Source organism: Streptomyces himastatinicus ATCC 53653 (assembly GCF_000158915.1).
Taxonomy (GTDB): Bacteria; Actinomycetota; Actinomycetes; order Streptomycetales; family Streptomycetaceae; genus Streptomyces; species Streptomyces himastatinicus.
Map to the genome: position 1 here is coordinate 8,801,387 of NZ_GG657754.1, position 57,671 is coordinate 8,859,057.

The window sequence follows — 57,671 nt, forward strand, 5'->3', positions numbered from 1 at the left end:
GCCTCCCGCGCGCACACGGCGGTCGACCGCCCGGCGCGGTGGCTGGTCGGCCACACGGTGGTCCGCCTCGCCCCGGGCGCCACGGAAACCGTGAACGTCACTGTCCCGGCCCGCGCCTTCGCCCACTGGGACGAGGGCGCGTGGGCTTATGAACCGGGGGAGTTCACCCTCCACGTGGGCTCCAGCGTCGACGACCTGCCCGCCTCCGTTCCAGTACACCTGCGCTGAGCCCGGCCACAGCGAAGCCCGCGGCGGGCCGGGTGCCATGCCGCCTCGGGTCACCGTCACCGTCACCGGCCCCCGGCTGAGGCCCGAGGGTCACCTCGTGTGCGACGGTCACCCTGACCGCGGGTGCCCCCTGTCTGACCGCGTTGCCGCACTGGAACCCCCGTCGGACAGCGACACGGGTCCACGATCGGCTGGACAATCGCCCACCCGGACGGGCACGCGCGCGAGACCGATCACGTGGCCTGCCGGCCTCCACGGCCGGCGAGTCGCGACACCCCCTAGGACTGCTGGCGGCGTACGGCTGCCCAGTCCCCGCGGACCGTGTCGCGGAAGGTGATCGGGGTGTGGCCGGTGCGGTGGTGGAAGTACTTGCTGAAGTGGGTCGCGCTGGAGAAGCCGAGGCGGTCGGCGATGCGCGCGGCGGCCTGGTCGCTGTGGGCCAGGAGGCGCTTGGCCTCCAGGACGACGCGGCGGTCGATGAACTCCTTGGCGCCGAGGCCGGCGGCGGCGAGCGTGGCGCGGGAGAGGGTACGGACCGAGTAGCCGAGCGTTTCGGCGTAGTCCTCCACCCGGCGGGTGCGCGCGAAGTCCCGTTCCACGGCATCGCGGAAGCGCAGGTAGGTGGCGTCGGGTTCGGAGGCGGGGCTGCCGGCGGGTGCGGTGAGGTGGGCCAGCCGCAGGACGAGGACCGCGAGCAGGTGGCGGAGGGCCGCGGTGTGGATCTCAAGGGGCAGGTGTCCGAGGGCGTGGAACTCGGTGGTGAGGTGGTCGGCGGCCAGCCGCAGGGCCGCTTCGTCGTCGGGGAGGGGACGGCGCAGGATCGGGGCGTGCGGGTCTTCTGTGTGAGCGCCGTGTGTGGTGGCCGGGTCGAGGAAGTGCTGGCCGAAGAGGATCAGGGTGCCGTCGGCGTTGGTGAGGTCGCCCCACTGCTGGACCTGCCCGGGGCGTACCCAGAGCCAGGAGCCGGGGTCGAGGACGTAGGCCGTGAAGTCGACCGTGTGCCACAGGGTCCCGCCGGTGAGGGTGATCAGGTGGTGGAAGCCCGGGCGCTGGGGGACCACGAGCCGCTCTGCGGGGACCCGGTGGCGCAGGTCTGTGAGGGACAGCACTTCTACGCCGGCGGGGGTGCCGACGGGCGCGGCGAAGGAGATCTCCGGGATGCCGCGATCGGCATCGTGTCGCTTTTTGACCATGGTGAGTCGCCAGCGTATCCGATGCGACCTGTTCATCGCCCATAGCGTGAAGGTGTCAGCTCGTCCGGAGCCGAGCCGATGTCGGAAAGCAGTAAGAGAGAAGGAGTGTGGCGCCTTCGGCGGAGCGTCTCGCCGAGGACAACGCGCACGGGCCCGTTCAGCGGCCGGCCGGATGACACGCCCACGCCTGCTTCCGCGCGCTGAGCCGCCTGCGCCCGACCACAACCGTCCAAGCCTCCACCATGACCTGACCTTGCAAGGAGAGAACCGTCATGAGCAACGCCAAGAACACCGTCCTGACCGCAGCCGGCGAGCTGTTCGGAAAGAAGGACCCGAGCGCGGTGGACCGCTGGGCCGCCGCCGACTACCGCCAGCACAGCGCCCTGGCCGCCGACGGCCCCGAGGCTCTGCGCCAGCTGGTCGCCGGCCTGCCGGAGGGCTTCCGGTACGAGGGCGCCCGTGTGATCGCCGACGGCGACCTGGTCGTCCTGCACGGCACGTACCACGGCTTCGGCCCCGTCCCGCTGGTCGCCTTCGACATCTTCCGCGTCGACGCCGACGGCAAGCTCGCCGAGCACTGGGACGCCCTGACCCCCCTGGTCGAGGACACCGCCTCCGGCCGCTCCCAGACCGACGGCCCCACCGAGCCGGGCGACCAGGACAAGACCGAGGCCAACCGCGCCCTGGTGGGGGAGTTCGCCGAGAAGGTCCTCAAGGGCGGCGACTACTCGGTACTGACCGACTACATCTCGACCGAGACCTACCACCAGCACAACCCGGAAGCGGCCGACGGCCTCGACGGCTTCGGCGCCGCCGCCGCGAAGTGGGCCGAGCAAGGCAAGAACCTCGTCTACAAGACCGTCCACAAGGTCATCGCCGACGGTGACTTCGTCCTGCTCCAGTCCGAGGGCGAGTTCGGCGTCCCCGCCGCGTACTACGACCTCTTCCGCGTCCAGGACGGCAAGATCGTCGAGCACTGGGACGTCGTCGTGTCCGTGCCCGCCGAACTCCCGCACTCCAACGGCCTGTTCTGACAGGACAACCGTGTACACGACCGCACTGCCGATCGCCGCCTACCGTGCCGCCGTCGCCCTGGACGAGCCGTTCCGGCCCGCCATCGGCCATGATCTGGATCAGCGGTCCGCCGGCCTGGTCCGCGAGGCGCTTGGCCTGCTGGGCGATGACCCGGTGGGAGTGAGGGCCGGGCTGCGCCCCGGCGCGGCGGACCGGCTCGACGATGCCGCCGCCCGGCGACTCCTGCGCGCTGTGCTGACCGTCCGGGAGGCAGGCCCTCTGCCCAGCGGGGCCGCCCGTGTGCTGGACGCGCTCCTGTCCGGCGAACGCCTGGGGCGCGGCACCACCGACGCCGCCTCGCTGCCCACCATCCGCACCACACTTCCCCACACCACGTACCGGGCCGCCGACCGTACGGTGCTCTGGCAGGGCGACATCACCACCCTTGGCGCCGATGCCGTCGTGAACGCCGCCAACAGCGCCCTGCTCGGCTGCTTCGCCCCGATGCACCCGTGTATCGACAACGCCATCCACACCGCGGCCGGCCCCCGCCTGCGCGCCGACTGCCACACGATCATGACCCGGCAGGGCCACCCGGAACCGACCGGCACCGCCAAGATCACCCGCGGTTACCACCTGCCCGCCCGCTACGTCCTGCACACCGTCGGCCCCATCGTCGACGGCCCTCTGCGCCCGGTGCACGATCGGGCGCTGGCGGCCTCGTACCGTGCGTGTCTCGACCTCGCCGCCGAGGTCGACGGCCTGCGCACCGTCGCGTTCTGCGGCATCAGCACCGGCGTCTTCGGCTACCCCCGGAAGCCCGCCGCCCGCGCCGCCCTGGACACCGTGGCCGACTGGCTCGGGACCCACCCCGGACGCCTCGACCGCGTGATCTTCAACGTGTACGCGGACGACGACCACGCCGCCTACACCCACGCACTGACCGAAGGGACCCCGTCCCGATGAACCAGCCCATCTTCGACCTGGCAGACGCCGTCGGCACGATACGCACCTGGCTCACGGAGGCCGACCGCGTCCTGATCACCGCCGGAGCCGGCCTGAGCGCCGCCGCCGGGTACGACTACGGTGACGAGGACCGCTTTGAGCAGCTCTTCCCCGCCCTGCACCGCCGCGGCCTGCGCTCGCGCTACATGGTCGGCGTGCCCCTGCCACCGGCCCTGTTGTGGGGCTACTGGGCCGTCCATATCGACGACGTTCGCTTCTCCACCGCCCCCAACCCCCTTTACCAGCGGCTGCGCGCACTGGTCGACGGCAAGGACCACTGGGTGATGACGTCCAACGTGGACGGTCTCTTCGCCCGGGGTGGCTTCGCCCCCGACCGGATCTTCACCCCGCAGGGCGACTACGGCCGTTACCAGTGCAGCACCCCCTGCACTCCCGCCACGTGGGACAGCCGCCCTCTCGTCGGACAGCTCCTCGCCGCCTACGACCCGGCCACCGGCGCCGTCACCGACCCCGATGCCCCGCCCCGATGCCCGAACTGCGGAGGCGAGGCCGAGATCAACGTCCGCGTCGGCCCCCAGTTCGTCGACACCCCGTACCCTCCCCGCGGGGCACCGCCTCCAGGAGTGGCTGGGCACGGCGCCCGCCGACACCCGCCTGCTGATCCTGGAGTTCGGCGCCGGATTCAACACCCCCGGCGTGATCCGACGGCCTGGCGAACACCTCGCCCGCCACTTCCCCGCCGCACGCCTCGTCCGCGTCAACCCCGACCGTCCCGAAACCCCCGCCGACCTCGCCGACCGGGCCCTGCCGGTCCCCGTCGGCGCGGACCACCTGCTGGACGTACTCACCGCGCCGCACCCGGCGCCCGACCCTACGGTGACACCATGAGCGCCCCGGAAAAGAACAAGGCCGCGGCCGAAGCGTTCTACCACCTGATGTTCAACCAGTGCCGCCCGGCCGAGGCCATCGACCAGTTCGTCGGTGACACCTACATCCAACACAACCCGCACGTCGCCGATGGCAAGCAGGCGTTCATCGACTACTTCGAACGCATGGCCGCCGAGTATCCCGGCAAGCGCGTTGAATTCAAGCGCGCCTTTGCCGAAGGCGACCACGTCATCCTGCACTGCCACCAGATCTGGCCCGACGAGGAGTACGCGGGCATCGACATCTTCCGCTTCGATGCCGACGGCAAGATCGTCGAACATTGGGATGTCCTCCAGATCATCCCGCCCACCTCCAAGAACGACAACACCATGTTCTGAGACCGGCTCCCCGGCGAACTCACGCAGCAGCGCGACGGTGACGGCGGCGCCGGCGTCCCAGTCGACGAAGAAGTCCTGTGAGCCGGCGCCAGGCGGCCGTTGCGTACGAAGGCGGCGGACATCGTGATGGAGTCGAGCAGCCACTGGATGCGGGGCGGGGCCTCGACGTCCCTGCGGCGCGACGGCGTGCTGCGGGTGGGCCGGGCGGCGCGGGCCAGGTCGAACAGGTAGGTGCGTTCGTCCTCGTCCAGCTGCACAGCTTGGGCGACGGCGGCGAGGACGTCTTTGGACACGCCGCTGATGTGGCCCTTCTCCAGCCGGGTGTACCACTCGGTGCTCACGCCGGCGAGCACGGCGACCTCCTCACGACGCAGGCCCGGGACCCGGCGCCGCCCGCTGGTGGGCAGCCCGGCCTCCTCGGGGGTGATCTTGGCGCGGCGGCTGGCGAGAAAGTCCCGGATCTCCGCGCGGTAATCGTGTCGGTCGTTCATGCGTTCCACGGTAGCCAGAGAGGGGCGCGGAGGGAGGTTGAGCTTGTCCCCCCTATAAACGCGACCTTCTCCACGTGCGCAGTCGCCGGTCTCCTGGAACACCTACCTCGATCACGACCGCACGGAGATGAACCTTGAGTACGCGAGGAGGAACCCTCCACGCCTCCGATGGCGTACGGGCCGACCAGCCCCGGCAGGTCCGCCACCCGGCTGCCGCTCGTCGTCTACACCTGGCACTGGGTACGTTCCTGATGGGCACGACCGAGTTCGTGGTGGCGGGCCTGCTGCCTCAGATCGCGGGCGACCTACAGGTCAGCGTCGCCCGGACCGGCCTGATGATCACCGTCTTCGCCATCGGCATGATCGTCGGAGCACCGCTGATGGCGATGCTGACTCTGCGGTTGCCCAAGCGGCTGACGCTGATGCTCGCCCTGGGCGTCTTCGCCGCCGGGCACGTCATCGTCGCCCTCGGCTCGAACTTCACCCTGCTCTTGGCGGCACGGTTCCTGACCGCGATCGCCACCGGAGCGTTCTGGGCGGTGGCCAATGTGGCCGCCGCACGCGCCGCAGGCCCTACCGCCAGTTCCCGCGCCCTGGGACTGGTCGGCGCCGGAGCCATGCTCGCCAGCGTCGTCGGCGTGCCGCTGGGCGCGTTCGCGGGGCAGCTCATGGGCTGGCGCGGCCCCTTCTGGGCCCTCGCGGCCCTGGCCGCGGCAGCCATCGCGCTCATCGCACGCACTGTTCCCCACGACGGCGGCGACCAGCAGGCAGTGTCGATCCGCTCGGAGCTGACCGCTCTGGCCTCCGGCCGCCTGTGGCTGGTGCTGGCCGCCTGCACCACCACGACCGGCGGCGTCCTGGCCACCTACTCCTACATTGCGCCGCTGCTGACCGGCCGGTCGGGGATCGCATCTGGCCTCGGGGTGCCGCTGGTCCTGGCCGGCTTCGGCCTCGGCGCCCTGGCCGGCTCGCTCGTCTTCGACGTCACCACCGACCTCGACGGCGTCCCGGCGGGCTACCAGAACATGGCCGACCGCAAGAGCCTCAAGGTCCTGGTCGCCAGCTGACCCCTGGCACGACGAAGAGAGGGTGCGGCTCCATCCGCATCACCCTCTGCAAACGACGACCCCTCCATCTGCCCTGCCGTGGTTGCGGCTGATCCGTCTACTGACGCGAAGGCATACGTATGTCGACTGAATCTGTGTCTGCTGTTCCACCCCCCGCCGAACCGGGCGAGCCCTCCTCGGCGCCCACGCGGCGGACCTTCATCGCCACCACCACCGCGGTCGGTGGTGCCGCGGTCGCGGGTGGCGTGATCGGAGGGTCCTTCCTCGTCGGCTCGGAGGAAGCGGCAGCCGCGCCGCCTGCCAGCCGTGTATCCCTGACGGTGAACGGCACCCGTCGGACGGTGACGGTGGACAACCGCACCTCGCTGCTGGACCTGCTGCGAGAGCACTTCGGCCTCACCGGCTCCAAAAAGGGCTGCGACGCCGGGGCGTGCGGCGCGTGCACGGTGCTGGTCGACGGGCAGCGGCACAACGCCTGCCTGACCCTCGCGGTGCGCCTGGAGGGTGCCGAGGTCATCACGATCGAGGGCCTGGCCGACGGCGACGAACTGCACCCGCTGCAACAGGCGTTCATCGATGAGGATGCCTTCCAGTGTGGCTACTGCACCCCCGGACAGATCATGTCCGGCGTCGGCTGCATCAAGGAGGGCCACACCGGCTCCCCGGAGGAGATCCGGGAGTGGATGAGCGGCAACATCTGCCGCTGCGGCTGTTACGTGAAGATCGTGCGCGCGGTCGAACAGACCGCCGACCGGAAGTAGAGGTGCGGCGATCATGTTTCCCTTCTCCTACACCCGCGTTTCCGATACAGATGAGGCCCTCGACGCCGGTCGCCGCGGTGGCCGTTACATCGCCGGGGGCACCACCCTGGTCGACCTGATGCGCGAGACCGTGGAGCGCCCCGAGAGCCTGGTCGACATCAGCGGCCTGCCACTGCGCGAGGTCAGGGCCACCGAGGGTGGTGGACTGCGTATCGGCGCTCTGGTGCGGATGGCCGAGGCCGCCGCCCACCCCAAGGTGCGCACCCTGTATCCCGTGATCTCCGAGTCGCTGGAGCTGAGCGCGTCGGCGCAGCTGCGCAACATGGCGACCATCGGCGGCAACATCATGCAGCGCACGCGGTGCACCTACTTCCGTGACGTGACCGCCGACTGCAACAAGCGCGAGCCGGGCTCGGGCTGTGCCGCGCTGGAGGGCCACAACCGCACCCACGCGATCCTCGGCACGTCCGACGCCTGCGTGGCCACACACCCCTCCGACGTCGCGGTGGCGTTCGCCGCCCTGGAGGCGACCGTGCACCTGCTGGGCCCGGACGGAGAGCGCCGAGTCCCTTTCGCCGACTTCCTGCTACGGCCCGGCAATACCCCCCACCGCGAACAAGCCCTCCGTAAGGGTGAGTTGGTCACCGCGGTGGAGGTCCCGGCTCTTCCGCGTCCGCTGAAGTCGGGCTACCTGAAGGTGCGTGACCGGCAGTCCTACGAGTTCGCCCTGACCTCGGCGGCCGTAGCGCTGCACATACGCGGCGGGGTGATCCGCGAGGCGAAGGTCGCCTCCGGCGGGGTGGGCACCGTGCCCTGGAAGCTGCCCGCCGTGGAGCGGCACCTGGTCGGCGAACGCCCCTCGGCAGCCCTGTGGACAGCCGCCGCGGAGAAGGCGGCGGACGGGGCACGCCCCCTGAAGCACAACCGGTTCAAGACCGAGTTGCTCAAGCGGACCGTCGAGCGTCAGCTGCGCGTCGTGGGAGGTACGAAGTGAGTCCCCAGCCCCAGGCCGCCGTCGGCGCGCCGCTGTCCCGGGTGGACGGGCGGCTGAAGGTCACCGGCCAGGCCCCGTACGCCGCCGAGCACGACGTCGAGGGCGTCGTGCACGCGGTCATCGTCGACAGCGGTGTCGGCCGTGGCCGCATCACCTCGATCGACACGCGTGACGCCGAAGCCCAACGGGACGTGCTGCGGGTGATCAGTCACCGCAACGCGCCGAAGTTGCCGTACCGCGACAACCCCGGGTCCAACAACCCGCCCGGGCGCAGGCTGCGGGTCTTCCAGGACGACCGGGTGCTCTTCCACGGTCAGCCGGTCGCCGTCGTGGTGGCCACCACCTTGGAGGCCGCTCAGCACGGCGCGAGCCTGGTCAAGGTCGCATACGACACCGAGCGGCCCTCGACCGACCTGCACGAGGCCGAGCGGGACAAGCCGACGACCTACGCGCGCGGTGACGCGGACGCCGGCTTGCGTTCCTCCGCCGTGCGGCTGGACCTGACCTACCAACTGGCGCGCAATCATCAGAACCCGATGGAGCCGCATGCCACCATCGCCCGCTGGGACGGCGACAAGCTGACCGTGTGGGACAAGACGCAGTGGGTGGTGGGCACGCGGGACGAACTCGTCACGGTCTTCGACCTGCCCGAGGAGTCGGTGCGGATCATCTCACCGTTCGTCGGCGGCGCCTTCGGCAGCGGGCTGCGCTGCTGGCCGCACACGGTGGTCGCCGCGCTGGCCGCGCGGGAGACGGGCCGCCCGGTCAAGCTGGTGCTGAGTCGCAAGCAGCAGTACTTCGGCACCGGCTTCCGGCCCTCGTACGAGTACCGGCTGCGGCTGGGCAGCGACCGCCGCGGCCGGCTGACGGCGATGGCCCACGAGATGGACGCCGAAACCTCGTCCTATGAGACGTTCACCGAGACCGTGATGCCCGCAGGGCAGATGCTGTACAGCATGCCGAACGTGAGCCAGGAGTACCGTACGGTGCCCCTGGACGTGAACACCCCGTTGTGGATGCGCGGCCCGGGCTTCGCCACGGCGTCCTTCGTGATCGAGTCGGCCATGGACGAACTCGCCCACAAGCTCGGCATCGATCCCCTGGAGCTGCGCCGGCGCAACGAACCGAACGAGGACGAGTCCAACGGGCGGCCGTTCTCGACCCGCCGACTCCGTGAGTGCTACACCGTCGGTGCCCGCGAGTTCGGCTGGCACCGGCGCTCGTCCCGGCCGCGCTCGCGACGCGAGGGGGACTGGCTGATCGGCCTGGGTGTCGCGGTCGGCGTGTACGAGACACAGCGCAACCAAGCCCAAGCCCGGGTCCGCCTCGACGCCGACGGCACCGCCCTGGTCGAGACCGCGGCCAGCGACATGGGGCCGGGCACCTACACCTCCCAGACCCAGGTCGCCGCCGACGCCCTCGGGCTGACCATGCGCACGGTCACCTTGCGGCTCGGCGACTCCCTGTACCCGCCGACCCCGCCGCACGGCGGCTCGCAGACCATGGCGAGCGTCGGCTCCGCCGTCCTCGACGGCTGCGACAAGGTGCGCCGCCAGGCGATCGAACTCGCCGTCGAGGACCGCGAGTCACCGCTGTACGGAGCGGACGCCGACGACGTGGTGGTCCGCGGCGGCCGACTGCACGTGAAGGGCAACCCAGGGCGTGGTGAGACGTACCGGAGCCTGCTGACCCGCAACGACCGCACCCACGTCGAAGCGGGCGGCTCCTACGCGGGAGCGTCGAAACCGGAGAGGCACTCCTTCTACGCCTACAACGCCACGTTCGCGGAGGTCGCCGTCGACGCGAAACTCGGCCTGGTGAGGGTGCGGCGCATGCTCGGAGTGTACGACGCGGGCCGCATCATCAGCCCCAAGCTCGCCGAGAGCCAGGCGATCGGCGGCATCGTGGGCGGCATCGGCACGGCCCTGCTGGAACACACCGTCACCGACCACCGCGACGGCCGGATCGTGAACGCCAACCTCGCCGACTACCTCGTCCCCGTCAACGCCGACGTCCCCGACGTCAGGGCGATCTACCTGGACGGCGAGGACCGGAAAGCCGACCCGCTCGGCGTCAAGGGACTGGGCGAGGTCGTCCACGTCGGCGTGGCACCCGCCATCGCCAACGCGGTCTTCAACGCCACCGGCCGCCGCGTCCGCGAACTGCCCATCACCGCAGAGGCCTTGATGTGAGCCGCAGTGTCCCGGGCGACCAAGGAGCGGCCCAGCCGCCCGGGACACTCCACGCATGTCCGGCAGGCACGCCCCTTCGCACTTGCCACCATCGTCGATGTCCACGGCAGCGCACCCCTCCCGGCCGGTACGTCGGTAGCGGTGGACATGGACGGCAACGCGGTCGGCAGCATCTCCGGCGGCTGTGTCGAGGGCGCCACTCGGACGACGACGCCTTGGCCGTCGGGCTGACCTGCGGTGGTGAACTCGACGTCCTGGTCCAGTGCATCGACCCCATGGCGCAGCCCCACCTGACCGCCGCCTTCGAGGAGGTCCTCCGGGTCGACCCACAGCTGTGGCACAGGTCGTCGACGGCCCCGATGAATTCCTCGGCCGCACCCTGTGTGTCCTCGGTGCCGGGGAGGTGGACCGTGCGGTGACGGCACAGGCCGGTGCCCTCCTGCGGGCGGGACGTACCGCCCGCGTCGAGGTCGGCGGCGACGCGGACACCTGCCCCGAAAAGCTGTCCGTCCTCGTCCATGTCCACGCGTCCCGGCCCCGCATGCTGATCTTCGGCGCCGTCGACTTCGCCACCGCGGCCCGGTTCCCGGAGGCGGACGAGGTCGTGGTCGACTGGCCCCACCGGTACCTGGAACGAACCGAGGCCGACACTCGCATGCGTCCTCACCCACGACGCCAACCACGCCACCGGCCTGCCCCTGTCCCACGGCTCGGGGCCGATTCACGGCCCCGGGCCGTCGACGGTACCTGGGAGCGGGTGCTTACCGCGCTGATTCCGCCGGGGCGGCTTCCCCACCCGAGACGCGGCCGCCGCCGCGCTGCGCCGGATGCTGGAGGGTGCATGCGACCACGATGCGGGCGAACAGGCAGTGGCGTGGAGTTTCCGCGGCGCAGCACCAGGGCCGGCGTCCGATGGGGCGGCCGACACGTATCGTCGTACCGGGCTGGGGCATTCAGCGGTAAGTCGGCATCCTTTTGAGTTGCGGGCTTGTGGGACGAACTCGTTTCGCGGCTGTGCTGACCAGCAGAGTCGGTTGACTTGGCGTGGGAAGCGATCGCTTCTCCGACGCGTCTCTTGTGAGGGCAGCTACCTTGATCAACAGACGGAGCGTGCTGCGGGCAGGCACTGTGGGTGTCTGGGGAACGGAGATGGTGGGTTCGCAGTCGCTGCCCGCAGCTGCCGCGCCATCCACCGAAGAGACGGAGCGGGTCAGCCAACGGGACTGGGAGTTGCTGGCTGAGGCGCTGTCGTCGCGTTCCACTCTCTACCGGCCGGGAGATTCCGGCTACCCGCCGCTGGCACTTCCGTTCAACCATCGGTACGCCGGGGTCCGCCCTGCTGGAATCGTGGCGTGCGCCACCACCCGGGATGTCCGGGCGGCGGTCCGCTGGGCCCGCGCGGTGGGGCTGCCCGCCGTGCCTCGTTCCGGGCTGGGCCACAACTACGCCGGGTACTCCGCCACCACTGGTCTGCTGCTCAACATGGCCCGCATGAAAAGCATCGTCTCCACCCCGCGGCCGGGTGCCGTCTCCCGGACCCGGACCTACGGGCGGATGAGGGTCGTTCACGACGCGGGTACCGTCACCGTGGGAGCCGGGGTCACCAACGGCGACCTGCACCCGCTGCTGGAGGACCGCGGCATGTTCGTGCCGACCGGCCGCTGCCCTACGGTCGGGGTGGCCGGGCTGGTGCTCGGTGGCGGAATCGGCTTCAGTGACAAGATGTTCGGCCTGACCTGCGACCGGCTTGTGTCGACGACCGTGGTACTCGCCGACGGCAGCGTGGTGGAGGCCAGTCAGGACGCGCACCCCGACCTGTTCTGGGGTTGCCGCGGCGGGGCGGGAAACAACTTCGGTGTCAACACCTCCTTTACGTTCCAGTACGAGCGGTTCCAGGGCGACGTGGGCGTCTACCAGTTGCGCTGGAGTTTGGACTCGGTGGTGCAGGTGATCGCCACCGCGCAACAGATCGCCGTGAACACCCTGGACGACAAGCGGTTCCATCTCCGCGTCGGCATCGGGACCCACGGGCTCACCAGGGACCAGATTCGTGCCAACGCCAACGTCAATGCCATCGGTCAGTACTACGGCTCCCTCGAGGAGTTGCGCGACACCCTGGCCCCGCTGCTCGCCATCGGCACGGCTGAGGAGCGCGCTCGCAACAACGCGTCCGTCCGCGAGGTCGCTCCGGGTGTGGCGAGCGTGCTGCTCAGTGCCACCACTCCGGTGCAACAGTTCGCCGCCAAGTCGGCGGTTCTGACCTCCCGGACGCTCCTGACCGATGACCAGATCGGTGCCGCCGCCGATCAGCTGCTGGACTGGCCTGGCAGTGATAACGAGGACGGAGCCGGGTTCGCCATGTTCGCCCTCGGCGGCGAGATCAATCAAGTGCCGCCGGACGCCACGGCGTTCGTGCACCGAAACGCCGTGTTCATCCTCGCCGCCGAGACCTCCTGGGCGGATTATGATCCGCCCAGCGTCGCCGACGCGAACCTTCACTGGCTCCGTGAGTTCTACTGCGGCATTTTCGGTGACACACCGCCCCCGCACTCGTATCAGAATTTCCCGGATCCGACCCTGAAGGACTGGCGGCGGGCCTACTACGGTGCGAACTACGACCGGCTGGTCCGGGTGAATCGGAAGTACGATCCGACCAACTTCTTCAGCTACCCGCAGGGGGTCGGCACCTGACGTCCTCAAACCGACGCCAGGCGGCGGGCTGACCGACGAACGGCGAGGAGGTGCGACGACCGCGAGGTAGGTGTTCTCACCGAAGATGCCGTCGATCGTGACAGGGCGACCTCACTTGTCGAGCTTGCATTTGTCCGCCTCTTCGAACGTCCCTCCAGCGCCGCCTCGTGCTCCCGCAGCAGCCGCTCCAACACCGGCACCGCCGACGTCCGGCACAACGCCAAACGTCGAAGTGGCTCCTCGGCGTGGCCGACGAAGCCGAGGAGGTCGGCCTGGCGTGCCCATCGCCTTCGCGGTAGAGCACCAGGTGTTCGTGGTAGAGAACGCCGTCGCGGATGTCGCCGGTGGCGGTGAAGCCGGTGTCGTCGACGTAGTCGAGGTGGTTTCCGGTGACGGCGCTCCGGCGGTCGCCGCGGGCCTCGTCGTAGCGGCCGTTCGGCAGCAGTTCCTGGCGGATGTATCCGTCAGCGGTCACCCACATCCCGAGGTACGGATGCGGGTCGCGGAGGCGGCGGCAGGCCGAGCGGGTCGGGGCACCCACGGGGCCACCCACGGGCCCACGTCACACCGGTTCTGTGGTGGCGGGAGCGGTGGCGGCCTCGCCCGCCAGCTCGACCAGGGTGATCAGGACCTCCTTCCCGGACTCCCGGTCCCGCGCGTCGCACAGCACCACCGGAGTCTCCTCATCCAGGTCGAGTGCTGTCGCCACTTCACCCGCGCTGTAGTCGCGGACGCCGTTGAAGCAGTTGACGGCGACGACGAACGGCAGTCGGCGCCGCTCGAAGTAGTCGACGGCCGGGAAGGAGTCCCGCAGTCTCCGGGTGTCCGCGAGCACCACCGCGCCCAGAGCGCCGGTGGCGAGCTCGTCCCACAGGAACAAGAACCGGTCCTGGCCCGGAGTGCCGAAGAGATACAGCGCGAGGTCGTCGCCGAAGGTGATCCGGCCGAAGTCCAGTGCCACGGTGGTGGTGCGCTTGTCGGTGACCTCGTCCAGGCTGTCGTCCATCCGGCCCGCCTCGGTCAGGAGCTCCTCCGTGTTCAACGGCCGGATCTCGCTGACCGTGCCGACGAACGTGGTCTTGCCGACGCCGAAGCCCCCGGCCACCAGGATCTTGAGGGTGAGAAAGGGCGCTGGCGCGTCAGAGCGCTCGGAGTCCATCGATCACCTTCCTGAGGATGCGTGCGTCGGGGAGTCGGGCCGGCGGGACGGGCGGCGTGGCGCGGATCAGGCCCATCGCCAGCAGATCGCTGAGGAGCACTCGTACGACCGCCAGTGGCAGTCCGGAGTCGGACGCGATGTCGGCCACCGGGTGCGGCCGTGGTCTGCACAGGTGGAGGATCGCCGCCTGCTCGGGCGAGAGCACCGGGTCGTGACCGGCATCCGGCAGTGCGTGGATGACGGTCATCAGGTCGAGTCGCTGCTCGCTGCCGACGTGCGCCCGCCCGGTCGTCACGGCGTAGAGCCGTACCAAGGGCCCCGCCGCTTCGTCGTACCAGCGCTGATCGGAGTCAGTCATCGAGGCGTGAGGTCTCACCGGCCTCGCCGCGTGCCGGACTGCCGAGGTGCGCGCCGACCCGCTTGACGAGCCGGGCCATCTCGTACGCGACCAGGCCGACATCGGCGTCGGCATCGCTGAACACCGCCAGGCAGGAGCCCTCGCCGGCGGCGACGACGAACAGGAATCCGTCCTCCAGCTCGACCAGTGTCTGGACGACCCCGCCCGCCCTGAAGTGGCGTCCGGCGCCTTTGGCGAGGCTGTGGAAGCCGGAGGCGATCGCGGCGAACCGCTCTCCGTCGTCCCGGGACACGGCCTTCGACACGCCGACTGGCAGCCCGTCGCCGGAGAGTACGACCGCCTGTCTGATCTCCGGCACATGAGCCACGAGTTCCTCCAGGAGCCAGTCGAGTTCACTGGAGCGGTGGGCGGTGCGGGTCATCGGTTCTCTCCTTCGCCTTCTGTGCCGTGGTCGCTCTCCCCCTGGGGGCGCGGCGCCGTTCTGACGGCCTGGCCACGGGCCCAGCCCGTCCGGAAGGACGCCATGGTGGCGCGGGCCTCCTCGGGTGTTCTCCCGGATGGTTTCCGCGTCTGCTCGTACGGTTCGGTCTCGTCGGACGGCTCGGTCGCCGGACCGGACTGGCGTATGCGACGGGGCAGTTCGGGCCGGGCCGCGTGAGGCGGAGGTTCTTCGCCGGTGGCCGGCGACGGCCGCTCGGCGGGAGCAGAAAGCGACGTGGGGGGCAGGGGCTCCGTTACGTGTGCGTTCGTGGGGTGTACCGGCTCCCGCGGCGGCCCGGCCGGGACCGGGACGGAAGCAGCGGGCGCCGCACCCACGTGGCCCGGATACGGATCCGTATCCGCGGCCGCCGTCCTCGCCGAGGCGGTGGCACCCGGCCTGGCCGAGATCCGGCGGGGCAGACCGGCGGTCGTGCCGTCCGCGGCCGCTTCGCCCGCCTCCGTACCGTCACCTGTCTCATCGATCGGTTCGCCCGCCACTTGGCCGGGCAGCAGGACCACGGCGACGATGCCCCCGTACACCGACGATCGCAGGGCCACCCGCACGTCCAGGCGGTGCGCGAGCCGGTTCACCACGAACAGGCCGAGCTGGCCGCTGTCGAGCAGGTCGATGCGTTCGGTGTCGGTCATGCGCCGGTTGGCCTCGGCGAGCGCGGACTGCTCCATGCCGAGCCCGCGGTCCTCGATCTCCAGCGCGATGCCCGCGCCGACGCGCTCGGCGGACACGCGCACCCTGGTGGGCGGAGGCGAGAACGCCGTGGCGTTCTCGACGAGTTCGGCAAGCAGGTGCGTGAGGTCCGCTACCGCTGCGCCCGGCACCCGGACCGCTGGGATGTCCGTGACCAGCACCCGATCGTAGTCCTCGACCTCGGCCACCGCTGCCCGGACGATGTCCATGAGCGGTACGGGGCGCCGCCAGCGCCGCCCCGGCATGGCACCGGAGAGGATGATGAGGCTCTCCGAGTGGCGACGCATCCGGGTGGTGAGATGGTCGAGCCGGAACAGATCCTCCAGCTCGGCCGGGTTCTCGTTGCGGCGTTCCATCGTGTCGAGCAGGGCGAGCTGGCGGTGTACCAGTATCTGGTTGCGGCGCGCGAGGTTCACGTAGACGCCGGAGATGCCGTGCAAGACTTCGGCCCGATCGGCCGCTGCCTTGACCGCGGCCCGGTGGACGGCGACCAACGAGGCGCCGACCTGGCCCACTTCGTCGTCGGGCTGGGGGCGCACGGGCGCTACGGCATCGAGGTCGACGGGCTTCCCGGCGTGCAGTCTCGCGATGGCGCGAGGCAGTTCGCGGCCCGCCAGGGTGAGCGCGGAGTTGCGCAGGCCGGTGAGTTCGACGATCAGGCCACGGCCGATCCGGACCGAGATCACCAGCGAAAGCACCACCCCCACGAGGCCGAGGACCACGGCGACGCCCGAGCCGCCGAGGGCGTCGAACGAGAGGGGGTCCGCGCTGTCGGCGGCGCCCGTGCTCGCCTGCCGCTGCGCCTGTGCGAGCTGCTGGAGGACGTCTCCGGCGGGCGTGCTCCAGCCGGCGGACGCGGCGACCTGACCGGCTTGCCCATCTTGTGTGCGGTTACCTGCCTCGAAGATGGCGTCCTCGATGCCCCGCAGGTCCCGCATCGCGGTCCCGGTGAGGATCTTCCGGTACGGGGCCGCGTCGGCGGCCCGTAGATCGTCCACGGAAGCGGAGAGCAGGTACCGCTGGGTGTGGGCGGCGCCGACGAACTCCACGTACTGGCCCCCGGTGATATGGCCCGACACCTGTGCGGCGCCCATCAGCGCGTCCTCGCGGGCGATCATCTCCCGGGCATGCGCCAGTTCGAGGACGACGCGTGCCGCCGAGGCGGTGTCGGGGCCCGGCATGACGGCCAGGGATCCTTTCAGGGCGAAGGCCCGGGCGATCGTGCTGTTGTAGGCGTCGTAGGTGTCCTGCCACCCGGCATCGCGTCCGCGCAGCCGCTCGCGCAGGGCGCCGAGGCCGTCGACGCCGGTCATCAGCTGGTCCACGCGGTCCGCGGGGTTCGCACCCACGGCCTCGCTGTCCAGGCTGCTCGCCCGGATTCCGCTGCGGAGCGCGGCGGCCGCCGCGTCGGTGTTCCTCTCCTTGTCCACCGTGTCGTCGGCGCGTTCCCGGCTGGGTGCGGCGAGTTGTCGCAGCGCGGCGGAGCGTTCGGACTGCACGGCGGTGACGAGCGAGTCCAGTGGGTTCAGGAGGGAGGCGTTGGCTTCTTTGTACTGGCTCAGTTCCGAGACGCTACGCGCCGTCGTGACGGTGGCGAAGGCCCACAGCGACATCAGGGAGACGGCGGGGACCATCAGCAGGCAGACGATCTTCGCCCGGATCGAACGTGGCACCAGGAATGTGCTCATCAATTCCTCGAGCTGTCAGGGGTGAGGGTGTGCGGTGGGGAGGCGGGGGACGGCAGTGCGGCGGGGGCAAAGCGGTGGCTGGGCTCAGCCGGCCGGTGCCGCGGCGTCGTCGAGCGGTGCGACCGCGGTGGCGTCGGCGCTTTCGACTGCCTCGTGCTCCGTGGGCGACAGGGCCACGAAGGCCGACGCGAGGAAGAGGAACGAACCGAGGACCACCGCGAGAGGGAAGATGAACTGCGTGGCCGTGGCACCGTCCAGCACGCCCCCTTGTGGGGTGAGTTCGATCCGCACGGCGGCCATTCCGGTGTAGTGCATGCTGGACACGGCGAGCCCCATGACGAGGGAGGCGAGTGTCGCTCCCGCGGGGCCGCGCACCACAACGGCGGCCCACAGCGCGGCCGTTGCCGCGACGACGGCGATGACCAGCGAGAGGGCGACGATCGGCAGCTCGTAGCCGACGCTGCCGTGGAACCGGAGTGCCGCCATCCCGAGGTAGTGCATGGCACCGACGCCGAGGCCGGTACCCAGACCACCCACGAGGAGCGAGCGCCCGCGTGACCGCCCGTAGCCGACGGTGAAGACGCCTGCCCCGACGACCGCCACGGCCACCAGCAGGCTGAGGAGTGTGAGCGGGACGTCGTAGCGGATCGGGGTCCCCTCGACTCCGAAGCCGAGCATGGCGATGAAGTGCATCGTCCAGATGCCCGATCCGATCGCGACCGATGCCGTCACCAGCCAGTTGTGCCGGGAGCGGCCGTCCGACACCAGTGCCTTCATGGTGCAGTGCAGTCCGAGCGCGGCGCCGATGCAGGCCATCACATACGCGGTGACAGGTGAAAGCCATCCGGCGCTGAAGTGGTCAAGGTGTGCCAAGACGTCCCCTCCTTCTTCTCAACTTCAAGGCGATGTGGACGCTAGCATTCCGTTTCCTCACAGAAGCTTCACAGGAAAACGCATGTCTGGAGCTCGCGGCCGGTGCGGTCACTTCGAGCTGTCCTACTTGCGAGTTCCGTGGTCGCAATCTGCGTCAGCCGGACACTTCAGCTGTTTTGGCGACGAGACTCTCGCAGTGCGCCTATGGCATAGATCACGGTCCGGCGTGCGGGGAAGCGCTTGAAGTCCCGTTCGGACTTGACGGGCTGCGGGTTCTTCGCAAGCCTGACGGCGGCCAGGCGTTGTCGCTTCGTTCGAGGGTGGGTCGGAGACAGGGGGGCTCACGTTGGATCGCCTTGACCGCCACCACCAACGCGGTCAGCGTCTTGTTGCGGTGCTGCCCCCATCGCCGCGCGTGTGGCTGGGGCCGATCGCGGCCCTCGCCGCGCTGGTGGTCGTCCTGCTCGGGGTCCTGTACGCCGACGACGGCGAGCCCGGCACGGTGGACGCGTGGTTCGTCGAACCGACGGCGGACAGTGTTCAGCCACCGTGGCGGCGCGTGGCTCTGGCCGTGGATTTCCTGGGGGAGCCCGCCGGAGCCGCGGCGCTGGTCGTGGCCGCGGTGGCGGGCTGTCTGCTGCTGCGGCAGCTTCGCGCGGCGGTGCTCGTCGTTGTCGGCACCGGCATGACCGTGGGGACGGCGACGCTGCTCAAGCACCTGGTGGGACGCACCATCCACGGCGACGGCAACCTGTCCTACCCGAGCGGGCACACCGCCTTCGCCACCGCGCTCGCCCTCGTGGTGGCGCTGGTCGCGACCGGCCGGCTCGGCCTCGGCAGGACGGCCGGCACGTTGCTCGTGCTCGCCGCGGCGCTGGTCGCCGGTGCCGCCATGGGCTGGGCGCAGGTCGCCCTGGGCGCGCACTACCCGACCGATGTCCTCGGTGGCTGGTGTACCGCGCTGGCGGTGGTACCGGCGACCGCGTGGCTGGTCGACCGGACGGCTGACCGGCTGGCCGACCGGCCGGCCGACGCCGGTCGGCGGGAGCATTCCTGACGTTACGTCACACCAAGCGGCGGAATACGGGCTTCACCGGTCGTCCGGCCAGCCAGGGGGTGGGGTCACCCGCGTCCAGTGCCTTCCGGTACACCGCACACGCCTGGGCCACCACGTCGACGGTGTGGTCGATGTCGGCGTCGCTGAGCGCGCTGCTCACCACGAACGACGGGGCCAGCACCCCGCCCGTGAGGAGCCGGCGCAGGAACAGGGTGCGGTACTGCTGCGACGGCTGCCCGTTCTCGTCGAGGGTGGCGAAGACCAGGTTGCTGGCCCGGCCCCGGACGACGATGTGGTCGCCGACGCCCATGCCGGCCGCGGCGTCGCGGACACCGGCGGCCAACCGCTCGCCGAGGGCGTGCAGCCGTGCGGTGATGCCCTCTTCGACGTAGGTGGCGAGCACGGCCATCGCGGCTGCCAGGGAGTGCGTTTCCGCACCGTGCGTGGTGGACAGCAGGAACACCCGGTCGCCTGAGTGACGCAAGCCTCCCAGCTCCATCAGATCGCGGCGCCCGGCCAGCGCGGAGACGGCGAATCCGTTGCCCAGCGCCTTGCCGAACGTGGAGAGGTCGGGGACGACGCCGTACAGGCCCTGGGCGCCCGCCTCGGACCAGCGGAAGCCGGTGATCATCTCATCGAAGATCAGGACGCAGCCGTGCCGGTCGGCCAGCTCGCGCAGGCCGGCGAGGTACCCGGGCGGAGGCTCGGTGTGGCCGGCGGGTTCGAGGATCAGGCAGGCGACCTCGTCCTGGTACCGGGTGAGCAGCTCCTCCGTGGCGGCCAGGTCCCCGTAGGGGAACGTCACGGTGAGCTCGTTGGTCGCCTCCGGGATACCGGCGGACATCGGTGTGGTGCCGATGAACCAGTCGTCGACGGAGAAGAACGGATGGTCGGCGCAGATGGCCACCCGCGGGCGCCCGGTGGCGGCGCGGGCGAGGCGCACCGCGGCGGTGGTGGCGTCGGAGCCGTTCTTCGCGAACTTCACCATCTCGGCGGTCGGCACCGTGGCCAGGAAGCGTTCGGCGGCCTCGACCTCCACGATGGACGGCCGGACGAAGTTGCTGCCGCGGTCGAGTTCCCGCCGCACCGCCTCGATCACGCGTGGGTGGGCGTGGCCGAGGCTGACCGACCGCAGGCCGGAGCCGTACTCGACGTAGCGGTTGCCGTCGATGTCCCATACGTGGGCACCGCGGCCGTGGTCGATGACCGGCGCCAGGTTCTCGGGGTACTGGTCGTCGCCCTTGGCGTAGGTGTGCGCGCCCCCGGGGACCAGGGCGTGCAGCCGCTCGTTCGCCGTCCGCGACCGGGGCAGTGAAAACTCTTCGGTGTCCACGCTGACTTCAGCTCTCTTTCTGCTTCAGGACGTCGGCGAGGCTCGGCGCCTCCCGGTCCCGCTGGGACATCGATGTGGCGGGCAGCGGCCAGGGAATGGCGAGCTCCGGGTCGTCGAAGGCGATCGTCACGTCCTCCGCCGGATCGTGCGGGCGGTCGATCCGGTACGAGGTGTCGGCGGTTTCGGTCAGCGCCTGGAAGCCGTGCGCGCACCCCGCCGGGATGTACAGGGTCGTCTGCGTCTCGCCGGACAGCTCGAAGAAGGCCCGGCCCAGGTAGGTCGGCGAGTCCGTCCGCAGGTCCACGATGACGTCGAAGATCTTCCCGTACGAGCACCGCACCAGCTTGGCCTCGCCGGCGCCGGAGCGCAGGTGCAGGCCGCGCAGTACGCCCCGTACCGAGCGGGACAGGCTGTCCTGGACGAAGGCGTCCGGGTCGAGGCCCACCGAGCGGACCACCTCGGCGTCGAAGGTGCGGCAGAAGAAGCCGCGTTCATCGGCGTACGGGGTCGGCTCGAAGAGGTACGCGCCGGAGATCTCCGGGACTTCGGTCGCTTTCATCGGGTCTCCTGCGGGGCGGTCGGCGGGAACAGGGTCGAGGTCAACGTGGCGAACTGGCGGGCGAGTTGCCGTGTCGCGGCCTCGTTGCGTTCGGTGAGGGTCCGGCGTAGCTCCGCCGCGTGTTTCTCCAAAGACCGGAACTGGTCGAGGAGTCGGTCGGCGTCGACCTCGCGGGCCGGGTGGCAGTACGCGCCGAGGCCCATCCGGTCCATGAGCGCGTCGCTCTTCGCCGCGTAGCTCACGGCGAGGGTCGGAGTCCCGGACTTCAGGGCGCAGACCAGATTGTGGTAGCGGGTCGCCACCACGGTGTCGGCGGCAGCCGTCTCCTTCATCAGGTCGGCGAGGGAGGCCGTCTCGGCGGCGGTGACCAGCGGCGAGTCCACCGCGTCGAGGATCGCGGCGACCACCGGCGCGTCGCAGGCGTCGCCGGTGAGCAGCCGGACCGGGCGGCCGTCCTCGGCCAGTGCGCGCACGAAGGCGGTCGTCCCGGCGAGGTAGCGGCGGTGGATCTCCTCGGCCCGGGCGCGGTCGTCGTTGCCGCCGTGGAAGTCCATGACGCCGACGCAGACCGTGCCCGAGGACCCGGCGGCCGACGGCGTCGGCAGGGCGAACGCGAGGTCCGGGTAGACCTCGTCGCGCGCGGTGTCCACGCCCATCGCCCGCATCGCGTCGCGGGACAGGGTGTCCCGGTACGAGCGGTAGGCGGCGAGCCGCGCCGACCAGCGCACCAGGGCCCGGGTCGGCCGGGCCCCGATCGGGGCGGCGCCGACACCGACCAGCGCGACCCGGGTGCCGATCAGCCGGCCACTCGCGCAGAGCAGGAACAGCGAGTACGGGAAGCCCCACGGCCGCAGCGGCAGCGTGGCCTCCAGGACGCCCATCCCGGGCACGATCACCACGTCGTGCCGGCGCACCCAGGCGGCGGTGCGGACGGCGTCGACGAGTTTTCCCAGACCCTTGGCCGCGATCGCGCCCGCACGTGACGCGGTCCGGTACTCCCCGCGGTACCAGTGCAACCGCGTCGCGGGGATGCCGTACCGGGTCGCGACGGTCTCGGGTCCGCCGCACAGCGCGTCCACGACCGCCTCCGGGTGCTCCGCGCGGAGGTAGCCGAGCACGGCCTCGAGCGACCCGTCGTTGCCGAGGTTGCCGGAGCCGAGCAGGCCGAACACCCCCACCCGGGTGGGGGACTTCATGCCCGCCGCCCCTCACGGCCGGCGACGAGGGCGTCGACGGAGACGGTGAGCTTGGCCGGATCGATCGGGGCGCGGTCCTCGACCCGCTCGCCGGCACCCGGCCGGGCCCGGCTGGTCATCCAGGCGGCCAGGTGGCGGTAGCACGCGCGCCGGTCGGCCGCGGACAACGGAGCCCGCCGGATCGCCGCGACGAAACCCCAGACGTACTCGGCGAGCAGCCGCGGCGTCGGGTGCAGCAGGCCCGCCCGGCGCGGGTCGAGGTTGACGCACCGGGAGCGCTTCGACGGGTTCGCCCGCTCGGCGCGGGTGGGGTGGTCGCGGCGGAAGTACAGCAGCTCCGGCACCTGGTGGAAGGGCCCGTGCAGGCCGATCTCGGTGACGAAGGTGCGGTCCGCGTGGTGGTAGCTGTCGTGCGGCTTCACCCGGCGCAGCACGTCGGCCCGCATCACCCCGTAGAAGTCGTCGCCGCCGGGCTCGAACAGCATGCTGCGGAAGCGCTCGGGCGCGCGCGGCGAGTCGGTGGCGAGCCCGTACTCGTACGGGACCTTCACCTGGCCGTCGCCGTCGATGACCGCCTGGTCGGCGTGCGCGAGGATCACGTCCGGCCGCTCGTCCAGCGCCTCCACGCAAGCCCGCAGCAGGTCCCGGGCGTACAGGTCGTCGTGCGAGGCCCACTTGAACAGTTCGCCGTGGCACTGGGTGAACACATAGTTGTGGTTCGGCGCGGCGCCGATGTTCCGGGACAGCCGGATGTACCGGATACGCGAGTCCTGCGCGGCGTACTTGCGGCAGATGTCCTGGGTTCCGTCGGTCGAGGCGTTGTCGGAGATGACCAGCTCGAAATCCTCGTAGGTCTGGCCGAGCAGGGCGTCGAGCGACTCGGCGAGGTACTCCTCGCCGTTGTACACGGGCAGGCCGATGCCCAGCCGGGGAGTGCGGCCAGAGACAGTCATGACGTCCTCACTTCGGGGATGGGGTTCTGGTGGCGCTCGCGCAGGGCGGAGCGCAGTTGGAGCCACCACACGGCCGAACCGCAGACGGTCGCGGCGGCGACGCCCCAGGCCGAGCCGACCGTGCCGGACACGGCAGCGCCGCCGAGCCCGCCGATGACGTAGCAGGCGGAGGCGATCAGTTGGCTGCGCAGGCTGCGCCGGGCCGCGCCGAGCGCGCGCAGCCCGGCCGCAGCGCCGGTGCCGAGGCCGGCGCCCGCGACGCCGAGCGTGACCGGCACGATGAGCTCCGAGGCGGAGCTCCAGACGTCGCCGAGCACGAACTCGCCGAGCCGGTCCGGCATCAGGAGCAGGGCCGAGCCCCACAGCAGCGCGCCGACGGCCTGTCCGCCGCCCAGGAGGAGGCAGAACCGGCCGAGGCGGTGCGGGGCCTGCCGCAGCACCCGCGCCGCCTCCGGGACGGTGACCAGGGACAGCCCCATCAGAACGGCGAGGAACGGGCCGAGCAGGAGCTCGGCGCCCCGCACCGCGCCCACCGCGCCGACCCCGACGATGGCGCCGAGCCCGTAGGCCCGCAGTTGGCTCGCGCCGCTGAGGCAGGTGTTCTCGACCAGGTACCGGTAGCCGAGATCGCGCTGTTCGCGCAGCCATCCGCGCGCCTTGGCCACCCGGGGCCGGATGCCGGACTGGAGGTAGCCGTACGCGGCGGCCACCGTGGCGGACGCGCCCCAGGCGAGCACGAACGCGGCGACGGTTCCCACGCGGGCCGCCACGAGCATGGCGGGCACGAGCGCGACGCCCCAGACGACGTCGTTGAGGAACGCCTTGCGTCCGGTGCCCGCGGCGAAGAACGAGAACCGCCAGGCGTCCTGGAGCAGCAGTCCCGGCAGCATGACACCGAGGGCGACGAACGCGGGCCCCAGACGACCGCCGACGGTGAGCCCGGTCACCAGGCACGCCGCGCCGATGGCCGCGCCGACGCCGAGCGCGGTCCCCGTCGATCTGGCCACGGCCCCGCGCCAGGACGCGTCGGACACGCCGCTGAAGCGCACCACGAGAGGGTCGGTGGCAAGGCCGCGGGAGATGTTGAGGACCACGCCGTAGGTCACCCAGGCCAGGCTGAACACGCCGAACGCGGTCACCCCGAGCGAGCGGGCCACGTAGAGGCCCACCACGAAGTTGGACATGCTGGAGGCCGCCTGGTCGGCCAGGCCCCAGGACAGCCTGCCGACGAGGGCCCGCTTGGCGGAACCGCCCGGTCTCGTGGCCCTTTCCCCCTCGGTGGTCGGGTGCGTCATGCCTTGATCAACCCTGCGCCGTGCAAGGCGTCGGCCGCGGTGGCGACGGTGTCGAACGGCAGCCCGGACTGCTCGGTGACGTCCAGCAGACTGTGCTCACCGTCGGACAGGTTGAGCACCCAGAGCATGGCCATCTGGGCCTGCTTGGTGTCGCTGCGGCCGCCGAGCGCGTCGTACAGCCCGCGTCGGCCCAGCTGCGGTTCGCCGTAGGGGCTGAGGTTGACGTAGCTCCGGTTGCGGTCGAGCACGGCGAACGCCTCGCGGCACACGGCGAGGGTGTCCGCCATCGCCTCCGGGGAGACGAAGTCCAGGTTGTCCGCCGACGTGTGGTACTCGGGGTAGCCCGCGTACGGGGTCCGGGTGAGCGAGCCCACGCCGAGGTTGAATCCGGGCGAGCAGAATTGCCGCTCGTCGTAGCCGTACGGAGTGAACTCGTTGACCTGGTGCGGGCGTTCGGACGCGGCCAGCACGTGCCGCATCACCCGGTCGATCTCCGCGTCGCCGCGCCTGCTCCGCTTGTACGTCAGCGGGCCCGGGTCGCCCGCGCAGGCCAGCACCAGGCCGTGCTTGACCCGGTCGATCCGCTCCGCATTGCGGGCCAGCCAGGTGATCGCCCCGATGGTGCCGGGCGCGAACAGGAAGCGGTACGTGTAGTACGGCGTCCGCTCCGCCAGCGCCCGGGCCAGATACGCCGCCACCGCGATGCCGGCCAGGTTGTCGTTGGCCAGCGACGGGTGGCAGACGTGGCAGGAGACGATCACCTCGTCGGGGACCTGCCCGGGGACCACGTGCTCGGCGTAGGTGAGGTGGCCATCGGCGAGGGTGGAGTCGATGCGGACCTCGTACTCACCGTCCGGCATCGCGTCCAGGGTCTCCTGGGCCAGGCAGAACCCCCATTCCGGCCTGTAGTAGCTGGTGCGGTACGGCACCCAGGTCGGGTGGTCCGGAAGCGTGTGCAGGTGCGCGCGCAGCTCGGACAGCGGCATGGTCGCCGACACCGGCACGCTGTAGCCGAGCACATGCAGGCTGGACGCGGCGAAGTCGACGATCCGGTTGCCCGCGGCGTCGGCGATGTACGCGTCCCGGATGTTCCACTCCTGCGGCACCGTCCAGTCGAGCACCTGGGTCCCGGTCGGCACCTCGTGCACCTGTAGGGGGATGTACTCGCCGACGATGTCCAGGGTGGCGCGCACACCGTCGCCGGTGATGCTCCGGCACAGCGGGTACAACCGCTCCACCAGCGCGTGCATCTCTTCGCCGACCGTGGTCACCGGCGCCACCGCAGAGTGTCGTCGACGGCGCCGGTGGCGGATGCCGCGCGCAGCACGGCAAGGCGGGTGAAACGTCGCTCGAAATCGTCCTTGGTCAGCCCGTGCTTCCGGTAGGCGTCGGCGAGTTCGAGCGCGCCCTGCTTCACGGTCCACTCGCAGTCGAAGCCGCGTATCGCGGCGCGGAACCGGGAGAAGTCCACGCGGTACGACCGCGGATCGGCACCGTTCTCCCCGGTGATCCTCACCTTCGCGCCGGACACCGCCTCGGCGACCTGCTCGGCGATCTCGGCGACCGTCACGTTGTTGATCTCGCTGCCGATGTTGAACGCCCGGTCGTGCACCGCCTCGCGCGGCGCGGTCAGCGCGGCCGTGAAGGCCCGTGCGATGTCGGCGGCGTGCACCAGCGGGCGCCAGGGGGTGCCGTCGGAGAGCACCAGCACCTCGCCGGACAGGAGCGCGTGGCCCACCAGGTTGTTCAGCACGATGTCGGCGCGCAACCTGGGGGAGTAGCCGAAGGCGGTGGCGTTGCGCATGTACACCGGGCTGAAGTCGCCGTCGGACAGCGCGTGCAGGTCGTCCTCCACCCGCACCTTGGACTCCGCGTACGGCGTCACCGGCCGCAGCGGGGCGTCCTCGGCCACCAGGTCGTCGCCGCCGGTGGCGCCGTACACCGAGCAGGTCGACGCGTACAGGAAACGCCGCACTCCGGCGTCCCGGGCCAGTCGGGCGAGGCGTACGGACGCGTGGTGGTTGATGTCGTAGGTGAGCTCCGGCGCCAGCGAACCCAGCGGGTCGTTGGACAGCGCGGCCAGGTGGATCACCGCGTCCACCCCTGCCACGTGTTCGGCCGTGACGTCGCGCAGGTCCACCCGGTGCCCCGACGGGTCCGCGGGTGTCGGGCCGAGGACACAGCCGGCGAACAGCCCGGCGTCAAGACCGACGACCTCGTGTCCGGCGGCGTTGAGCACCGGGGCCATCACGGTGCCCAGGTAGCCCTGGTGTCCGGTGAGCAGTACGCGCAAGGTTCAATCCCCCAGGTCGAGAGTGAGTTTGGTGACGGCGAACGCCTCGGCGTAGCGGGCGTGGCATTCGATGCCGCGGATCCGTGCGAGACCGAGGAAGGCTTCCCGGTCGTACCAGGGCCGGTGCCGCTGCGAGGCGTAGTGCTCCTGCAACAGCCGCACCTTCTCTTCGGCGATCTCCGGCGACAGCGGCTGGTACGCCGCCGGACGGCCGAGATCGCCGTCCCACTTGACGATCTCGTAGCCGAGCACGAGGTGGTCGCGGAACGCGGTGGGCATCAGCTGCGCCAGGCCGCGGTGATCCTGGTGGGCGTCGTCGGTACGCGGGGCCAGGATCAGGTCCGGCTCGGTCTGCCTGCGCAGTTCCTCGACCGCGGCCTTGGCCTCGTCCCAGTGCACGGGCATCCGGCCGTCCGGCAGCTTGAGCACGGTCAGCCGCAGGTCGGCGCCCGGGCAGAAGGCGGCGAGCGCCGCCCGCTCCTCCTGCTCGCGCTCGCTGCCGCCGCCGGAGAGCACCAGCGCGTCGACACGGAGACCCGGCCGCGCGTGGCACAGGGTCAGCAGCGTGCCACCGGCGCCGATGGCGATGTCGTCGCAGTGCGCACCCACCGCGACGATCCGGTCCAGGGGTCCGGCCCCGAGCCGGATCACGCGCTCACCGCCGCGTTGTCCCGTTCCCACACGGCCCATGGGCGGTCGCCCCGGGCGTACGCGGCGTCGAGCGCGGCCCGCTCCTTCACGGTGTCGGTCGGCTTCCAGAAGCCCCGGTGCTGGTGCGCCACCAGCCGCCCCTGCTTGGCCAGTTGGGCGCATCCGTCGGCGACCAGGTCCCCGTTCTCCGGTATGTGGTCGAAGACCTCCTGGCGGAGCACGAAGTATCCGCCGTTCTCCCACAGCGGCAGTTCGCTCACCGCGGTGATGCCCCCCACCAGTCCGTCCTCGCCCAGCTCCACGCAGTGGAACGAGGACTGCGGCGGCACCACCATCATCGACGCACCGGCGTCGCGGCGGGCGAACCGGTCGATCATCTCCGGCAGCGGGGCGTCGGTGAGCACGTCGGCGTAGTTGGCGAGGAACATCTCGTCGCCGTCGAGGTGGTGGCGCACCCGGCGCAGCCGCTCCCCGATCGGTGACTCGATGCCGGTCTGCGCGAACGTGATCGTCCAGTCCGAGATGTCGGTGGACAGCAGCTCGGTCCGCCCGCCCCGCAGGACGAAGTCGTTGGACGTCGTCTCCTCGTAGTTGAGGAAGAAGTCCTTGATGTGGTGGGCCCCGTAGCCGAGGCACAGGATGAACTCCGTGTGCCCGAAGTGCGCGTAGTAGCGCATGACGTGCCAGATCAGCGGTCTCGGGCCGACCATCGCCATCGGCTTGGGCACGTCGTCGGCGGCGCCGCTGCGCATCCGCATCCCGTAACCGCCGCAGAACAGGACGACCTTCATCGCTTTACCTCGACAATGCTCAGTTCCGGGATGGGAAAGACAAGGCGGCCGCCCCAGTCGTGCACGAAGGACAGCTGCTCGACCAGCTCGGCCCGCAGGTTCCACGGGAGGACGAGGACGTAGTCCGGCCTGTCGGCGGCAATCTGCTCGGGCGGCAGGATCGGGATGCGGGTGCCCGGGGTGAACCTGCCGTGCTTGTAGGGGTTGCGGTCGACCGTGTACGGGAGCAGGTCGGGCCGGATGCCGCAGTGGTTGAGCAGGGTGTTGCCCTTGCCCGGGGCGCCGTAGCCGACGACCGTCTCGCCGCGCTCGGCCGCTGTGATGAGGAACCGCAGCAGATCCCGGCGCACCTTGGCCACCCGGGCGGAGAACTCGGCGTACCCGGACAGCTCCTGCAACCCGGCGGCCTTCTCCCGGGCCAGCACGTCCGATACGCGCTGCGTCGGCTCACCGGCCACCTCGGCCGGCCTGGCCCACAGCCGGATGGATCCGCCGTGGGTGGGCAGCAACTCGACGTCCACGAGCGTGAGTCCGCCGCTGGCGAGGGCCCGGATCGCGGACGCGACCGTGTAGTACTGGAAGTGCTCGTGGTAGATCGTGTCGTACTGGTTCTCCTCGATCAGGGTCAGCAGGTGCTGCACCTCGATGGAGACCCAGCCGTCGTCGGCGACCAGGGCGCGCAGCCCCTGGGTGAACCCGACCACGTCGGGGATGTGCGCGTACACGTTGTTGGCCACGACCAGGTCCGCCGGGCCGTGCTCGGCGCGGACGGCCGCTCCGGTGTCCGGGGACAGGAACTCCGTGAGCGTGGGCACACCCTTGTCCCGCGCCGCGGCGCCGACGTTCACCGACGGCTCGATGCCGAGGCAGCGGATCCCCCGGTCCACCACGTGCTTCAGCAGGTACCCGTCGTTGCTCGCCACCTCGACCACGAAGGCGTCGGGGCCGAGACCCACCCGCGCTGCCGCGTCGGCGACGAACGTGCGCGCGTGCTCCACCCAGGAGGTCGAGTACGAGGAGAAGTACGCGTACTCCTCGAACGTCTCCTCCGGCGTGATCAGCGGAGGTATCTGCGCCAGCCAGCAGTCGGTGCAGACCCGCAGGTGCAGCGGGTACGCGGGCTCAGGCCGGTCCAGTTGGTCCGCGGCGAGAAAACTCTCGCACGGTGGCGTCGCCCCGAGATCGACGACGCTCGCCAGCTTCGCCGAGCCGCAGAGTCGGCATCGTGTCATGTACTGCCCCCCATTGATTCCGTCCGACCCGCGATCGCGGTGCGGTACTCATCCACCAGGCGCTCCAGCCCGACGGCCGGGCTGAAGCGCTGTTCGTAACGGCGCCGGGCCGCCTTCCCCATCTCCTGGTTGCGGGCCGGGTCGGCCGTGATCCGGCGCAGGCAGGACGCGAGCGAGGCGGGCTCGCCCGGCCGGTGCAGCAGCCCGGTCACCCCGTCCTCGACGAGTTCGACGAAGGCACCGTGGCCGGCGGCGACGGCCGGGACCCCCGCCGCCATCGCCTCCGCGACGACCAGGCCGAACGTCTCCATGGCCATCGAGGGAGCCACCACGGCGACCGACCGCGCGACGGCCTGCCTGCACTGATCCAGGTCGAGCAGGCCGACGTAGCGCACGTCGTCCCGGCCCGCCGCCCAGGCGGTCACCTCTCGCTCCAGTGGCCCCGCGCCGGCGAGCACGAGTGGCACACCCACGCCGCCGCTCGCCGCGATGTCGTCCCACGCGGCCATGAGCAGCCGCACGCCTTTGGGCTCCGCGAGCCGGCCGAGAAAGAGCAGCTGCTCACCGGCGCCCGCCCGGAAGGCGCCGGGGTCGGGTACGAAGTTGTGCTTCACCGTCAGCCGCTCGGGTGGCATGCCGGACCGCACCAGGACGTCGCGCTGCGCCGCCGAGATGCAGAAGAACCGCTCCACGCCGGACCACCACCGCCGCCGGTTGACCGTCAGACTGACCGCGAGCGGCACCGTCGCAAGGCGGGAGTTCCGGTAGCAGCCGTGCCGGACGGCGGGCAGCGACGCCACCGACCCGACGCATTCGAAGCACGGCCGGCCGTCCCGGTGCAGCGTGCCGGGCGGGCAGACCTGGGTGTAGTTGTGCAGCGTGGCGACGGCGGGTATGCCGGCGTCGGCGCAGGCGGCGAGGACCGCGGGGGACAGGAGCGGGAAGACGTTGTGGATGTGCACCACGTCCGGCCGCTCGGTGCGCAGCCGGGCGGCGAGCTCCGCGCGGACCGCCGGGTTCCACGGTACGAGGAGCGGCACCGCGGCCTTCCCGGGGAGGGACCGGCCGGCGATGTCGTCGCTGCGCCGCTCGAACACCTCGACCCGGTGGCCGGCCGCGCGCAGCAGCCCCACTTCCTGGTCGACGACCCTGTTCTCCCCGCTCGGCTGCGCCGAGGAGTAGCGGTTGTGCACCACGAGGACGTGCATGCGGGGGGTCACCTCCGGGCCCATCGCGGGATACGTCGTTGAGGGACTGCGGGCGTCATGAAGGGGGTGGCCGTCGCGCGGGGCGTGGCCGTGGCCGGTGCCGCGAGGAGCGAGGCGGCCAAGGCCAGATGCAGCAGATACGGCGAGGCGTCGCCGAGACCGGCCTCGGTGTACGACGAGATCGCGACGTAGCTGATCAGGAAGATCGCGCAGGCCCTCGGCAGCGACGGTGGTCGCAGCAGTGCGACGCCGGCGAGGACGATGATGATCGCCGCCACGAGGGTGACGCCGATCAGACCCTGCTCGTTGTAGACGGCCAGCCAGCTGTTGTCGATCGGCAGCCCGCCGAACGACTTGTCGCCCAGGCCCACGCCGAACGCCTGCTCCGCGGCCGTACGGGGCGCTGCCAGCAGGGCGTCCCAGACCTTGGCCCGACCGGTGAGGTTGGAGAAGTTCTCCTTGCTCTGTCCGCGCAGGAACCACGCCTGTAGCGCGGAGGCGAACACCACTGCGGCCACCGCGGCGACCAGCACCGCCCAGGCGAAGAACCGGCGGGCGGCAGCGCTGGTCAGGACGAGTGAGCCGATCGCCAGCACCAGCCCGATGAGCAGGCCGACCGTGGCCGTCCGGGTATGGGTCAACGCGAGCAGGACGAGGGACGGCACGATCACGAACGCCGCGCTGCCCCTGGTGGTCCGGCGGCCGAGTACGAGCAGCACCGTGAGCCCGATGATCACCGCGGCGTACTGTCCGATCTGCGGCGGGGGTGAGCGGCACCAACGCCGCCGGACCAACCGCCCGCCGTAGTACTCCGGGCCAGGGCCGTGCCCGGTGAGATGGCCAGCCCGGCGGCCGCCGTCCCGAGCGCCGCGAAGTACATCCGGATGTGGTGCCGGACGAACGTCAGGCTGCCGTCCCACCAGCGGCTGAGCAGCCACAGCGTGCCGACGAAGAGCGCCAGCCGGGTGCAGCGGAACAGCGCGCCGAACCCGACCTCCAGGTTCGCGCTGGAGATCACGCTCGGCACCAGCAGCAAGGTGAGCAGGAACACGAAGGCGCTGGGTCGGACGCGCAGCCGGGGGTTGAGCGCGAGCGCCAGCGTGAACGCGGCGACCAGCGCGCCCATGGTGGCCATCTGGATGAGGGAGCGGGGGAGCGGAACGATGGTCTTCGCCCCGGCGGAGCCGAGCGTGTTGAGGCCCAGCAACGCCCAGACGATCCCGACGGCCTTCGGCGTTTTCCCGTCCATCTCAACCACCGGCCCGTGGGGCGAAGGTGCTGCCCGCGTCTTGCCGGTACGGCGTGCCCTGCCACTGCCCGGAGTCGAACTGCTGATCCGTGTTCTCCGCGACGAAGCTCCACGGTCCGCCGTAGACGTTGTCGTGCCAGCGGTTGTGCTGCTTGTGGGCGATCGCGTCGGCCACCCGCTTTCCCTTGTACGGCGACCACTTCGGATAGGTGCCGTAGTTGGCGAGGACCGCCATGCGGCCGCATTCGGTCTCGCACTTGACGACCGACGTGTCCAGCAGGAAGCGGTTGTCGTGGATGTCCACCCGCTGCGTCTTCCAACGGCAGTCGGCGTAGAGCGGCGCGGTGGCGATCGCCGGCCTCGCGCAGCGCTTGGTGTCCTTCACCAGCAACGTGCAGTAGCCGGTCGAGGTGTTGGCCGGGCTGTTGCAGAACCGGTCGGCGTTCTCCCACAGGGTGATGCCGTTCCAGTTGTTCTCCAGCACGTTCCCGTGGATCTCTATCTTGTCCGTGCGGGCCCGGATCCGTGGTTCGCCGCCGGCCTCGGACACGTAGATGGTCGCGTACGGGAAGTTGTCGCCGCGGTCGGCGTACTTGCGGCCCTCGACCCAGTTGTTCCGCCGGATCGTGTTGTTCCGGATGACCGCGTTGTAGCTGGTCTCGTACATCAGCGCGGCACCGTCGTTGGCCTCGAGCAGGTTGCCCTCGATGCGGAAGTCGTTGTTGTTGTTGTCCGCCCACAGCCCGGCCCCGCGGTTGTCGTGCACCCAGTTGCCACGTATCTCGGCGCCGTTGACGGCCCAGAACTTGATGCCTCCGGTGCATCCGCAGCCCGGCTTCCGCCGCTCCCAGTCGTCGGTGTTGTTGCCCGTGATCTCGTTGTCCTCGACCACCAGCCCGCGGATGGAGTCGCCGGTCTTGTATGCGTTCATTCCGTACTGTCCGTTGCCGCGCAGGCAGTTGGCGCGGACGTGCTGGTGTGCACCGGCCATCAGCCCGGCGCCGGAGTTGTACTGGACCTTCGCGTGCTCGATCACCCACCCGTCGGCCATGTCGTGGTTGACCACGCCCTCATCGGGCGGCGCGACGAAGTGCTGCACGGTCAGGTAGCGGATGGTGACGTCGCGGGCGGTGCCGCTGAACGCGTAATTGTTCTTCTTCCCGCCGTCGAGCACCGCGCCCGGCGCGCCGAGGTAGCGGTTCCCCTTCTTGGCGATGACCTGGGCGTAGCGGTCCGGCTCGAGCCTGTGCTTGCCCGGCCGAAGCCAGAACGTGGTGCCCGGGGGGCTGCTCCTGGTCTTTTCGGCCAGGTCATCGACCACCCCGGGGTCGACCGTCACCGCGCCGGCCGGCGCCTTCGGCGGCCCGGTCGCGGGCTTGGCGCACACCCGGGCCACGGCCGTGGAGGGCGCCCCGGACGCGGATGGCGCATCGGTCGGCTCCGCCCCGGCGTCGGGCGTGCTCGTACAGCCGGTCGCCGTCAGCAGGACCAGCGCCAGCGGTGCCGCCGCCCACGCCCAGTGCCGCCGCTTCATCCCCACGCGCCCCCCCTAGCCGCGGAACCTGAGCACGGTGGTGAACCCCTCCGCGCCGTCGGTGAATCCGGTGCCGACCAGTGTGGTGATGGGTTCCTTGCGCCCGAAGCCGGCGGAGTACCAGCCCAGTGGCGGGTCGGTCTCGCCCCGATGCGCCTGCCAGTTCAGCTGCCCGGGCAGGTCGAGCACCGCTGAGCGGTCCTCGCCGTCCCGGGTCCAGGTGAGCTGGGCCCGGTTGTCCGCCAGGTCCGCGGTGATCGCGGGGCCGAGGTGGAACGCCAGCCGCGCGGCCCGGCGCGGGCCGCGTACCTCGTCGATGACCCTCAACTCGCGGCTCGCGGCCGTCAGTTCCACCCGGCGGCGGTGCACGGAGGGCCGGTAACCGTCGTGCTCGGCGCACCAGCGGACCGTCCCCCCGTCGGAGGCGCCGGACGTGTCCGCTGTGCCTGCTGTGTCCGCGACCAGGACGCGGCTGCGGGCATGCCCGGTCCACAGGAACGGGCCGCCGGAGACGGACTGATCACCGCCGTCCACTTGCAGGGTGTTGTGGCCGAGGGTCGACCGGAAGTACTGCCGCCACTCGGGCTGCCCGTGGTAGCAGAACGTCCCCGGGTCGGCGAGCACGTCGACCCCGTCGTGCCGGACCTCCACGGACAGCGCGTCCGCGTGAGCGTGCGCGGCGATGGACAGGAATCCGTGCGGACCGCCGTCGCAGCGGCACCAGATCTCTCCCGGACCGCGCAGGATGGTGAGCCCCGCGTCGGCGAAATGGCCTGGTCGGCTTGGTGGGCGGGGCACGGCCGGTGCGGTTCCACCTTTCGAGTACGGCCGGATGAGCGCGGCCAGCAGCGGGGTGCGCACATCGGTGCCGGTCACCGCCGGCCACCAGGTGAGCCGGCCGAACACGGCGTCCCCGGTGGCGAGCAGCGAGCCCCAGCGGTCGGTGCCCGCCCCGTCCACGACCAGACCGTGCCCGTCGTCCGCGTCGCCCTGGCGCGGCGGCCGCAGGTGGCTGTCCACGACGGCCGCGAGCGCGTCGGTCATCCGCAGCAGCACCAGCCGGATCGACGCGGGGACCGGCACGTCCGCGGCATCCGCCTCGGCCACCGCGGCCAGGCCGAGCTCCAGCACGAGTCCGTGGTACTCGGAGGCCAGCTCACGGTTGAGACCGGAGCCGAAGGTGTTGCCGCGCAGATGCCGCTCCAGCGACCGCAGCGCGTCGGCCCGCCAGCGCGCCGAGGAGGGGAACCACCCGAACGCGCAGGCCGCGGCGAACTGCCCGGCGGCCTCGGCGATGACGTGGTTGTTCGCCGAGGACCCCCGGCTGGGGAAGGCGGCCAGCCAGCGCTGGTGGTGCCAGATCTGGTTCAGCGCCACCGGGTTGTCCTCGAACAGACCGGCCGCGCCCGGCCAGCCGTCGAGCAGTCGGCGGATCCACACCCAGGACAGCAGCCGGATGCCCAGCTCGATGCCGCTGATCCAGTGCACGCCACGCAGCGGTGGGTTGGCAGCCCACCACGACCGCAGGTGCGCGGCCACGCGCTCGGCGTACCGCTCGTTCCCGGTGATCGCGTAGGCGGCGGCGAGCACGGTGAGGTACTGATGCCGGGACAGCTCCCAGATCTGCTTGATGTCCCCGACCGCGTCCTCGTTCCGGTACGGCACGTCGAAGGCGTAGCCCCACGGCGCCCGGCGCCCGGTCTTCGGGTCGCGCCACCAGTCCGGGTCGGCCAGGTCATCGCGGACCACCCCGAAATACTCGGCGTGCCCGTCCATCAGCCGGTCCGCCTCGGCGATGAGACGTTTCGCGGCGTCCGGAGGTACCGCGGCGATCGTCCCGGCGGGCAGTACCGCGCTGAACCGGGCGCCGGTCACGCTCGGGCAGTCCGGCCGCGCCGACCGCCACCGCCGCCTGCGCACCGCGTCGCCCACCCGGCCGCCGACCTCCCGCGGTCCCATTCGGGACAGCCGCCGCAGGTACCAGCCCGCGCTCATGCTCATCGCGTCCTCGCCAACGCCACCGGCGCACCGCCGGCCAGGGCGGTCTGCACGGCGAGGGTCGCCGCCGTGGTGGCGACCAGCGACTCCAGCGGCACCGGCATCGGCCCGCCGGTCCGCACGGCCTTGATGAACGCGGCCAGCTCGGCGTTCTGGCCCTTGTCCCGGGCCCTGGGCAGCCGCGAACTGACCCACCGCTTGCGGTCGTACACCGTGGCCCGGACGAAGTCGTCGAGCCGCAGCGCACGACCGTCCGCGACCAGGTCCAGCGTCTCCTTGGGGAAGCCGGCCGGGCCGGTGGTGACGTAGCTGATGGTGGCGGTGGAACCGTCCGGGTAGCGGAGCACGACCTGAAGGTCCTCGTTGCCGGACGTGGCGACCGCGTACACCGAGACCGGGTCGTCCCCGAGCAGCCAGCTCGCCGTGTCGATGAAGTGTCCGCCCTCGCCGGCGAACCGCGAGCCCTCGGTGCCTTGCCGGAGGTACCAGCTGCCGTGCGCGAGGCGGCCCGCGTTGACCAGGTAGCGCAGGTTCGCCGGACCGGTCCGGGCGCCGAACCGCTTCCTGGCCTCCTGGAGCAGCGGCGCGAACCGGCGATTGAAGCCCACCTGAAGCCGGTCGTTGCCGGACTCCTCCACCGCCGCGAGTACGCCGGCCAGCTCGTCCTCGGTGAGGGCCAGGGGCTTCTCCACGAACACGGTCTTGCCGGCCAGCAGCGCTTTTCGGGTCAGTTCGGCGTGCGAGCCGTGCCGGGTGACGATGAACACCGCGTCGATGGACTTGTCGCCGAGCACGGCGTCGAGGTCGGTGGTCGCCTCGGCGAAGCCGAACTTCCGTTTCGCGTTGGCCGCGGACAGCGCCGTCGTGGTGACGACGGTCGACAACACGACGCCGTCGCGCTGTTCCAGGTGCGGCAGCAGCATCGACGTCGCGTAGTTTCCGGCGCCCACGAACGCGAGGCGCGCCGAGGTGTTGGCGGACCGGGCCGGGGTGAACGCCCCGCTGCTGTGCCGCTTCACCGTGGGCACGGCCACCGCCGGGGCCCCGGCTTCCTCCGCCTGCTCTACGTGTTCGGGGTACCGGAACAGCACGGCCACGGCCTTCAGGTCGCCGTCCTTCAGGCTCTGGTACGTCTCGACGGCGTCATCGAAGTCGGCGACGTGGGAGACCAGAGGCTCCACGTCGACGCTGCCGCGGGCGAGGAGGTCGAGGAAGCACGCCAGGTTGCGGCGCTCGGTCCAGCGCACGTAGCCGATCGGGTAGTCCCGCCCCTCCAGCTCGTACTCCGGGTCGTAGCGACCGGGGCCGTAACTGCGGGAGAAGCGGACGTCGAGCTCTTTTTCGTAGTACGCGTTCCACGGCAGGTCCAGGCGGCACTTGCCGATGTCGACGACCCGGCCGCGGTCCCGGCAGAGCCGGGCGGCCAGCTCGACGGGCTCGTTGCTGCCGCCGCCGGCGGCCAGGTACACGTGGTCCACCCCGTGACCGCCGGTGAGCTCGGCGACGGCGGTCTCGACGGCCGCGGACGCCGGATCGCCGCAGGCCACAGCACCCAGGCGCGCGGCGAGTTCGCAGCGCACCGGGTCGGGGTCGGCCCCGACGACGCGGACTCCCGAGGCGGCGAGGAGCTGCACCACCAGCTGCCCGATCAGCCCGAGGCCGATGACCAGTGCCACGTCGCCGAGCTGCGGCTCGCCCTGGCGGACGCCCTGCAACGCGATCGACCCGACGGTGCCGAAAGCCGCGTGCCGCGGCGCGAGGCCGTCCGGTACCGGGGCGTAGAGGTTCTTCGGCACCCAGTTCAGCTCGGCGTGCAACGCGTGCTCATTGCCGGCGCAGGCCACGAGGTCGCCGACCTTCACATCGTCGATCCCGGCGCCGACCTGCTCGACCACCCCGCACAGCGAGTAGCCCAGCGGCGTGTAGGAGTCCAGCTTGCCCATCACCTTGCGGTAGGTGGCGGGCACCCCGTTGGTGGCCACGCTCTGCATGACCTTGGCCACCTGGTCGGGCCGGGAGCGGGCCTTGCCCAGCATCGACATGCCGGCCTCGGACACCTTCATGAGCTCGGTCCCGGTGGATATCAGCGAGTAGGCGCTGCGGACCAGCACACCGCCCGGCTTGCACCCCGGCACCGGCACGTCGAGCACCGCCAGCTCGCCGCTCTTGTAGTTCTGCACAACCTGTTTCACCCGAACTCCCCTGATTCCTCAGCCGTTAACCGAGTGCTCTGGCCGGACCCAGAGGTCGCGTCGCGATACCAGTACTCGAGGGTCAGCACATGCCACAGATGTTTGGAGAAGTCCCGCTGACCGGCGGCGTCCTCGGCGACGAGCCGCTGAAGCGCGTCGCGGCGCAGGAACCCGGAACGGACGAGCAGGCCGTCGTTCACCACCTCGCGCACCAGCGGTGCCAGGTCCCGGCTCATCCAGGCCCGCAGCGGAGCGCTGAACAGGCCCTTGGGCCGGTACACGATCTCCCGGGGCAGGATCGAGGTGGCCGCCTCCTTGAGGACGGCCTTGCCCTGCCGTCCGACGATCTTGCGCTCGCCGGGCACGGCGAACGCCGCCTTGACCACCTCGACGTCCACGTACGGCACCCGTACCTCGGTCGAGGCGGCCATGCTGGAGCGGTCCGTGTACGTAAGGTTCAGGCCCGGCAGGAACATCCGGGCGTCGGTCAGGCACATGCGGTTGACGAAGTCGTCGAGGTCGTTGTCCTGGTAGACATCCGCATGTTCGGTCAGCACGTCGTCGACCGTCCCGGCCAGGTCCGGATCGAGAAGGGCGAGCAGCTCGTCCTGGTCGTACATGGTGTAGCTGCGCCGGAACGCGGTCTCCTCCGGCAGATCGGCGAAGGAGAGGAACCGCTTCGCGAAGCGCACCGACCGGTACCCCCGCCGGGAGGTGGCGACCGGCAGCCGGTCCACGGCCGCGGACACCCCGCGGCGCAGCGGCCGCGGGACGCGCTGGTAGCGCAGCGCGATCAGGTTGGCCAGGTGCTTGCGGTAACCGGCGAACAGCTCGTCGGCGCCCATCCCCGAGAGCATCACCTTGACCCCGGCCTCCCGGGCGGCCGAGCAGATCAGGTACGTATTGATCGCGGCGGGATCGCCGATCGGCTCGTCCAGGTGGTACGTCATCTGCGGCAGCAGGTCGAGCACGTTCGGGGCGATCTCGATCTCGTGCAGATCGACGCCGAACCGCTCGGCCACCTGCCGGGCGTAGCGCAGGTCGTCCGGCATGGCCTCGAACTTGGCGTCCTCGGCGCGGAATCCGATCGTGTAGGCGGAGATCCCGGGTTGGTGGCGGGCCGCGAGCGCGGTCAGGTAGCTGGAGTCGAGACCGCCGGAGAGGAAGGTCGCCACGGGTACGTCGGAGAGCAGGTGGCGCCGGGTCGACTCCTCGACGATGGCGGCCAGGTCCGGCCGCTCGCCGCCCCGGGCCCGTTCCCGGCCCTCGGCTGCGATGTCCTTCAGGTTCCAGTAACTGCCGCGCTCCACCCGGCCGTCGGGCCGGATCCGCAGCCAGCTCCCCGGCGGCAGCTTCTCCGCCTCGCGGAACGCGCAGCGCGAGTCCGGCACCCAGTAGTACAACAGCGAGGCCACCAGCGCCGCATGGTCCACCTCCAGCGACCCACCCGTCGCGGCGGCGAGCGCCTTGAGCTCGGAGGCGAACACCAGGCCCTCGCCGCGCCGGAGCAGGAACAGCGGCTTGATGCCCAACTGGTCGCGGGCGAGCACCAGTTCACCGGTGCGCTCGTCGAAGATGCCGAACGCGAACATGCCGCGCAGCCGGGGCAGGCAGTCCCTGCCCCAGCGCCGCCAGGCCTCGAGCACCACCTCGGTGTCGGAGGTACCGCGGAAGCGCACCCCGGCGGCTGCCAGCTCGGCACGCAGCTCGGGCGCGTTGTACAGCTCACCGTTGTACGTCAGGGCGAGGCCGCCCGAGACCATCGGCTGGGCCCCGGTCCCGGACAGGTCGATGATGGCCAGTCGGCGGTGCCCGAGGTGCACTTCGCCGTCACCGGCGGGGTGGCTGTACCGGCCCGCCCCGTCCGGACCGCGGTGGGCGAGGGTATCGGTGAGCCGGTCGGTCACGGCCTTCCCGTCCGGCCACCGGTACGTGCCTGCGATGCCACACATGTCCTACCGCACCTCCTGGTCGCTGTCCGGGACCCGTGCGGCCCGCATCGGCAGCCGCTCCGTCCGCGGCTGGCCCGTCCCGTGTCGCAGGGCCTGCCGCTCGCCATGGCCCCGCAGCGCGACGTGCCCGTCCCACAGCGTGCCGTCGGTCCGGTCACGCGGATCGGGGTCGATCAGCACCACACCGATCACCGGAATGCGCTGGTCCGCGAGCTGCCGCGCCACCGTGTGCAGCCATGCGGCGCTGCCGTGCCCGGCCCGTACGACGAGCACGGTCCGGGTGCCGAGGTACTGGAGGTCGGTCCACGCCGTGCCGGGCGCGACCGAGCCGACTCCGAGCCGGTGCCCCTGAGCCGGCACGGCCGCGGCACGCTCGCCGCTGACCACGGTGGGGTCTCCTGGCTTCGGGCGGTGGCCTGCGAGCTGCGGTCCTGGCAGACCATCGATGATGACAACGGGCCCCTCGGCCGCCAGTGCCCTGGCGACGTTCAGGGCGATCACGCTCGTGCCGCGCGCACAGCCCAGTTCCAGCAGCGACACCGGTTCCGCGGAGTCGCGCACGGTGCGGGCCAGGGACGCGGTGAGTCTTTGCCGTGCCGCCCGGGTGCGTCGGCGCTGCCACAGGGGGCCCGACCGGCGGGGCAGCTCCGTGATGACCGAGGCGCCCAGGTTCGCCGCGATCTCCCGGCGCAGCACGGGGCGGTCCGCCACCACCGCGCCGACCGCGGCCAGCGCGAGCCCGAGGACGAGGCCGAGGACGAGCCCGATCGCGGCGTTGGTGACGGCGGCCCTGGGCAGGGAGTGCCGCACCACGCGCGGGGCGTCCACGATCTGCGTGCCGGCCGTGACCCGGGGCGTGCCGATGCGCGCTTCCTCGGCGCGCTGGCCGTAATCGGCGATCCGCGAAGTGAGTTCGGCCCGGCGGGAGAAGAGCGACTCGATGTCCGCCGACGCCTGCGGGTCGCTCTCCGGCGATCGGCCTCCGATCGCCTTGTTGACCTTGAGGAGCTCGTCCTGCATGCGGTCACGCTGGTCGAGCAGGGCCTTGGCCTCGGCGTTCGCGGTCTCCCGCATCCGCTTCACATGGTCGGCGACGAACGCGTCGGCCAGCGCCTTGGCCCGGGCCGCCGCCGCCGCGTCGCTGTCACCTGTCACGGTGATCTGGAGCAGGTTGTTGGTCAAGCCGGTACCCCGGTAGTCCCGCATGAAGTCTTCGGGGCGTTCCGGGGACTTGAGGGACCGCAGGGCCTTGGCGGCGATCCGCGTGGTCCCCAGCACCTCGACATCGGTGCGGATCAGCGTTCCGGTGTCGTTCGGCTGGTCCTCCTGATGCGCGACCAGAACCTTGGTCGCCGCGGTCGGCCGCGGCGGCAGCAGGACCGCCACCGCCGCGCCGGTCAGCAGCCCCAGCAGCGCCAGCGAGTACCAGAGGCGGCGGCGCCTGCGCACCGCCACCACCAGCGCCTGGAGGTCGATGAGTGGAGCGGCTGCCGACGACTCCGCGGTGGTGTTCGTCGTCACCCTGAGCCTCCCGTCGCGTGCACGGGAACCGCGAGTGCCAGAGTGGTGTTCTCCGGAGGGCGGCCGGCGGATCGCGTCGGGCGGGCCCGGACCGTGCCGGTGACGACGATGCCGACGACCTCGTGCCCCGCGTCCGCGCACGCCTCGGCGATGCCGGCGAGTTCCCCCGCGGTCCAGTTGCCCGCGCTGAGCACGACCAGGGCACCGGACTCGGTGTCGCGGTCCGGCACCATCGGATGGGACACCGAGACCTCCACCACCCGCAGCATGGGGTATCCCCCGCTCGAAGAGCCCGGGGAGGGATCGCTCTTGGCCTCGGCGACGAGCTGCCCGGCGGCCTGGCGGGCGATCTCGTCGCCCTCCGGTACGACAACCAGCAGCCGCCGGGGGGCCGGCAGCCGGTTCCGCAGGCGAGCGCACACGCGCCGGTAGCGAATCCGCCTGCTGGCCTCGTCGCCCGACCTCTGCGGGGTCGGTATGTCCCACCGGGTGTCGACGCCGAGGAGCCGGCGGATCCGGGCCCGCGCGCCACCGCCTTCCGGCCGGTGCGCGGGCCGTTCACCAGGTACGTCGACGGTACCCAGCACTGCCGAGCCCAGCGCAGCGGCGATCTCCGGTGCGGTGCGCAGCCGGCGGTTCACCCGTGCGGCGGCGAGATGACCGATGACCGCGAGCAGGAGGAACAACAGCGCCCCGCCGACGATGAGCTGCATCCTCGTCGGCGGTGCCTCGCCGGTGGGCCGGGCCGCCGGCCCCATGACGACCATGCCGGCCTTGTCGGTCGCCGGGTCGGCCTCGTCCAGCTTCTTCATGGACTCCGCCAGCGCGGTGCGCAGCTTCTCGAGTTCGGTGCGGGCCTGCACGCTCTCCACGGTCTGCCCCGGATCGGCCGCTTCGGCCAGATCGGTGATGCGGCGGTTGGTCTCCTCCACCTTCTTTCGCAAGTCCTCGAGCCCCGTCGCCGCTGTGGGGTCGGTGTCGTCGCCCGCGATCCGCGCGGCGTAGGTGACGAACTGCCGGGCCACTTGGTCGGAGAGCCGTTGTGCGCGCTCCGGGGTGTCGGCCGTGCCCGAGATCTTGAGGATGTTCCCGTCGGCGGCCTTGGCGCTCACCTGATCCCGCAGCTCGGTGCCGCTGACGCCGGTCCAGCGGAGCGTGGCGGCCGCCCGGTCGACCACCTCCGAACTGGTCGCGATCTGCGCCTGGGTCAGCAGCTCGCGCTCCTCCCACTGCCCCGGCAGCAGGACCGATGCCGACGTCGTGTAACTCGGCGGGATCAGCAAGGAGGCGCCGTAGCCGACGAGTGCGCCCACCAGGGTGAGGATGGCGAGAAGCCGCCGGCGCCGACGGAAAATCCGCCCGATCGTGACCAGGCGTATCGTGTCATCGCTCAACGGTGCTGCCTCTTTCCTGGCCGCACCGGGTCGCCCGCCGACACCGGAGTGTGTGCGCGGCAGGCAGCGGCGTAGGCGGCGAGCAGCGATGCTTGCGAGTTCCGCCAGGAGAGCGGCCCGCTGATCCGCTCCTGGCCGATCTTGCCCATCCGGGCGCGCTTCTCCGGATCGTCGAGGAGCAGCGCGATGAGCCCCGCGAACGCGGCCTCGTCGTTGGCGGGCGCGTAGACGGCGGCGTCACCGGCGGAGACTCGCGCCTCCCGGAGGTCGAACGAGACGATCGGCCGGCCCATCGCCATGTACTCCAGGACCTTGTTCATGGTCGACACGTCGTTGAGCGGATTGCGTGGGTCGGGGGAGAGGCACACGTCCGCGGTGGACAGGTAGCGCACCAGGTCGGCGTCCGGGATGCGTCCGGTGAACTGCACCTGCTCGGAGAGCCCGAGCCGCCGGGACAGCTCCACCATCGCGTCGAAGGCGTCGCCGGCGCCGACGAACACCGCATGCCAGTCGGTCCGTCCGAGCTCGTCGCGCAGCTTCGCGAGGGCCCGCAAGGCGTAGTCGACGCCGTCCTGCGGGCCCATGACGCCGAGGTAGCACAGCAGATGAGGCTTGCCGCGCTTCAACTCCGGCTCGGGCGGCACCGGTTGGAACCGTTCGATCGCGGGCGCGCTGCGCACCACGAACACGTCCTCCGGCCGCCGGCCGCCACGGCGCACCGCGACGTCCCGGTAGCTCTCGTTCGTGGCGAGCACGATGTCCGCCGCCCGGTAGGTCCGCCGCTCCAGCGCGCACACGGCGCGGTAGAGCAGGTCTTCGCCGCGGTCGAACCGGGAGAGGTACAGCTCGGGCACCAGGTCGTGCTGGTCGAAGACGAACCGCGCGCCGCGCCGCTTCAGCCACAGAGCCGGCAGGAACAGCAGGTCGGGCGGGTTGCAGGCGTGGACCACGTCGACCGGGCCGACCTTGCGGGCCAGCCGGACCGTGTGCCACAGCGCCGATCCGTACTCCCGCAGGTACCCGGCCGGTCCTCCGGTGGCCGCGCGCAACGGGTAGCGGTGGATCCGTACCCCGTCGATCTCCGCCTCGGGCTCCGTGTCCCGCTTTTCCCCCCGGGGACAGATGACGTGCACCTCCCAGCCCGCGTCGCGCAGCGTCGTGCACTCCTGCCACACCCGCCGGTCGAACGGCACCGACAGGTTCTCCACCAGGATCAGCGCGCGCCGGCCTGCCCCGTCGCCGCCGGCCGTGTCATCGAACGACGTGTCACCAAGCAAGGCCCATGTACCCCGGTTCGGCCCGGCGCGCCTCGGCGTCGGGAAGGCGGATGAGGTCGACGAGCACCGGTCCTTCGCCCTGGGGCAGCTCCGACAGCACGGCCGGATCCCCGGTCCCGACCAGGCACACCTCGGCGTGTTCGAGCACCTCGCCGACGGAGTCCGCGAGCAGCTGCGCGAGGTGCGGCAGCCGGTTCTCGATGTACTCGCGGTTCGCGCCGATCAGCCGGGAGAGGTTCACATTGGCGTCGTAGATCCGCAGGTCGTAACCCTTACCGAAGAGCCTCTCCGCCAGTTCGACGAGCGGGCTCTCGCGGAGGTCGTCGGTGCCGGGTTTGAAGGACAGCCCGAACATGCCGATCCGGCGCTTGCCGGTGCGCTCGACCAGGTCCACCGCGCGTTGCAGGTGGTCGGAGTTGGAGGGCAGTACGTGGGCGAGAATGGGCACCGAGACATCGGCCCGCTGCGCCGCATGCACCAGGCTGCGCAGGTCCTTGGGCAGGCAGGAGCCACCGAAGGCGAAGCCGGGCCGCAGGTAGGCGGGGCTGATGTTCAGCTTGCGGTCGGCCAGGAACACGTCCATCACCTGGTGCGAGTCGACCCCGAGCGCCTGGCACACCGCGCCCAGCTCGTTCGCGAAGCCGATCTTGAGGCCGTGGAACGCGTTGTCCGCGTATTTGATCGCCTCGGCCGTCGGGACCGGTACCCGGAACACCTCGCCGGGCAAGCCGCCGTACAGCGCCGTCACCGCGTCGCCGCTCGCCGGGTCGAGCTCGCCGATGACGGTCTTGGGCGGGTCGAAGAAGTCCCGCACGCTCGTGCCCTCGCGCAGGAACTCCGGGTTGACCGCGACCCCGAAGCCCACCCCGGCCGTGCCGCCGACGTTCTTCTCCAGGATCGGCACCAGCAGGTTCAGGCAGGTGCCGGGGAGCATGGTGCTGCGGAACACGACGGTGTGCCGGTCTCCCCGCTTGCCCCCCTCGGCCAGCGCGGCGCCGATCTGCTCGGTGACCCGCTCCAGGTACGTGGTGCACAGACTGCCGTTGGGCTCCGACGGCGTGCCCACGCAGACCAGCGACACCTCGCTCTCCATGATCGCCTCACGGACGTCGCCGGTGGCGCGTAACGCTCCGGTCCGCACGACCTCGGCGATGAGCTCGCCGATCCGCTCCTCGACCACCGGCGCCTTGCCGTCGTTGACCAGGTCGACCTTCACCTGGTTGACGTCCACCCCGATGACTTCGTGACCCAGGCTCGCCAGGCACGCGGCCGACACGCAGCCCACGTAGCCGAGCCCGAAAACGCTGACTCTCATGCCCCGTCTCTCCCCCCAGGCAGGCCCTCGCGGCCTGCCTCCCATGCGTCGGCCGGACAACGACCTCCGCGCATCAATAGGCCCCCTGCCCTTGGAGCACCGCACGCAGCGTCTTCCACAAGATCACTGTGTCCAGGGCGAGCGACCAGTCCTCCACGTACCGCAGGTCCAGCCGGACCGCCTCCTCCCACGGCAGGTCGCTGCGTCCGCTGATCTGCCACAGGCCGGTGAGCCCGGGCTTGACCAGCAGCCGCCGACGGATGTCCGGGCCGTACGCGGCGGACTCCTCCGGTAACGGAGGCCGCGGGCCGACGAGCGACATCGAGCCGGTGAGCACGTTGAAAAGCTGCGGGAGCTCGTCGATCGAGTACCGGCGCAGCACCGCTCCCACCCGGGTCACCCGCGGATCCCGGCGGAGCTTGAACAGCAGTCCGGCGCCCTCGTTGCGGTCGGCCAGTTCGGCACGTGCGCGGTCAGCCCCGGCGACCATGGTGCGGAACTTGAGAATGGTGAACTCGCGGCCGTCCTTGCCGACCCTGCGCTGGCGGTAGAACACCCCGCCCCGACTGTCCATCAGCACGAGCAGCCCGACGAGCACCATCAGCGGCGCGAACAGCATCAGCAGGATCGCTGAGCCCATCCGGTCGACGACCGCTTTGACCGCCCGGCGGCCCCCGGTGAAGGTCGGCATGCTGACCCGCAGCAGCGGGATCCCGAGCACCGCGTCGACGTGCAGCCGCGGGCCGGCCACCTCCATCAGTACGGGTGCCACGACCATCTCGGTGTCGCTGCCCTCGAGGTTCCAGGCCAGCCGCTGCAACCGGTCCGGTGACCAGTGCGGGTCCGGTGTGACCGCGACGACACGGTAGCCGTCGTGGCGGACGTGCTTGGCGACGTCCGCCAGTCGGCCGACGACCCGCACTCCGTCCAGTTGGTCACCGTCGAGCCCGCGACCGTCCGTCGTGCACACCGCCTCCACCCGCCAGCCGAGGTGCGGGAACTTGCGGGTTCGGGTAATCAGGTCGCGCAGGGTGGCGGGGCTCCCGGCAGCGAGCACCGGTCGCAGGCACCGTCCGTCCTTGCGCTGTTTGTGCAGCCAGAGGCGCAGCAGATACCGCGCGGTCATGGTGATGAGGGCGATCGCGGGGATCGCGACGAAGATCCAGAGCTTGATGTTGCGCGAGGTGAGGGCGATCCCGCCGAGCGCCAGGACGACGGTCGCCATGAACAGTGAGCGTCCGAGCCGGCGGAATTCCTCGGCGCCCTGGCCGAGCACGGCCGGAGCCCATGACCGGCTCACCGCAAGCGCTCCCAGCACCAGCAGCTCGGTGCCGAAGGCGAGAATTCCCCACTTCTCGTGCCAGTTGGCCGCGTCCCGGGCCCCGAAGAAGTTGCCGATCGCCGCCACCACGCAGGCGGTGGCCACGGTATCGCTGGTGATCACGGTACGGCGGTAGCGCTGCTCCCAGTCGCTCGCGGGCCGGCTGATCGCCCCGTTCGCCGGACGACCGCCCGCCGATAAAAACGGGCTGGCTGATTCCCCCTGCTGCACAGACCCCCCCAGGTCGCCAGTGGGCTCGACGTGTTTGCTCCACACGGTTTCTCCCCCCGGGGAGGCCCCCGCCCCCCGCACTGTTCCCCCTCGGGAGGCCCCCGCCCCCCGCGCCGCGCTGTTCCTCCCCTCGGGAGGCCCCCGCCCCCCGGCGGATGACATCCCCGATATTGCAGCGCTACTTGGACACCCAACCCAGACGGGAGCGGACTCGCATGTCCTGCCGGACTCTTGAGGTGCGCCGGAACCCGTCGAAACCCCGGGTGCTCCCCACACCCCAAGGCCCCTCTCGGGCTCCAGGAATTGATCACCCCCACGTCTGGCGCCGGGAACGAGCCTGCTGGCTGTCCGTAGCGCCGGACCTGAAGATCATTATTTGTCGCTCGTGTCCAAACATGTGAAGCACGGGTCAATCTAGAACATGAGGGCCGGTCTGAAGAAGAGATGTGTGTAATTTGTGCTCAACCTTTGAAGCCGGCTCCACCCAGCGGTGACTTCCTACGGGGGCCTTGGCGACAAAGACATGCCGTGTGACCTGCGGTGACGGGAGTTCTCGGGGCTGCCGGCACCGGCACCCCCGAGGTGTCCCCCCAACTGCCGACTGGGCCGCGCTTAAAGGCCTGTCCGGTCGCGCCGCACCCCGACGGTGCGTGCCGGGCGGCGGTCGGACCCGTCGGCCACCGTTGCCGGGGGCGCGCGTTCCTCCGCTGGACCTCGGTGACAGGGCTGGGTGCTTCCGGTTCGTCCCGACGCCGCCGCAAAGCCCACAGTCCAACGCGTTCGTCCGCTTCCCGTCAGCAGGTACCGGCCGGGCGGCAGTCGACGGCCGCGCGCGGCGGCCACGCCTGCGGATCGAGGATGCCCAGTACATACGCCCGGCTGACCAGCGCCAGCCGGGTCGGTGCCGCCAGCAACTCCCGCAGCCGGCCGAGGTGGTAGTCCAGGGTCTGCCGGGAGAGCCGGAGCGAGGCGGCGATCTCGTTGTTGCCGTGCCCGGCGGACAGCAGGGTGAGGATGCGCAACTGCGCCGCGGTGAGCGGTGGCAGCGGCGGGTGCGGCAGGGTGTGGTGGGGCAGTACCGCCCAGACGCCGCGGGCCCGCCGTGAGCCGCTGCTGACGGCGGTGAGCAGCACCCGGGCCCGCCACTCGTCGCCCCGGGCGTCGAGGAAGACCGCGGAGGTCTGGAACCGGCGCCGGCGCCGGTTCACCAGATCCCGCCAGGCGTGGCGCAGTCCGGCCAGATCGTCGGCGGGGGCCAGATAGCGGTGGGCTGGGCGGCCGAGCAGATCGGGCACATGGACCCGGAGCAGTTCCGCGGCCGAGGCGCTGACCCGGCGTATCCGGCCGCCCGGCGAGAGCAGGGCGCAGGGCAGACCGCTGTGTTCGCTGAGCGCCTGGAGGTCCTCCTCGGCGGCGCGCCGCCGGCTCAGGGCGAGGGTGTAGTCGGTGATGTCGATGTAGATCCCGGCCACACAGGTCCGGCCACCCTCGGCCACCGGGAAGCGGTGGCCGACCGCGCGCCCGGGTGAGCCGTCGGGGCGGTGGTAGCCGATGGTGTGCCGTACCGGCTTGTCCGAGCTGAGCACCTGCCGGTCCAGGGTCTGGAAGGTCGCCACGTCCTCGGGGGCGTCGACATCGGTGACGCTGCTGCCGATCACGGCGTCGGGGGTGGTGCCGTACAGATGGGCGTAGGCGTGGTTGGCCCACAGGTAGCGGCCGTGGGCGTCGCGGATGAACGCCGCGGCGGGCGCGAAGTCGGCGAAGTCGGTGAACGCGGCGTAGCCGTGGCGGCCGAGCTCCAGGGCGCTGATGTCCACCGCGAGCCCGCTGACCCCGCCGCGGGCGTCACCGGCCAGTCGGCCGGGACAGGAGGTGACGTCGAACAGCCGCCCGCCGAACCGGACCTGGCGGCGGTCGATCCCCGACTCCCGGCCCTCGGCGGCCGCCCCTTCCCGCGCGGCGGCGGCCGCGCCGCCGAGGGTGTCGACGAACCGCTGTGCGGTGCCGGGGTCATGGAAGGCGCCCCCGCCGCAGTTGACGATGCGCAGCCGCTCATCGGCTTCCCACCATGACACGGGCATGTGCTCGAGCAGCGTACTCAGGCCCATATAGGACACCAGCCGCCTTCCGGTCCGGCCTCCGGATACGGACCGCCGAAGGCATGGCTAAGGATTGCCCAGGCCCCGCGCTCACATGCGGCGTAACCAGCCGGAACGCAAAAGGGGCCGAAAAGGGCTGAAACCCATGCCGACGGCCTCGCTCACCGTGAATCCCTCGTGACACTCAGGCATTTGCCTGAGTGCCCACCCCCGATTCGAGGGGTAGGCGTCATGCCCGACTGGTTCGCTTGACGGGCCCGGATCGCGGCGGATGTGCCGGCCCGCCGGTTTTCGCTGAGTCGTCGGGAAACTCTGAACCGAGGAGTCGTTATCTGTGAGTAAGGTGCTGTTTGTCTACGCCAAGGGTGGGCCGCCGCTGGAATACGCGCTGTCCCGGGTCGCCGCGAAGGCCGAAGTGCATCTGCTCGAGCTCAGTCCCCTTCCGCCCTCCGCCCACGAGGTGGTCACCCGGCTGTGCGCCTCGGTGGTCGCCCCCGTGGACACCGCGTCCCAGGACCTCGTCGCGCTCATCACGGCTCAGGCACAGGCCGTCGGTGCCGACGCGGTGTTCACCCCGTCCGAGTACGCCGTGGTGGCGGTGGCCGACGCCTGCGAGCGGCTGGGTCTCGCCGGGGCCGGTGCGCACTGCGTGCTGGCCCGGGACAAGCGGATGATGCGCCGCACCTGGGATGCGCACGGGGTGTCCCAGCCACGGTTCCGCTCCGTGGCCACCGAGCGCGATCTGCACGAGGCCGCGGCCGAGTTGCCGTACCCGATGCTGATGAAGGCGGCCTGGAGCGCCGGGTCCACCGCCCATCAGATCCTGCGCGGCCCGGAGGACATCGCGCCCGCCTGGGCCCGGGCCCGTGAGGTGATGGAGGAGTCCGCCCGCCAGGGCTACGCCGAGCTCCATGTGGCCGGGGCGGACGCCGACTTCCTCGTCGAGGAGATCGTGACGGGCACGGCCGGGGACTGGTTCGAGGAGCCGGGCTGGGGCGACTACGTCAGCGTCGAGGGCGTCGTGGCCGAGGGCGTCCATCACCCGGTGTGCCTGAGCGGGCGGATGCCCACCGTCGAGCCGTTCACCGAGCGCGCCGGGATCACCCCAGCCCTGCTCCCCGAGGACGCCCAGCACAAGGTGGTGGAGCTGGCGACGGCCGCCGTGGACGCGCTCGGCCTGCGCACCTGCGGCACCCACACCGAGATCAAGCTGGGCGCCGACGGACGGATGTGGGTCATCGAGACCGCTGCCAGGTTCGGCGGCGCGATGACCGTCCCCCAGATCGAGGAGGTCTTCGGGGTGGACGTCATCGGCATGCTCATCGACCGGCTGCTCGGCCGCGAGGTCGACTGGCCCGCTCCGGGGCCCGGTTCGGTGCTGGGCGCAGCGGACGCCAAGGGCGCGGCCGGCTCGCTGGTGGTGCTGGCCGTGGACGGCTCCGGCGCGCCGTGGCCGGACCGGCGGCTGTGGGACTTCGACGCCGTCCAGCGCTCCGGACTGATCTCCACCGGGGCACGGCTGACGAAGGTGGCCGAGCACTCGCTGCCGGACGGCACCCCGGTGCCGGTCTACGACCCGGCGGCGGGCGCGAACACCATGGCAGCGCTGTGTCTGCTGGTGGCCGACGATCCGGTCACGGTGATACGTGACTTCGAAAGGCTCAACGACGCGCTGCCCACCGCCCTGCCGCCCGTCCCGGCCACCGGGAGGCCGTGATGACCGGAATCAGCGTGTTTCCGAGCCCGGCCACCGCGCCCGGCACCGATGCCACCGTGGTCGGCGAGAACCTGTCGCTGCCGCTGTTCCGGTCGCTGTCCGGAGTGCTTGCCGGACACCCGTATCTGAAGGTGGTGGTCGACCGCACCGAGCACACCTGGCATCTGCTGGACACCGCCGTCCACCCCTTCCACGTCAACTATGTGGCCACCCGCATCCTCGGGATGGGCCTGGACGAACTCGACGCCCGACTCGACGTGTTCAATGCCTCGGTGTACACCGACCCCGGCCGCCGCTTCCTGCTCGGTGTGCTGTCGCTGCACGCCGACGAGGACACCGAGGGCCGGGACCGGCCGTTCCTGGTGCTGGAGACCACCGAGGCCGACACCATGGACGGCCCCTTGCTCCAGGAGTTCTACGATTTCGTCCGGGAGCGGGTGGACGGGCGGCTGCCGTTGCTGCTGAAACCCGCCAACCACGGCCAGGAGGCGGCGCTCGCCCCCGTGAGCGACGTAACGCTGCCGCGCATCCTCAGCCACGAGCTGTTCGTCAGCCGCCCCCGCACCCCGCTGAACACCGGGGAGGCCACCGGCCGGCTGCGCTGGTTCGCCTCGCTCGAGGAGTACCGCGCGCACGCCGCGGACCTCGGCTGGTCGGACATCGTGGCCATGGACTGTCTGCCCGACGATGTGCCACGGGTGGCCGGATTCATCAACGCCGCCCCCATCACCCCGCTGTCCCACACCAATGTGCTGGCCTCCGGCTGGGGCATCCCGAACGCCATCGTGCGCGACATGGCCCGGCTGGTGGAGTCGGAGGAGCTGGACGGGGCGTGGGTGTGCTACCGGGTCCAGGACGACGAGGTGAGCCTGGTCCGGCTGCACGAGGTCCCGGAGCTGGACGAACCCGCGTGGCACCAGCAGCGGATCCGGCTGGAGCCGCCGCTGCTGGAGGACATCCCCGTCCTGGAACTGCGCCGGCTGCGCCGCGAGGACCGGGACCGCTACGGCACCAAGGCCGCCAATCTCGGTGAACTCCACCATGTGCTGGACAGCCGCACCGCCGATCTCACCGCTTTCTACGGCCGCGCCCGGCCGCCCCGGAAGGATCTGTACGGCCATCTCGCCTCCCGGCTGGCCGCGTCCGCCGATCCCGAGGCGCTGCGCCAGGCGGCCTCGGAGTTCGTGGCGGCCACCGTCACCGCGCCCGACGGCGTGGCGCTGCCGTTCGCCCTCCAGCACCGCTTCCTGATCTCCTCGCCCGCTCTGCAACAGGGCATCGGCAAGCTGAAGATGGCGCTGGAGCTGGGAGCCACCGATGTGCTGGACCCGCTGTGCCTGAGCCTCCAGCAGCTGGTGCGCGGCACCCCGGTGCCGGAGGATGTGGCCGCGCGGATCACCGGCCCGTTCGCGGACCGGGTCGGCCGCAAGCGGCTGGTGGTGCGGTCCTCCTCCAACGCCGAGGACCTGCCCGGCTTTTCCGCCGCCGGGGTCTACGACTCCATCACCACGGTGCACGGCACGGACGAACTCCTCGACGCCGTCCGGCAGGTGTGGGCCTCGCTGGTGTCGCCGCGCAGTGTCCGGCTCCGTCACGAGGCGGGCATCTCCCTGGACGACACCTACATGGGCGTGATCGTGCAGGAGTACACCCCGGCCGAACTCGGCGGGGTGCTGGTCACCCGCAACCCCACGCGGCGCGAGGACTTCCGCAACGTCTACATCAACTGCACGCCCGGTTCGCCCGAGAGCGTCGTCGACGGCACCGCGCTGCCGTTGCAGTACCTCTACAACACCGTGGAGGGCGGGGGCCGCACCGTGGACCTCGGCTCTTCGGTTGAGGATCTGCCGTCCCCGGCCCGGGCGCGGCTGGCGGATCTCGCGCTCACCGGGCGGCTGCTCCAGTCGCACTTCGCGGACGATCCGGATGATCCGGACGACCCGCTGGACATCGAGTGGCTGATGACCGAAGAGGGCGGTTTCAAGCTGGTCCAGCTCCGCCCGTACGCGCTGTGAAGGGCCGTGTGCCGTTCCTCCGCCGCTCCCCGGCGGAGGGACGGACCCCGCTCACCGCCGGGGCACGCCGGGTCATCGCCCTCAACAACGGTTTCCAGCTGCTGTTCAACCTGCTGTGGTGGATGCCGGTCTTCTACGCCTACCAGCGGCAGGCCGGGCTCTCGGACGCGCAGATCTTCGGCATCCAGTCCCTCTACTACATCGCGTTCTGCCTGTTCGAGATCCCGACGGGCCTGGTGGCCGACCGGATCGGCGCCCGCAACTGTCTGCGCGCGGGCGCCGTGGTGATGACCGCGGCGAACCTGGTCCCGGTTCTTTCCCCCGACTACACCGGCTTCCTGGTGCACTTCCTCGCCATCGCCGCGGGCCGCTCCCTCACCTCCGGGGCGGCCAGCGCCTACCTCTACGACGCACTGCACGCGGAGGGCGCGGACGACCACTATCTGCGCGCCGAGGGCAACGCGCGGGCGCTCGGGCTGGCCGCGAAGGTGATGTGCTGGCCCCTGGTGGGCCCCCTGATGGCGCTGTCCCGGCCCACCCCGTACCTCCTCAGCGCGGTCAGCGCCGGGGCGTCACTGGCCTGTGCCATGGCCCTGCCCCGGCTGGCCGGCGCGGAGTCGGGGACACGCCGGTCGGGGGTGTGGCGGGAGGCCGGGCGGGCGCTGCGCGGGCTGCGCGGCTCCCCGTGGCTGGCCCTGGTGATGGTGCAGGGCGTGGCAGTCTTCACGCTCTCCCGGATCTGCCAGGTGAACCTGTTCCAGCCGATCCTGATCGACCAGGGCATCCCGGAGCCCTCGCACGGCAGTGTGCTGGCGGCGGTGACGGTGGCCGAGGCCGTGGGCGCGGCCCGGCCGCAGTGGCTGGGCCGCAAGCTGAAACCGCTGACGCTGGTGTCCGTCCTGAGCCTGGCGATGGCGGTGTCCCTGGCCGGGATCACCCTCGGCGGGCCGATGGCGGCGGTGGCGCTGCTCTGCCTGTTCTCGGCGGTCACCGGCTTCGCGTATCCGATCCAGCGCAAACTGGTGAACGACGCGGTGCCACCGGGCGCTCCGCGCGCCACCCTGCTGTCGGTGGAGAGCATCATCGACCGCGCGGTGTGCGCCCTGGTGGCGGTGGCTGCGGGCGCGTACCTCTCGGCGGGCCGGATGGACGCGTTGCTGTGGCACAGCGCCGCCGTGACCGCTGCGGTGATGCTCGCGGTGCACCTGGCCGTGCTGATCGGATGCCCCCGCCCACCACGGGCAGCCCGCGAGGAGCGTCAGGAGGCCGTCGGGCACGCACGAACGTGATATCGGGCCAGTGAGGGTGCCAACGACGCCACCTCCCGCCCCAAGCTGATCGCCTGGGCCGTCAACGGCACCCCTCTGTCGTCCCGACCTGCGCTTTCGCAGGTCGGAGGCCGTTTCCGCGGGTGGCGGAGGCGGCCAGCGTATTCATAACCTGTGGGCTATCAATCGGCCCTGAAAACGCATCAGGTACCCCCTTTCCCGGGGCAAGACGGCCACGTAAGACTTCTCTGGTCACATCGGCAATACGAACGGGGGGAATGCATGCGTGCATCGCCTTATCGACGGATTTCCATAGTCGTGGTGGCCGCTGCCGCGATAGCGACGCTGGGGGCGTCTTCGTCGGCCATGGCGGCGCCGTCGCACACGGCGGGCGCGCCGGAGTGCGAGCAGGTCGTCGCTTCCTACGGTTACGTCGTGGGTCCGGGAGTCCAGGGCGCCTGTGGGGTCCTTGAGCCGCCTCCGCCGACGTACGGCGAGCGCCTGGATTGCCAGGGTCGCCTGGAGGGCCTGGGGGTGGCCAACAACATCGCCATCGAGGCGTGCTGGAAGTAGGCCATACCCCGAAACGCCATGGGGCCGGTCCGGGAGCGATTCGCACCCGGACCGGCCGCGTCACCACCACCGGCTGGCCCGATCAGCCTGGACGGCTTCCGCGCCGCCCCCGTTCCCTCGATCCCGACGGGGCGAGGATGCCGCTTCTCAGCGCCGCCGGTTGGGCACGAGGTCAGGCGGTGTCAGTTGCCGTTCCGGGGTCCCGAAGTAGTCGGTGGGGCGGTAGGCGCGCTCTTGCGATCGGTCGGGGAAGCGGGCGCAGGGGCTGGTGCCAAGGCCGGTGATCTCCTTCACATCTGCCTCCCAGCGGATCGACAGCCGGTAGCCGTCCTTGTCGGCTATCACGTCGAATCCTGCTTGTCGATTGATTCGCCCCAGTCGACTTCCCAGCCATCTGCCGCGAGATGGCGCTTCAGGCGGCCGAAGGCGGCCCGCACGCCGGAGCCGTCTTTCCTGACGATGGTCCAGCCGTGCAGGATGTCGTAGACACCGTCAAGCGGCTTGTCCTCCATCGCTTCCAGGCCGTCGGGGTAACACTCGCCCGTCGACGCGGAGTTGCTCGATCGGTGTTCGGTGGGGTGCCCGGGCCCGGACCGCGGCTTCAGGACGGGCCCGAGATCCAGCACGCGGTAGGCCTCCTGGTTGTGGGCCGCCATGCGCCGCAACATTTCCGGCGGCGGCACTTCGTCGTACCACTCGGGCAAGCCGTACATCACGTACCAGGCGCCGCCGAACAGTGCCACCACTGGTGCGACCAAAAGTACGGTGATCCGGCGCCCTCTTCGGCTGGGCGCGGAGGCGGACTCGGGTGCAGTCATGAACGTCACCGTAGGCAGGCCCCTCGACGGTACGAATCCGTGCGGATACTCAGCTCGGGCCCCTGCGTCCCTGGGTATCCGTACTTGGCAGGTCAGGGCGAGGCCGTCGACGCACGCCGCGCGGCTCGGCGTCGGGGCGTCCCGCAGTACCGCAGCGGGATCAGTTGAGGCCGAATGAGTTCAAGGGGAGGGGTCTGCCGACCGCCCCGGCGGCACGTGTCAGACGGTCGAGGTGATCGCTCGGGTGACGGCCGTGATCGCAGGGGTGGGGCGGCCGGGGAGGCGTGCCACGAGGACACGGCGGACCTCAGGAGGCGCGCCTTCGACGTGTACCAGGCTCACCCCGGGCGGTAGCACAGGCGAGAGCCCGGACGGCACCGTCGTCACCCCGAAGCCGCTGGCGACCAGCTGGAGTTTCGTCAGCCAGTCGCGTGCGCGGTGGACGATGTGCGGCCGTCCGGGCAGGCCGGGCCAGACGCCGAGGAGTGGCTCGGAGTTCGACGACGGGGTGGCGATCCACGCGGCGTCGACCAGTTCGTCGACATGCACCGTGGTGCGGCCGGCGAACTTCCCGGTCGAAGGCGTCGCCAGGACCAGTTCGGTGTCCACGGCGGTCTCGACGTGCAGGCGCGGCGACTCGCTGTCCAAGGGCCGGTGGGGCGGGCGGGACGTCAGCACGGCGAGGTCGATCGAGCCCGCCCGCAGCGCCCGGATCAGGGTGGGCGTGGTGCCCTCGGTCGTCGTGACCGTGATCTGCGGGTCGGTTGCCGTGAGGCGGGTGAGCGCGGCGGGCAGGATGATGGCGCCCGCGCTCAGGAACAGTCCGAGCCGCACCACTTCGGTCCGTGGGACGGTGCCGGTGAGGTCGGACTCGGCCGCCGCGAGGCAGTCCAGGATGGTACGGGCGTGGCGCAGCAGGGTCAGACCCGCGGGGGTGAGCCGCACCCCGTCGGGGCGGCGGTCGAACAGGGTGGTGCCCGCGCTCCGTTCGAGGGAGACGGCCTGTCGTGAGACCGCCGACTGCGTGTAGCCGAGCCTGGCGGCTGCCGCGGTGAAGCTGCCGGATTCCGCGATCTGCTGCAGGACCCGCAGGCCCGTACTGGAGATGTCCATGCGGCATACGCATACCACAGATGCTTGATCGTCGCTTCCCGCATGGCCACCGGACTCCTAGTGTCGATGCCGAAGGACCCGGACGAACATGGAGTCATCGCATGCGAGCAGCAGTACTGACGCGGTTCGGCGCCCCGCTCACGGTGCGGGAGATACCCGACCCCGAGGCCGGCGGCGGCGAGGTGGTGGTCGAGGTACTGGCCGCCTGCGTCCCTCCGTACGCCGTCGAGGTCTTCAGCGGCGAACGGAACTACCCCCTGGTCCCTCCCGTCGTGCCCGGGGTCGGCGGCGTGGGACGGATCGTCCACGTCGGTCCGGACGCCACCCGGCTGAGCGCCGGGGACCTGGTGTGGTGCGACTCCACGGTGCGCTCGCGGGACGACGCCCTGACGCCCGACATCACGCTTCAGGGCTGGAGCTCCCGCGGCGAGGGCGGCGCGCGGCTGGCCCGGCACCTGCACGACGGCTCGTTCGCCGAACTCATGCGGGTCCCGACGGAGAACGTCTTCCCGCTGCCGGCCGCCGCGGGGGACGACCCGGCCCGCTGGGCCGCACTCACTGTGCACACCATCGCTTACGGCGGGCTGCTGGCAGGCGGGCTCGCGGCTGGTGAGACGCTGCTCGTCAGCGGGGCCACCGGCAACCTCGGCAGCAGCGCGGTCGCGGTCGCGCTCGCGATGGGGGCGGGCCGCGTGGTCGCGCCGGGCCGCAACCGGGCAGCGCTCGACCTTCTCGCCGACCGGTTCGGTCCGCGTGTGCGCCCGGTGCCGCTGACCGGGGACGAGGCCGTCGACCGAGCGGCGATGTCCGCGGCGGGCGACGGCCCGATCGACATGGTGATCGATCTGCTCCCGCCGAGCGCACCCAGCTCCGCGGCGCGTGTGGCGGCCATGGCCGTGCGCGAGTACGGACGTGTCGTCCTCATGGGCGGCGTCGCCATGCTCGGTGGCGATGACCTCGCGCTCCCGTACCCATGGATCATGCGCAACTCGGTCACGGTGCGCGGCCAGTGGATGTACCCGCGTACGGCGAACGTCGGCATCATCCGGCTCATCGCCTCGGGCGCGCTGGACCTCGCCCCCGAACACGTCCGGTCGTTCGGCCTCGATGCCGTCAACGACGCCGTCGCGTACGCCGCCTCACACGGCGGCCCGTTCGACCGCACCGCCCTCGTCCCAGTGGCCGAACTCGAACCGCCATCCCTCCGCGAGGGGCCCGGCGTCGACGACGCCGTAGCCGATGCTGCGCCGTCCCGTTCGGGGAAGTAGTTGCTCGTGTCGATGACCACCTTGCCCGCCAGTTCGGCGATCAGATCGGCCAGGGCTTCCGGACTCCGGGAGTTGCTCAGAACCACGCGGTGTCCCGCGGCGGTCGCCATCCTCGCAAGGTT

Annotated in this window: 45 protein-coding genes and 4 pseudogenes; 16 read left to right on the forward strand and 33 right to left on the reverse strand. The window is 71.1% G+C overall.

Annotated elements, in window-relative coordinates; translation table 11 throughout:
• Positions 1 to 228: fibronectin type III-like domain-contianing protein (locus tag SSOG_RS37605; protein ID WP_039939636.1), on the forward strand; the 228-nt coding region annotated here is incomplete at its 5' end.
• A gap of 278 nt (positions 229 to 506) precedes the next feature.
• On the opposite strand, the gene SSOG_RS37610 is transcribed toward SSOG_RS37605, so the two are convergent.
• The gene (locus SSOG_RS37610; RefSeq protein ID WP_009719536.1) at positions 507 to 1,421 is read right to left on the reverse strand and encodes a helix-turn-helix domain-containing protein; all 915 of its coding nucleotides are present in this window, start codon (positions 1,419 to 1,421) and stop codon (positions 507 to 509) included.
• A 272-nt stretch (positions 1,422 to 1,693) separates the two neighbouring features.
• Between SSOG_RS37610 and SSOG_RS37615 the strand changes: the two genes are divergently transcribed.
• The 4 genes from SSOG_RS37615 (at position 1,694) to SSOG_RS37630 (ending at position 4,666) form a co-directional block, all read left to right on the forward strand.
• A complete protein-coding gene (locus SSOG_RS37615; protein WP_009719537.1) occupies positions 1,694 to 2,455 on the forward strand; it encodes a nuclear transport factor 2 family protein in 762 nt (253 codons plus the stop codon).
• 10 nt (positions 2,456 to 2,465) lie between these two features.
• Positions 2,466 to 3,401: a protein-ADP-ribose hydrolase gene (locus tag SSOG_RS37620; protein WP_009719538.1), complete on the forward strand. Its 936-nt coding sequence runs from the start codon at positions 2,466 to 2,468 to the stop codon at positions 3,399 to 3,401.
• 513 nt (positions 3,402 to 3,914) lie between these two features.
• Positions 3,915 to 4,289, forward strand: a complete 375-nt coding sequence (locus SSOG_RS56765; protein ID WP_245606463.1) for a hypothetical protein — start codon at positions 3,915 to 3,917, stop codon at positions 4,287 to 4,289.
• A complete protein-coding gene (locus SSOG_RS37630; protein ID WP_009719540.1) occupies positions 4,286 to 4,666 on the forward strand; it encodes a nuclear transport factor 2 family protein in 381 nt (126 codons plus the stop codon). Before SSOG_RS56765 ends, SSOG_RS37630 begins: the two co-directional genes overlap by 4 nt.
• A 290-nt stretch (positions 4,667 to 4,956) precedes the next feature.
• Here SSOG_RS37630 and SSOG_RS58880 read toward each other — a convergent pair.
• A pseudogene (locus SSOG_RS58880) lies at positions 4,957 to 5,157 on the reverse strand (transcriptional regulator); the annotation flags it as partial.
• Positions 5,158 to 5,408: 251 nt separating this feature from the next.
• Here SSOG_RS58880 and SSOG_RS37635 point away from each other — a divergent pair.
• From SSOG_RS37635 to SSOG_RS37660, 6 genes and pseudogenes are all read left to right on the forward strand, one after another.
• Positions 5,409 to 6,224: an MFS transporter gene (locus SSOG_RS37635; RefSeq protein WP_009719542.1), complete on the forward strand. Its 816-nt coding sequence runs from the start codon at positions 5,409 to 5,411 to the stop codon at positions 6,222 to 6,224.
• Positions 6,225 to 6,343: 119 nt separating this feature from the next.
• Positions 6,344 to 6,985 carry a (2Fe-2S)-binding protein gene (locus tag SSOG_RS37640; RefSeq protein WP_039939638.1) on the forward strand — a complete coding sequence of 214 codons (642 nt, stop codon included), beginning with the start codon at positions 6,344 to 6,346 and terminating at the stop codon, positions 6,983 to 6,985.
• Positions 6,986 to 6,998: 13 nt separating this feature from the next.
• The gene (locus SSOG_RS37645) at positions 6,999 to 7,979 is read left to right on the forward strand and encodes an FAD binding domain-containing protein (protein ID WP_009719544.1); all 981 of its coding nucleotides are present in this window, start codon (positions 6,999 to 7,001) and stop codon (positions 7,977 to 7,979) included.
• Positions 7,976 to 10,171, forward strand: a complete 2,196-nt coding sequence (locus SSOG_RS37650; RefSeq protein WP_009719545.1) for a xanthine dehydrogenase family protein molybdopterin-binding subunit — start codon at positions 7,976 to 7,978, stop codon at positions 10,169 to 10,171. Before SSOG_RS37645 ends, SSOG_RS37650 begins: the two co-directional genes overlap by 4 nt.
• Positions 10,172 to 10,177: 6 nt before the next feature.
• Positions 10,178 to 10,848 (forward strand): annotated as a pseudogene (locus SSOG_RS49615) (XdhC family protein); the annotation flags it as partial.
• Between the two features lie 367 nt (positions 10,849 to 11,215).
• Entirely contained in the window at positions 11,216 to 12,862 is a 1,647-nt protein-coding gene (locus SSOG_RS37660) for an FAD-binding oxidoreductase (protein ID WP_009719548.1), read from the forward strand.
• A gap of 289 nt (positions 12,863 to 13,151) precedes the next feature.
• Here SSOG_RS37660 and SSOG_RS49620 read toward each other — a convergent pair.
• The 6 genes and pseudogenes from SSOG_RS49620 to SSOG_RS37685 all read right to left on the reverse strand — a co-directional run.
• Positions 13,152 to 13,403, reverse strand: a pseudogene (locus tag SSOG_RS49620) (Atu4866 domain-containing protein); the annotation flags it as partial.
• A gap of 21 nt (positions 13,404 to 13,424) precedes the next feature.
• Positions 13,425 to 14,021 (reverse strand): GTP-binding protein, encoded by a 597-nt coding sequence (locus SSOG_RS37665; RefSeq protein ID WP_009719550.1) that lies wholly within the window; start codon positions 14,019 to 14,021, stop codon positions 13,425 to 13,427.
• Complete coding sequence (locus tag SSOG_RS37670; protein ID WP_009719551.1) at positions 14,002 to 14,379, reverse strand: DUF742 domain-containing protein; 378 nt, start codon at positions 14,377 to 14,379, stop codon at positions 14,002 to 14,004. Before SSOG_RS37670 ends, SSOG_RS37665 begins: the two co-directional genes overlap by 20 nt.
• Positions 14,372 to 14,800: a roadblock/LC7 domain-containing protein gene (locus SSOG_RS37675; protein WP_009719552.1), complete on the reverse strand. Its 429-nt coding sequence runs from the start codon at positions 14,798 to 14,800 to the stop codon at positions 14,372 to 14,374. Before SSOG_RS37675 ends, SSOG_RS37670 begins: the two co-directional genes overlap by 8 nt.
• On the reverse strand, positions 14,797 to 17,253 hold the full coding sequence (locus tag SSOG_RS37680; RefSeq protein ID WP_009719553.1) for a sensor histidine kinase: 2,457 nt from the start codon (positions 17,251 to 17,253) through the stop codon (positions 14,797 to 14,799). Before SSOG_RS37680 ends, SSOG_RS37675 begins: the two co-directional genes overlap by 4 nt.
• 84 nt (positions 17,254 to 17,337) lie before the next feature.
• On the reverse strand, positions 17,338 to 18,126 hold the full coding sequence (locus tag SSOG_RS37685) for an MHYT domain-containing protein (protein ID WP_009719554.1): 789 nt from the start codon (positions 18,124 to 18,126) through the stop codon (positions 17,338 to 17,340).
• A 346-nt stretch (positions 18,127 to 18,472) separates the two neighbouring features.
• Between SSOG_RS37685 and SSOG_RS37690 the strand changes: the two genes are divergently transcribed.
• Positions 18,473 to 19,183, forward strand: coding sequence for a phosphatase PAP2 family protein (locus SSOG_RS37690; protein WP_009719555.1), 711 nt, complete (start codon positions 18,473 to 18,475; stop codon positions 19,181 to 19,183).
• A 7-nt stretch (positions 19,184 to 19,190) separates the two neighbouring features.
• Here SSOG_RS37690 and SSOG_RS37695 read toward each other — a convergent pair whose 3' ends face one another.
• The 22 genes and pseudogenes from SSOG_RS37695 to SSOG_RS37800 form a co-directional block, all read right to left on the reverse strand.
• On the reverse strand, positions 19,191 to 20,516 hold the full coding sequence (locus SSOG_RS37695; protein ID WP_009719556.1) for a glutamate-1-semialdehyde 2,1-aminomutase: 1,326 nt from the start codon (positions 20,514 to 20,516) through the stop codon (positions 19,191 to 19,193).
• A 7-nt stretch (positions 20,517 to 20,523) separates the two neighbouring features.
• Positions 20,524 to 21,075 carry a dTDP-4-dehydrorhamnose 3,5-epimerase family protein gene (locus tag SSOG_RS37700; protein WP_009719557.1) on the reverse strand — a complete coding sequence of 184 codons (552 nt, stop codon included), beginning with the start codon at positions 21,073 to 21,075 and terminating at the stop codon, positions 20,524 to 20,526.
• The gene (locus tag SSOG_RS37705) at positions 21,072 to 22,271 is read right to left on the reverse strand and encodes a polysaccharide pyruvyl transferase family protein (RefSeq protein WP_009719558.1); all 1,200 of its coding nucleotides are present in this window, start codon (positions 22,269 to 22,271) and stop codon (positions 21,072 to 21,074) included. The genes SSOG_RS37700 and SSOG_RS37705 overlap by 4 nt, the downstream gene beginning before the upstream one ends.
• Complete coding sequence (locus SSOG_RS37710; protein ID WP_009719559.1) at positions 22,268 to 23,224, reverse strand: glycosyltransferase family 2 protein; 957 nt, start codon at positions 23,222 to 23,224, stop codon at positions 22,268 to 22,270. The genes SSOG_RS37705 and SSOG_RS37710 overlap by 4 nt, the downstream gene beginning before the upstream one ends.
• The gene (locus tag SSOG_RS37715) at positions 23,221 to 24,519 is read right to left on the reverse strand and encodes an MATE family efflux transporter (protein WP_009719560.1); all 1,299 of its coding nucleotides are present in this window, start codon (positions 24,517 to 24,519) and stop codon (positions 23,221 to 23,223) included. The genes SSOG_RS37710 and SSOG_RS37715 overlap by 4 nt, the downstream gene beginning before the upstream one ends.
• The gene (locus tag SSOG_RS37720) at positions 24,516 to 25,799 is read right to left on the reverse strand and encodes a DUF4910 domain-containing protein (protein ID WP_009719561.1); all 1,284 of its coding nucleotides are present in this window, start codon (positions 25,797 to 25,799) and stop codon (positions 24,516 to 24,518) included. Before SSOG_RS37720 ends, SSOG_RS37715 begins: the two co-directional genes overlap by 4 nt.
• Entirely contained in the window at positions 25,787 to 26,812 is a 1,026-nt protein-coding gene (locus tag SSOG_RS37725) for an NAD-dependent epimerase/dehydratase family protein (RefSeq protein WP_009719562.1), read from the reverse strand. The genes SSOG_RS37720 and SSOG_RS37725 overlap by 13 nt, the downstream gene beginning before the upstream one ends.
• Before the next feature lie 3 nt (positions 26,813 to 26,815).
• Positions 26,816 to 27,463, reverse strand: a complete 648-nt coding sequence (locus SSOG_RS37730) for a PIG-L deacetylase family protein (protein ID WP_009719563.1) — start codon at positions 27,461 to 27,463, stop codon at positions 26,816 to 26,818.
• On the reverse strand, positions 27,460 to 28,254 hold the full coding sequence (locus SSOG_RS37735) for a glycosyltransferase family protein (RefSeq protein WP_009719564.1): 795 nt from the start codon (positions 28,252 to 28,254) through the stop codon (positions 27,460 to 27,462). The genes SSOG_RS37730 and SSOG_RS37735 overlap by 4 nt, the downstream gene beginning before the upstream one ends.
• Positions 28,251 to 29,486, reverse strand: coding sequence for a class I SAM-dependent methyltransferase (locus SSOG_RS37740; protein WP_009719565.1), 1,236 nt, complete (start codon positions 29,484 to 29,486; stop codon positions 28,251 to 28,253). Before SSOG_RS37740 ends, SSOG_RS37735 begins: the two co-directional genes overlap by 4 nt.
• Positions 29,483 to 30,694, reverse strand: a complete 1,212-nt coding sequence (locus SSOG_RS37745; RefSeq protein ID WP_039942362.1) for a glycosyltransferase — start codon at positions 30,692 to 30,694, stop codon at positions 29,483 to 29,485. Before SSOG_RS37745 ends, SSOG_RS37740 begins: the two co-directional genes overlap by 4 nt.
• 8 nt (positions 30,695 to 30,702) lie before the next feature.
• Positions 30,703 to 31,943, reverse strand: a pseudogene (locus SSOG_RS37750) (O-antigen ligase domain-containing protein).
• A 1-nt stretch (position 31,944) separates the two neighbouring features.
• On the reverse strand, positions 31,945 to 33,483 hold the full coding sequence (locus SSOG_RS37755; RefSeq protein ID WP_009719568.1) for a right-handed parallel beta-helix repeat-containing protein: 1,539 nt from the start codon (positions 33,481 to 33,483) through the stop codon (positions 31,945 to 31,947).
• 9 nt (positions 33,484 to 33,492) lie between these two features.
• Positions 33,493 to 35,478 (reverse strand): heparinase II/III family protein, encoded by a 1,986-nt coding sequence (locus SSOG_RS37760; protein WP_039939643.1) that lies wholly within the window; start codon positions 35,476 to 35,478, stop codon positions 33,493 to 33,495.
• Positions 35,475 to 37,667, reverse strand: coding sequence for a bi-domain-containing oxidoreductase (locus SSOG_RS37765; protein WP_039939645.1), 2,193 nt, complete (start codon positions 37,665 to 37,667; stop codon positions 35,475 to 35,477). Before SSOG_RS37765 ends, SSOG_RS37760 begins: the two co-directional genes overlap by 4 nt.
• The gene (gene asnB, locus SSOG_RS37770; protein ID WP_009719571.1) at positions 37,664 to 39,619 is read right to left on the reverse strand and encodes an asparagine synthase (glutamine-hydrolyzing); all 1,956 of its coding nucleotides are present in this window, start codon (positions 39,617 to 39,619) and stop codon (positions 37,664 to 37,666) included. Before asnB ends, SSOG_RS37765 begins: the two co-directional genes overlap by 4 nt.
• Before the next feature lie 3 nt (positions 39,620 to 39,622).
• The gene (locus SSOG_RS37775) at positions 39,623 to 41,140 is read right to left on the reverse strand and encodes a Wzz/FepE/Etk N-terminal domain-containing protein (protein WP_009719572.1); all 1,518 of its coding nucleotides are present in this window, start codon (positions 41,138 to 41,140) and stop codon (positions 39,623 to 39,625) included.
• Positions 41,137 to 42,534, reverse strand: a complete 1,398-nt coding sequence (locus SSOG_RS37780; RefSeq protein ID WP_039939647.1) for a Wzz/FepE/Etk N-terminal domain-containing protein — start codon at positions 42,532 to 42,534, stop codon at positions 41,137 to 41,139. Before SSOG_RS37780 ends, SSOG_RS37775 begins: the two co-directional genes overlap by 4 nt.
• Complete coding sequence (locus SSOG_RS37785) at positions 42,531 to 43,811, reverse strand: glycosyltransferase family 4 protein (RefSeq protein ID WP_009719574.1); 1,281 nt, start codon at positions 43,809 to 43,811, stop codon at positions 42,531 to 42,533. The genes SSOG_RS37780 and SSOG_RS37785 overlap by 4 nt, the downstream gene beginning before the upstream one ends.
• Positions 43,801 to 45,126 carry a nucleotide sugar dehydrogenase gene (locus tag SSOG_RS37790; protein WP_009719575.1) on the reverse strand — a complete coding sequence of 442 codons (1,326 nt, stop codon included), beginning with the start codon at positions 45,124 to 45,126 and terminating at the stop codon, positions 43,801 to 43,803. The genes SSOG_RS37785 and SSOG_RS37790 overlap by 11 nt, the downstream gene beginning before the upstream one ends.
• A gap of 73 nt (positions 45,127 to 45,199) precedes the next feature.
• Positions 45,200 to 46,678: a sugar transferase gene (locus SSOG_RS37795; protein ID WP_009719576.1), complete on the reverse strand. Its 1,479-nt coding sequence runs from the start codon at positions 46,676 to 46,678 to the stop codon at positions 45,200 to 45,202.
• A 794-nt stretch (positions 46,679 to 47,472) separates the two neighbouring features.
• Positions 47,473 to 48,759, reverse strand: a complete 1,287-nt coding sequence (locus tag SSOG_RS37800; protein WP_245606465.1) for a PAS domain-containing protein — start codon at positions 48,757 to 48,759, stop codon at positions 47,473 to 47,475.
• A gap of 352 nt (positions 48,760 to 49,111) precedes the next feature.
• Here SSOG_RS37800 and SSOG_RS37805 point away from each other — a divergent pair, with 352 nt between their 5' ends.
• The 3 genes from SSOG_RS37805 to SSOG_RS37815 are packed head-to-tail and all read left to right on the forward strand — an operon-like array spanning position 49,112 to position 53,798.
• Positions 49,112 to 50,494, forward strand: coding sequence for an ATP-grasp domain-containing protein (locus SSOG_RS37805; protein ID WP_009719578.1), 1,383 nt, complete (start codon positions 49,112 to 49,114; stop codon positions 50,492 to 50,494).
• Positions 50,494 to 52,509, forward strand: coding sequence for a PEP/pyruvate-binding domain-containing protein (locus SSOG_RS37810; protein WP_039939654.1), 2,016 nt, complete (start codon positions 50,494 to 50,496; stop codon positions 52,507 to 52,509). Before SSOG_RS37805 ends, SSOG_RS37810 begins: the two co-directional genes overlap by 1 nt.
• Positions 52,506 to 53,798, forward strand: a complete 1,293-nt coding sequence (locus SSOG_RS37815; RefSeq protein ID WP_425385442.1) for an MFS transporter — start codon at positions 52,506 to 52,508, stop codon at positions 53,796 to 53,798. The genes SSOG_RS37810 and SSOG_RS37815 overlap by 4 nt, the downstream gene beginning before the upstream one ends.
• 699 nt (positions 53,799 to 54,497) lie before the next feature.
• Here the strand turns inward: SSOG_RS37815 and SSOG_RS37825 are convergent.
• From SSOG_RS37825 to SSOG_RS37835, 3 genes are all read right to left on the reverse strand, one after another.
• Positions 54,498 to 54,695, reverse strand: coding sequence for a hypothetical protein (locus SSOG_RS37825; RefSeq protein WP_009719582.1), 198 nt, complete (start codon positions 54,693 to 54,695; stop codon positions 54,498 to 54,500).
• On the reverse strand, positions 54,692 to 55,168 hold the full coding sequence (locus tag SSOG_RS37830) for a hypothetical protein (RefSeq protein WP_154686025.1): 477 nt from the start codon (positions 55,166 to 55,168) through the stop codon (positions 54,692 to 54,694). The genes SSOG_RS37825 and SSOG_RS37830 overlap by 4 nt, the downstream gene beginning before the upstream one ends.
• Before the next feature lie 219 nt (positions 55,169 to 55,387).
• The gene (locus SSOG_RS37835) at positions 55,388 to 56,281 is read right to left on the reverse strand and encodes a LysR family transcriptional regulator (protein WP_009719584.1); all 894 of its coding nucleotides are present in this window, start codon (positions 56,279 to 56,281) and stop codon (positions 55,388 to 55,390) included.
• A 101-nt stretch (positions 56,282 to 56,382) separates the two neighbouring features.
• On the opposite strand from SSOG_RS37835, the gene SSOG_RS55095 reads away from it, so the two are divergent.
• The gene (locus SSOG_RS55095) at positions 56,383 to 57,549 is read left to right on the forward strand and encodes an alcohol dehydrogenase catalytic domain-containing protein (RefSeq protein ID WP_009719585.1); all 1,167 of its coding nucleotides are present in this window, start codon (positions 56,383 to 56,385) and stop codon (positions 57,547 to 57,549) included.
• The last annotated feature ends 122 nt before the right edge of the window (positions 57,550 to 57,671 follow it).

Bases quoted from the DNA above. Each gene is read 5' to 3' on its own strand.
- SSOG_RS37760 (WP_039939643.1), bottom strand. From the start codon at position 35,478: ATGAGCATGAGCGCGGGCTGGTACCTGCGGCGGCTGTCCCGAATGGGA.
- SSOG_RS37635 (WP_009719542.1), top strand. From the start codon at position 5,409: ATGGGCACGACCGAGTTCGTGGTGGCGGGCCTGCTGCCTCAGATCGCG.
- SSOG_RS37745 (WP_039942362.1), bottom strand. From the start codon at position 30,694: ATGCACGTCCTCGTGGTGCACAACCGCTACTCCTCGGCGCAGCCGAGC.
- SSOG_RS37790 (WP_009719575.1), bottom strand. From the start codon at position 45,126: ATGAGAGTCAGCGTTTTCGGGCTCGGCTACGTGGGCTGCGTGTCGGCC.
- SSOG_RS37705 (WP_009719558.1), bottom strand. From the start codon at position 22,271: ATGAAGTCCCCCACCCGGGTGGGGGTGTTCGGCCTGCTCGGCTCCGGC.
- SSOG_RS37670 (WP_009719551.1), bottom strand. From the start codon at position 14,379: ATGACTGACTCCGATCAGCGCTGGTACGACGAAGCGGCGGGGCCCTTG.
- SSOG_RS37740 (WP_009719565.1), bottom strand. From the start codon at position 29,486: ATGACACGATGCCGACTCTGCGGCTCGGCGAAGCTGGCGAGCGTCGTC.
- SSOG_RS37715 (WP_009719560.1), bottom strand. From the start codon at position 24,519: ATGACGCACCCGACCACCGAGGGGGAAAGGGCCACGAGACCGGGCGGT.
- SSOG_RS37645 (WP_009719544.1), top strand. From the start codon at position 6,999: ATGTTTCCCTTCTCCTACACCCGCGTTTCCGATACAGATGAGGCCCTC.
- SSOG_RS56765 (WP_245606463.1), top strand. From the start codon at position 3,915: ATGCCCCGCCCCGATGCCCGAACTGCGGAGGCGAGGCCGAGATCAACG.
- SSOG_RS37615 (WP_009719537.1), top strand. From the start codon at position 1,694: ATGAGCAACGCCAAGAACACCGTCCTGACCGCAGCCGGCGAGCTGTTC.
- asnB (WP_009719571.1), bottom strand. From the start codon at position 39,619: ATGTGTGGCATCGCAGGCACGTACCGGTGGCCGGACGGGAAGGCCGTG.
- SSOG_RS37665 (WP_009719550.1), bottom strand. From the start codon at position 14,021: ATGGACTCCGAGCGCTCTGACGCGCCAGCGCCCTTTCTCACCCTCAAG.
- SSOG_RS37800 (WP_245606465.1), bottom strand. From the start codon at position 48,759: ATGCCCGTGTCATGGTGGGAAGCCGATGAGCGGCTGCGCATCGTCAAC.
- SSOG_RS37710 (WP_009719559.1), bottom strand. From the start codon at position 23,224: ATGACTGTCTCTGGCCGCACTCCCCGGCTGGGCATCGGCCTGCCCGTG.
- SSOG_RS37680 (WP_009719553.1), bottom strand. From the start codon at position 17,253: ATGAGCACATTCCTGGTGCCACGTTCGATCCGGGCGAAGATCGTCTGC.
- SSOG_RS37640 (WP_039939638.1), top strand. From the start codon at position 6,344: ATGTCGACTGAATCTGTGTCTGCTGTTCCACCCCCCGCCGAACCGGGC.
- SSOG_RS37610 (WP_009719536.1), bottom strand. From the start codon at position 1,421: ATGGTCAAAAAGCGACACGATGCCGATCGCGGCATCCCGGAGATCTCC.
- SSOG_RS37830 (WP_154686025.1), bottom strand. From the start codon at position 55,168: ATGACTGCACCCGAGTCCGCCTCCGCGCCCAGCCGAAGAGGGCGCCGG.
- SSOG_RS37700 (WP_009719557.1), bottom strand. From the start codon at position 21,075: ATGAAAGCGACCGAAGTCCCGGAGATCTCCGGCGCGTACCTCTTCGAG.
- SSOG_RS37735 (WP_009719564.1), bottom strand. From the start codon at position 28,254: ATGAAGGTCGTCCTGTTCTGCGGCGGTTACGGGATGCGGATGCGCAGC.
- SSOG_RS37630 (WP_009719540.1), top strand. From the start codon at position 4,286: ATGAGCGCCCCGGAAAAGAACAAGGCCGCGGCCGAAGCGTTCTACCAC.
- SSOG_RS55095 (WP_009719585.1), top strand. From the start codon at position 56,383: ATGCGAGCAGCAGTACTGACGCGGTTCGGCGCCCCGCTCACGGTGCGG.
- SSOG_RS37810 (WP_039939654.1), top strand. From the start codon at position 50,494: ATGACCGGAATCAGCGTGTTTCCGAGCCCGGCCACCGCGCCCGGCACC.
- SSOG_RS37675 (WP_009719552.1), bottom strand. From the start codon at position 14,800: ATGACCCGCACCGCCCACCGCTCCAGTGAACTCGACTGGCTCCTGGAG.
- SSOG_RS37835 (WP_009719584.1), bottom strand. From the start codon at position 56,281: ATGGACATCTCCAGTACGGGCCTGCGGGTCCTGCAGCAGATCGCGGAA.